The 55834-nt window shown below is 60.3% G+C and carries 54 protein-coding genes, 1 tRNA gene and 3 pseudogenes (1 of these 58 cut by a window edge); 28 read left to right on the top strand and 30 right to left on the bottom strand.

What is annotated here, in order from left to right; genetic code table 11:
* Nucleotides 1-355, top strand: the final stretch of a protein-coding gene (locus RHIBUN_RS0109025) for a GntR family transcriptional regulator (RefSeq protein ID WP_025659328.1). The gene continues 359 nt to the left of window position 1, outside the view; the window shows 355 of its 714 coding nt (coding positions 360-714); the start codon falls outside the window, past its left edge; its stop codon occupies nucleotides 353-355.
* A gap of 52 nt (nucleotides 356-407) precedes the next feature.
* Here RHIBUN_RS0109025 and RHIBUN_RS0109020 read toward each other — a convergent pair whose 3' ends face one another.
* Together RHIBUN_RS0109020 and RHIBUN_RS0109015 are read right to left on the bottom strand one after the other, a co-directional pair.
* Nucleotides 408-791, bottom strand: coding sequence for a hypothetical protein (locus tag RHIBUN_RS0109020; RefSeq protein ID WP_018116585.1), 384 nt, complete (start codon nucleotides 789-791; stop codon nucleotides 408-410).
* Between the two features lie 250 nt (nucleotides 792-1041).
* The gene (locus tag RHIBUN_RS0109015; protein ID WP_018116586.1) at nucleotides 1042-1782 is read right to left on the bottom strand and encodes an SIMPL domain-containing protein; all 741 of its coding nucleotides are present in this window, start codon (nucleotides 1780-1782) and stop codon (nucleotides 1042-1044) included.
* 155 nt (nucleotides 1783-1937) lie between these two features.
* On the opposite strand from RHIBUN_RS0109015, the gene RHIBUN_RS0109010 reads away from it, so the two are divergent.
* Nucleotides 1938-2013: transfer RNA gene (locus tag RHIBUN_RS0109010), tRNA-Ile, on the top strand.
* A 43-nt stretch (nucleotides 2014-2056) separates the two neighbouring features.
* Here the strand turns inward: RHIBUN_RS0109010 and RHIBUN_RS33215 are convergent.
* Nucleotides 2057-3234, bottom strand: a pseudogene (locus RHIBUN_RS33215) (integrase core domain-containing protein).
* 325 nt (nucleotides 3235-3559) lie between these two features.
* Here RHIBUN_RS33215 and RHIBUN_RS0109000 point away from each other — a divergent pair.
* The 4 genes from RHIBUN_RS0109000 to RHIBUN_RS0108985 all read left to right on the top strand — a co-directional run bounded on the left by RHIBUN_RS0109000 (nucleotide 3560) and on the right by RHIBUN_RS0108985 (nucleotide 7385).
* Nucleotides 3560-3781, top strand: coding sequence for a hypothetical protein (locus tag RHIBUN_RS0109000; RefSeq protein ID WP_018116593.1), 222 nt, complete (start codon nucleotides 3560-3562; stop codon nucleotides 3779-3781).
* Between the two features lie 178 nt (nucleotides 3782-3959).
* Nucleotides 3960-4304, top strand: coding sequence for a hypothetical protein (locus RHIBUN_RS0108995; protein WP_018857139.1), 345 nt, complete (start codon nucleotides 3960-3962; stop codon nucleotides 4302-4304).
* 1159 nt (nucleotides 4305-5463) lie between these two features.
* Complete coding sequence (locus RHIBUN_RS0108990) at nucleotides 5464-6471, top strand: DNA topoisomerase IB (RefSeq protein WP_025659327.1); 1008 nt, start codon at nucleotides 5464-5466, stop codon at nucleotides 6469-6471.
* Between the two features lie 104 nt (nucleotides 6472-6575).
* Entirely contained in the window at nucleotides 6576-7385 is an 810-nt protein-coding gene (locus RHIBUN_RS0108985; protein WP_025659326.1) for a Ku protein, read from the top strand.
* A 19-nt stretch (nucleotides 7386-7404) separates the two neighbouring features.
* Here the strand turns inward: RHIBUN_RS0108985 and ligD are convergent, their stop codons facing one another.
* From ligD to RHIBUN_RS0108960, 5 genes and pseudogenes are all read right to left on the bottom strand, one after another.
* Nucleotides 7405-9921 (bottom strand): DNA ligase D, encoded by a 2517-nt coding sequence (gene ligD / locus RHIBUN_RS0108980; protein WP_025659325.1) that lies wholly within the window; start codon nucleotides 9919-9921, stop codon nucleotides 7405-7407.
* A gap of 2 nt (nucleotides 9922-9923) precedes the next feature.
* A complete protein-coding gene (locus RHIBUN_RS0108975; protein WP_018857143.1) occupies nucleotides 9924-10757 on the bottom strand; it encodes a Ku protein in 834 nt (277 codons plus the stop codon).
* An 11-nt stretch (nucleotides 10758-10768) separates the two neighbouring features.
* Complete coding sequence (locus RHIBUN_RS0108970; protein WP_025659324.1) at nucleotides 10769-11038, bottom strand: hypothetical protein; 270 nt, start codon at nucleotides 11036-11038, stop codon at nucleotides 10769-10771.
* 148 nt (nucleotides 11039-11186) lie between these two features.
* Nucleotides 11187-11542, bottom strand: a pseudogene (locus RHIBUN_RS37235) (hypothetical protein).
* 336 nt (nucleotides 11543-11878) lie between these two features.
* Nucleotides 11879-12904: a substrate-binding domain-containing protein gene (locus RHIBUN_RS0108960; RefSeq protein ID WP_018857145.1), complete on the bottom strand. Its 1026-nt coding sequence runs from the start codon at nucleotides 12902-12904 to the stop codon at nucleotides 11879-11881.
* A 315-nt stretch (nucleotides 12905-13219) separates the two neighbouring features.
* Here RHIBUN_RS0108960 and RHIBUN_RS0108955 point away from each other — a divergent pair, with 315 nt between their 5' ends.
* The 6 genes from RHIBUN_RS0108955 to RHIBUN_RS0108930 all read left to right on the top strand — a co-directional run bounded on the left by RHIBUN_RS0108955 (nucleotide 13220) and on the right by RHIBUN_RS0108930 (nucleotide 19406).
* Entirely contained in the window at nucleotides 13220-14485 is a 1266-nt protein-coding gene (locus tag RHIBUN_RS0108955; protein ID WP_025659323.1) for an ABC transporter substrate-binding protein, read from the top strand.
* 84 nt (nucleotides 14486-14569) lie between these two features.
* Complete coding sequence (locus tag RHIBUN_RS0108950; protein ID WP_025659322.1) at nucleotides 14570-15556, top strand: sugar ABC transporter permease; 987 nt, start codon at nucleotides 14570-14572, stop codon at nucleotides 15554-15556.
* A complete protein-coding gene (locus tag RHIBUN_RS0108945) occupies nucleotides 15556-16386 on the top strand; it encodes a carbohydrate ABC transporter permease (protein WP_018116605.1) in 831 nt (276 codons plus the stop codon). Before RHIBUN_RS0108950 ends, RHIBUN_RS0108945 begins: the two co-directional genes overlap by 1 nt.
* Before the next feature lie 12 nt (nucleotides 16387-16398).
* On the top strand, nucleotides 16399-17427 hold the full coding sequence (locus RHIBUN_RS0108940) for an ABC transporter ATP-binding protein (RefSeq protein WP_025659320.1): 1029 nt from the start codon (nucleotides 16399-16401) through the stop codon (nucleotides 17425-17427).
* A gap of 75 nt (nucleotides 17428-17502) precedes the next feature.
* The gene (locus tag RHIBUN_RS0108935; protein WP_025659319.1) at nucleotides 17503-18288 is read left to right on the top strand and encodes a ThuA domain-containing protein; all 786 of its coding nucleotides are present in this window, start codon (nucleotides 17503-17505) and stop codon (nucleotides 18286-18288) included.
* An 11-nt stretch (nucleotides 18289-18299) separates the two neighbouring features.
* The gene (locus RHIBUN_RS0108930) at nucleotides 18300-19406 is read left to right on the top strand and encodes a Gfo/Idh/MocA family oxidoreductase (protein ID WP_025659318.1); all 1107 of its coding nucleotides are present in this window, start codon (nucleotides 18300-18302) and stop codon (nucleotides 19404-19406) included.
* 250 nt (nucleotides 19407-19656) lie between these two features.
* Here the strand turns inward: RHIBUN_RS0108930 and RHIBUN_RS0108925 are convergent, their stop codons facing one another.
* Both RHIBUN_RS0108925 and RHIBUN_RS0108920 read right to left on the bottom strand, forming a co-directional pair.
* Nucleotides 19657-20817 (bottom strand): aminotransferase, encoded by a 1161-nt coding sequence (locus RHIBUN_RS0108925; protein WP_025659317.1) that lies wholly within the window; start codon nucleotides 20815-20817, stop codon nucleotides 19657-19659.
* Nucleotides 20818-20908: 91 nt separating this feature from the next.
* Nucleotides 20909-21583: a helix-turn-helix domain-containing protein gene (locus RHIBUN_RS0108920; RefSeq protein ID WP_084659675.1), complete on the bottom strand. Its 675-nt coding sequence runs from the start codon at nucleotides 21581-21583 to the stop codon at nucleotides 20909-20911.
* Between the two features lie 291 nt (nucleotides 21584-21874).
* On the opposite strand from RHIBUN_RS0108920, the gene RHIBUN_RS0108915 reads away from it, so the two are divergent.
* From RHIBUN_RS0108915 to RHIBUN_RS0108880, 8 genes are all read left to right on the top strand, one after another.
* Nucleotides 21875-22453 (top strand): GbsR/MarR family transcriptional regulator, encoded by a 579-nt coding sequence (locus tag RHIBUN_RS0108915; RefSeq protein WP_018857153.1) that lies wholly within the window; start codon nucleotides 21875-21877, stop codon nucleotides 22451-22453.
* Nucleotides 22454-22457: 4 nt separating this feature from the next.
* Nucleotides 22458-24152, top strand: coding sequence for a thiol reductant ABC exporter subunit CydD (cydD, locus tag RHIBUN_RS0108910; protein ID WP_025659315.1), 1695 nt, complete (start codon nucleotides 22458-22460; stop codon nucleotides 24150-24152).
* Entirely contained in the window at nucleotides 24149-25840 is a 1692-nt protein-coding gene (gene cydC / locus RHIBUN_RS0108905) for a thiol reductant ABC exporter subunit CydC (protein WP_025659314.1), read from the top strand. Before cydD ends, cydC begins: the two co-directional genes overlap by 4 nt.
* Before the next feature lie 76 nt (nucleotides 25841-25916).
* Nucleotides 25917-27497 carry a cytochrome ubiquinol oxidase subunit I gene (locus RHIBUN_RS0108900; RefSeq protein WP_025659313.1) on the top strand — a complete coding sequence of 527 codons (1581 nt, stop codon included), beginning with the start codon at nucleotides 25917-25919 and terminating at the stop codon, nucleotides 27495-27497.
* Between the two features lie 5 nt (nucleotides 27498-27502).
* Entirely contained in the window at nucleotides 27503-28657 is a 1155-nt protein-coding gene (gene cydB / locus RHIBUN_RS0108895) for a cytochrome d ubiquinol oxidase subunit II (protein ID WP_025659312.1), read from the top strand.
* A gap of 12 nt (nucleotides 28658-28669) precedes the next feature.
* Nucleotides 28670-28780, top strand: a complete 111-nt coding sequence (cydX, locus tag RHIBUN_RS35230; RefSeq protein ID WP_018857158.1) for a cytochrome bd-I oxidase subunit CydX — start codon at nucleotides 28670-28672, stop codon at nucleotides 28778-28780.
* A 171-nt stretch (nucleotides 28781-28951) separates the two neighbouring features.
* Nucleotides 28952-29548, top strand: coding sequence for a DJ-1/PfpI family protein (locus tag RHIBUN_RS0108885; RefSeq protein WP_025659311.1), 597 nt, complete (start codon nucleotides 28952-28954; stop codon nucleotides 29546-29548).
* A gap of 21 nt (nucleotides 29549-29569) precedes the next feature.
* Entirely contained in the window at nucleotides 29570-29920 is a 351-nt protein-coding gene (locus RHIBUN_RS0108880; RefSeq protein WP_018116210.1) for a ribbon-helix-helix domain-containing protein, read from the top strand.
* Between the two features lie 12 nt (nucleotides 29921-29932).
* Here RHIBUN_RS0108880 and RHIBUN_RS0108875 read toward each other — a convergent pair whose 3' ends face one another.
* Complete coding sequence (locus RHIBUN_RS0108875; RefSeq protein WP_025659310.1) at nucleotides 29933-30421, bottom strand: GAF domain-containing protein; 489 nt, start codon at nucleotides 30419-30421, stop codon at nucleotides 29933-29935.
* 377 nt (nucleotides 30422-30798) lie between these two features.
* Here RHIBUN_RS0108875 and RHIBUN_RS0108870 point away from each other — a divergent pair, with 377 nt between their 5' ends.
* The 3 genes from RHIBUN_RS0108870 (at nucleotide 30799) to RHIBUN_RS0108860 (ending at nucleotide 32709) form a co-directional block, all read left to right on the top strand.
* Entirely contained in the window at nucleotides 30799-31059 is a 261-nt protein-coding gene (locus RHIBUN_RS0108870) for a hypothetical protein (protein ID WP_018116204.1), read from the top strand.
* A gap of 60 nt (nucleotides 31060-31119) precedes the next feature.
* Nucleotides 31120-31605 (top strand): NUDIX domain-containing protein, encoded by a 486-nt coding sequence (locus RHIBUN_RS0108865; RefSeq protein WP_025659309.1) that lies wholly within the window; start codon nucleotides 31120-31122, stop codon nucleotides 31603-31605.
* A gap of 117 nt (nucleotides 31606-31722) precedes the next feature.
* Entirely contained in the window at nucleotides 31723-32709 is a 987-nt protein-coding gene (locus RHIBUN_RS0108860) for a DMT family transporter (RefSeq protein WP_025659308.1), read from the top strand.
* An 80-nt stretch (nucleotides 32710-32789) separates the two neighbouring features.
* On the opposite strand, the gene RHIBUN_RS0108855 is transcribed toward RHIBUN_RS0108860, so the two are convergent.
* The 5 genes from RHIBUN_RS0108855 to RHIBUN_RS0108835 all read right to left on the bottom strand — a co-directional run bounded on the left by RHIBUN_RS0108855 (nucleotide 32790) and on the right by RHIBUN_RS0108835 (nucleotide 35763).
* Nucleotides 32790-33140: a hypothetical protein gene (locus RHIBUN_RS0108855; protein WP_025659307.1), complete on the bottom strand. Its 351-nt coding sequence runs from the start codon at nucleotides 33138-33140 to the stop codon at nucleotides 32790-32792.
* A 168-nt stretch (nucleotides 33141-33308) separates the two neighbouring features.
* A complete protein-coding gene (locus RHIBUN_RS0108850) occupies nucleotides 33309-33608 on the bottom strand; it encodes a hypothetical protein (protein WP_018857165.1) in 300 nt (99 codons plus the stop codon).
* Nucleotides 33609-33710: 102 nt separating this feature from the next.
* Complete coding sequence (locus tag RHIBUN_RS0108845) at nucleotides 33711-34133, bottom strand: secondary thiamine-phosphate synthase enzyme YjbQ (protein ID WP_025659306.1); 423 nt, start codon at nucleotides 34131-34133, stop codon at nucleotides 33711-33713.
* An 81-nt stretch (nucleotides 34134-34214) separates the two neighbouring features.
* Complete coding sequence (locus RHIBUN_RS0108840; protein WP_018857167.1) at nucleotides 34215-34568, bottom strand: DUF1428 family protein; 354 nt, start codon at nucleotides 34566-34568, stop codon at nucleotides 34215-34217.
* 199 nt (nucleotides 34569-34767) lie between these two features.
* Nucleotides 34768-35763: a LysR substrate-binding domain-containing protein gene (locus RHIBUN_RS0108835; protein ID WP_025659305.1), complete on the bottom strand. Its 996-nt coding sequence runs from the start codon at nucleotides 35761-35763 to the stop codon at nucleotides 34768-34770.
* 488 nt (nucleotides 35764-36251) lie between these two features.
* Here RHIBUN_RS0108835 and RHIBUN_RS0108825 point away from each other — a divergent pair, with 488 nt between their 5' ends.
* On the top strand, nucleotides 36252-37277 hold the full coding sequence (locus RHIBUN_RS0108825) for a porin (RefSeq protein WP_025659304.1): 1026 nt from the start codon (nucleotides 36252-36254) through the stop codon (nucleotides 37275-37277).
* 186 nt (nucleotides 37278-37463) lie between these two features.
* Here the strand turns inward: RHIBUN_RS0108825 and RHIBUN_RS0108820 are convergent, their stop codons facing one another.
* The 11 genes and pseudogenes from RHIBUN_RS0108820 to RHIBUN_RS0108775 all read right to left on the bottom strand — a co-directional run bounded on the left by RHIBUN_RS0108820 (nucleotide 37464) and on the right by RHIBUN_RS0108775 (nucleotide 47057).
* The gene (locus RHIBUN_RS0108820) at nucleotides 37464-37844 is read right to left on the bottom strand and encodes a DUF427 domain-containing protein (protein ID WP_025659303.1); all 381 of its coding nucleotides are present in this window, start codon (nucleotides 37842-37844) and stop codon (nucleotides 37464-37466) included.
* Between the two features lie 110 nt (nucleotides 37845-37954).
* The gene (locus RHIBUN_RS0108815) at nucleotides 37955-38842 is read right to left on the bottom strand and encodes a DMT family transporter (RefSeq protein WP_025659302.1); all 888 of its coding nucleotides are present in this window, start codon (nucleotides 38840-38842) and stop codon (nucleotides 37955-37957) included.
* Nucleotides 38843-38911: 69 nt separating this feature from the next.
* Nucleotides 38912-39712: an AraC family transcriptional regulator gene (locus RHIBUN_RS0108810; protein WP_025659301.1), complete on the bottom strand. Its 801-nt coding sequence runs from the start codon at nucleotides 39710-39712 to the stop codon at nucleotides 38912-38914.
* 112 nt (nucleotides 39713-39824) lie between these two features.
* Nucleotides 39825-39986, bottom strand: a complete 162-nt coding sequence (locus tag RHIBUN_RS36780; RefSeq protein ID WP_018116301.1) for a hypothetical protein — start codon at nucleotides 39984-39986, stop codon at nucleotides 39825-39827.
* An 80-nt stretch (nucleotides 39987-40066) separates the two neighbouring features.
* Nucleotides 40067-41278, bottom strand: a complete 1212-nt coding sequence (locus RHIBUN_RS0108800; RefSeq protein ID WP_025659300.1) for a DUF930 domain-containing protein — start codon at nucleotides 41276-41278, stop codon at nucleotides 40067-40069.
* A 162-nt stretch (nucleotides 41279-41440) separates the two neighbouring features.
* A complete protein-coding gene (locus RHIBUN_RS0108795) occupies nucleotides 41441-41734 on the bottom strand; it encodes a GYD domain-containing protein (protein ID WP_018116303.1) in 294 nt (97 codons plus the stop codon).
* A 210-nt stretch (nucleotides 41735-41944) separates the two neighbouring features.
* Complete coding sequence (gene rpoD, locus RHIBUN_RS0108790; RefSeq protein ID WP_007534225.1) at nucleotides 41945-43996, bottom strand: RNA polymerase sigma factor RpoD; 2052 nt, start codon at nucleotides 43994-43996, stop codon at nucleotides 41945-41947.
* A gap of 126 nt (nucleotides 43997-44122) precedes the next feature.
* Complete coding sequence (locus RHIBUN_RS36335; protein WP_131815344.1) at nucleotides 44123-44398, bottom strand: hypothetical protein; 276 nt, start codon at nucleotides 44396-44398, stop codon at nucleotides 44123-44125.
* Between the two features lie 56 nt (nucleotides 44399-44454).
* Nucleotides 44455-44801: pseudogene (locus tag RHIBUN_RS35225) on the bottom strand (GFA family protein).
* A gap of 9 nt (nucleotides 44802-44810) precedes the next feature.
* Nucleotides 44811-45848 carry an L-threonine 3-dehydrogenase gene (tdh, locus tag RHIBUN_RS0108780; RefSeq protein ID WP_018116225.1) on the bottom strand — a complete coding sequence of 346 codons (1038 nt, stop codon included), beginning with the start codon at nucleotides 45846-45848 and terminating at the stop codon, nucleotides 44811-44813.
* A 21-nt stretch (nucleotides 45849-45869) separates the two neighbouring features.
* A complete protein-coding gene (locus tag RHIBUN_RS0108775) occupies nucleotides 45870-47057 on the bottom strand; it encodes a glycine C-acetyltransferase (protein ID WP_025659298.1) in 1188 nt (395 codons plus the stop codon).
* A 194-nt stretch (nucleotides 47058-47251) separates the two neighbouring features.
* On the opposite strand from RHIBUN_RS0108775, the gene RHIBUN_RS0108770 reads away from it, so the two are divergent.
* Nucleotides 47252-48085 (top strand): universal stress protein, encoded by an 834-nt coding sequence (locus tag RHIBUN_RS0108770; RefSeq protein WP_025659297.1) that lies wholly within the window; start codon nucleotides 47252-47254, stop codon nucleotides 48083-48085.
* 101 nt (nucleotides 48086-48186) lie between these two features.
* Here the strand turns inward: RHIBUN_RS0108770 and recQ are convergent, their stop codons facing one another.
* Entirely contained in the window at nucleotides 48187-50043 is a 1857-nt protein-coding gene (gene recQ, locus RHIBUN_RS0108765) for a DNA helicase RecQ (RefSeq protein ID WP_025659296.1), read from the bottom strand.
* Nucleotides 50040-52025: a DNA primase gene (dnaG, locus tag RHIBUN_RS0108760; RefSeq protein ID WP_018857178.1), complete on the bottom strand. Its 1986-nt coding sequence runs from the start codon at nucleotides 52023-52025 to the stop codon at nucleotides 50040-50042. The genes recQ and dnaG overlap by 4 nt, the downstream gene beginning before the upstream one ends.
* Before the next feature lie 662 nt (nucleotides 52026-52687).
* On the opposite strand from dnaG, the gene RHIBUN_RS0108755 reads away from it, so the two are divergent.
* The gene (locus RHIBUN_RS0108755) at nucleotides 52688-53566 is read left to right on the top strand and encodes a hypothetical protein (protein WP_018857179.1); all 879 of its coding nucleotides are present in this window, start codon (nucleotides 52688-52690) and stop codon (nucleotides 53564-53566) included.
* Here the strand turns inward: RHIBUN_RS0108755 and RHIBUN_RS0108750 are convergent, their stop codons facing one another.
* Nucleotides 53567-54019, bottom strand: a complete 453-nt coding sequence (locus RHIBUN_RS0108750) for a GatB/YqeY domain-containing protein (protein WP_025659295.1) — start codon at nucleotides 54017-54019, stop codon at nucleotides 53567-53569. It lies immediately after the preceding gene.
* Nucleotides 54020-54292: 273 nt separating this feature from the next.
* Here RHIBUN_RS0108750 and carA point away from each other — a divergent pair, with 273 nt between their 5' ends.
* Both carA and RHIBUN_RS33205 read left to right on the top strand, forming a co-directional pair.
* Nucleotides 54293-55498 (top strand): glutamine-hydrolyzing carbamoyl-phosphate synthase small subunit, encoded by a 1206-nt coding sequence (carA, locus tag RHIBUN_RS0108745; RefSeq protein ID WP_025659294.1) that lies wholly within the window; start codon nucleotides 54293-54295, stop codon nucleotides 55496-55498.
* Nucleotides 55499-55596: 98 nt separating this feature from the next.
* Nucleotides 55597-55834 (top strand): transposase (locus tag RHIBUN_RS33205; RefSeq protein ID WP_198021137.1); only part of this gene is annotated, 238 nt, incomplete at its 3' end.

The following is a 55834-nucleotide window of genomic DNA, read 5'->3' as shown; positions in this document are numbered from 1 at the left end:
ATTGCTGCTCGAGGAAGGCCGCCTGATGGGCGAGCGCGGCCAGACGGCCCGGCGTGCCGAGATCAAGGCATCAGGCGACTTCCATCTGACGCTTGCTGCCATATCCGGCAACGCCATCATGCAGCGTTTCATGGATGAGCTTGTTGCCCGCTCATCGCTGGTGATCGCCCTCTACGGCCAATCGACCATATCGAGTTGCGGCCATTCCGAGCACGGCGACATCCTCGTCGCGATCGAGCGGAGCGATCTCGACGAGGCATGCAGGCTGATGCTGCACCACATTGCGCATATCGAGGCCGATCTCGACCTGCGCGAACGCAAGAGCGTCGGCCTCAAGGAAGCCTTCGAACCATAGCAAGTTTTATACGGGAAGCGGGATTGCGGCCCTACGACCGCAATCCAACCGTTCAGTTGCCGGAGCGGCGCTCGGCTGGCTGTTCTGCAACGGCGACAATGTCAGCCGTGCCATTGGCAAGCAGACGCTTGCGGACGAGGACGCCCATGACGCGGGCAGCCGTCGAAAAACTCATCTGGTCGAGCGGTCCTTCGCCCTCCCAGGGTTTGGTAAGCCGTTCTGTGACGGCTCCGACGATGTTCATCGGAACGATGTCGTCGCAGTGGCGCATCGCCTCGAAGACCTGGCTGATGGGAACAACACGTCCCTCGAAAGTGACAATCGGCTCGGTGAGCTCCGTATCCCACTCTTCGAAGGCGTAGAGTGCTTCGCGGAAGAGTTCCTGAAGGGTGAACGGGGCATGTCCATCGTGAAGCGGCGGCAAGGCATTCGTCATGTCTGTCTCCTCTTTGGGGGCTAGTGCCATTCCTCCTCTTCGGCCGGCAGAGCTCGGGAAACAGAACTCAAGATTCCCCTGCGAGGCCGAAAACACGATCGATGTTATAGTGTAATATACGCGTGATAAAGCCCTTTATCGGCGTATCGGCTCCACCGCGCCCGACAAGAAACAAACAGGCCATTGATATTGCAGAGAATATCAACGGCCACCCGGCGTCAAAATTAGAGATTTCTGAACTGTTGGAGGATCACTGCGTGATCGAGAACGTCATGTTGACGGTGATGTTGTAGCTGGTTTCACCGCCCTGGACCGGGACGGCTGAGTCTGCCGCGGCCTTCATCATGGCGGCCCGAGCGACCGGCACCGGCTGTGGACGCGGCGACGTCTCGCTGATCTCGATCACGCGCCCGAGCTTCACGTCAGCTGCCCCGGCCAGCGTCTTCGCCTTCTCGATGGCATTGGCGACGGCATTCTTGCGAGCCTCCTCCATCACCTTTTCCGGCTTGTCGTTGGTGAATTGAATGTCGCCACCCTGATTGACACCGAGCGTGACGGCTTCGTCGAGGATGGCGCCCAGCTTGGACAGGTCGCGGACGCGCACGCTCAGGGAGTTGGAGACCTGGTAAGCGACCAACTGCGGCTGCTGTGGCTGACCATCGTTGGATTGCGGGTAGGTGAATTGCGGCTGCACTGAAAAGCCCGACGTCTGGAGATCGCGCTCGGCGATGCCTGCCTTTTTCAGCGCCGCCAGGACATCAGTCATCGACTTGTTGTTTTCGTCGAGCGCTTCGCGTGCGGTCTTTGCCTGCTTCACGACGGAAAGGTTGAGCACCGCCATGTCGGGCGCGACGCTCGCCTGTCCCTCGCCACTGACGGAGATCACGGCCTCGCGCGGCTGCGAATCAGCAGCCAGTGTCGGCAACGCGATGGTGGCGATCGGAAGGCCAAGCAAAAGGCTGAAGGCAATGGTTCTGGTGTTCGGCAGCACGGTGTTTAACTCCCTGATTGTGAAGTCTCGATTGCCGTCTTGCCGATTGATTGTGAAGCTATTGCGGCAGTCCCTTGTGAGCGCTCAAGAATTGCGTTAGAGCGAAACCCGTTCCGGGGAACCATTGCGCCGGACACGGCAGCCATGCTGTCGCCGGGCCTGTAGCTCAATGGTTAGAGCCGGCGGCTCATAACCGCTTGGTTGGGGGTTCGAGTCCCTCCGGGCCCACCAGTTCTTTCTTGTCCAGCCCGGAGACATAGGTAACAAAACGTACCTACCACATGGGTGACAACCTCGTGCCGAACGGGTTGCCGATGGTTTGCAAGGTCCTCTGCTCGAGGTCGATATATCCGAGATCATAGTGCATGAAGCTGACGAGCCAAATGCCGTCGTCGACCTCCTTGATTCCCAGTTTCTGTCCGGCCGGCACGGTCGAGATGTTGATCGTCTTGCGGTAGATGCAGATGCGGCCGCAATGGGTCACCAGCGCGTCACGGTCGTGGAACGGATAATCGATCTCCGGCAGCCCGTTATATCGGCGCGCCGATGGCGTGTAGAGATCGAGCGGCACCTTCATCGCCAGGGCTTCATGCGGCCGCTCGGTATTGAATTCGCTGACGAACGCATCGAAGCGGGCCTGTTGCTGCAGGATATTTCTGCCAGGTGGCCTGGTCGCCTCTTTCTTCAGCGTCAGGTGCATGCGCTCATGCCGGCCATTCTCTTGCGGATGGCCCGGCCTGATGCGCTCGAGCGCGATGCCGAGCCGCAGCCACCAGACTGACAGCTTCGACAGATCGTAGGGGCCGTTGGGCTTGGCGAACGGCAGGCCGTTGTCACTGCGGATCGCGCTTGGCAGGCCATGTTCGGCAAACAATCGGCGGAACGCCTCGAACAACCCCCACCTCCTTTGTCGATTCGAAGGCTTCACAGGCAAGCAGGTAGCATGACGCCTGGTCGGTGACCGTCAGCGGGTAACAGTAGCGGCCATCGCCGAGTTTGAACTCGCCCTTGAAGTCGGCGCACCACAGGTCGTTCGGCGAAAGGGCCCGTGATAAGGACGTTCCTTCTGCCCGATAAGGGTGCCGCTGGCGGGCATGAGCGACCAGCCCGTGCCGGTCAAGCACCGCTCTTCGACGGCACGCGCACATCGCCGGCCAGACACTTCACCAGCAGTTCTCTGATCTTCCTGGCACCCCAATGCGGCTTCTCCTTCTTGAGCCGCACGATCATTGCCTCGACCGGCTCGGGCAACTGGTTGGCGTAACGCACCGGCCGTCGAGACCGATCCGTCAGCGCCTCCAGGCCGTCGTCCTCGTAGCGATTGAAGATTTTGTAGCCGGTCTTGCGCGAGATGCCGAACTCCCGGCACACATCGCTCATGCCTTCGCCCTCCAGCAGGCAGGCGACAAATCGTAGACGTTCCTCCATCACCGAAGTCTCTCTCCACGGCATCAACACCTCCCGCCAAAAGCGAAAAGTGTTACCCATGTCTCCGGTACAAAACGTCACCTATCTCTCAGATCGGGCATCTTCCGATCCCATCCGCCGACATATCTCCCTTCCACAATCGCACACCGTTGGCTTCGATTTCAACGACGTTTCCGAGCCTCGGAGAGCCGAAATTTGATCCTTTTCGGCGCTAGTCCGACGCACCGACTATTGCCATTTTGCAACGCAGCGGCGTTTAGGAGCGCAATATGAGTGGATTCTTATATTAGAGAGGTTGCCACGCCGATGCAGCTGCACATAGGCTCCAGTCTCGAAGGGAGACGGGCCGATGCAATGGATTTCGTGGCACCGACCGATGCTGACATCGAAAATCACCGACCTGATCGATCGCATCCTGGAGTGCTGGTGCGACGAACATGGACATCACACCGGAAGTGTTGAAGCACGCCGAAAGGCAAACAGCTTGCTCCAATGGATCGAACTCGGCGTCACGGATGAACGGGAACTTTCGGACCTGATCCGCGACGACATCGTGATCGGCGCGCAGTAGACTGAACGGCTACCGCAAGGCCAGCATCCGTCGTGCACCAGACCGATGTCTCGTTCTTGCGCGGCTTGGGCTATGCACTACCCTAGCTATCTCTGTGATGATATGCACAATCGCCGCGCGGCTCACTTCATGGACGCGGCCCTTATGCCCAGCTTTGTGACGTCAAACGGACGATGAGATGAGCAAGCTTCTTTTGGCCCTTGCGCCTACTTTGTTGTTGGCGCTGTCAGTTTCTCCTACTGCTCTCGCTGAGACACGCCCGCTCTCAGAGATAACCAAGAAAACCGAAGCCCGAATTCTACGCGACAATCTGAAACCCAATGTCGCGTGCTACAAGGAAATCTTGGAGGACTTTCAAGAGCGGAAGATCAAGAAGGCGGACATATACGTCACCTTCGACGATCCCCAGGTTGAGGGCATTGGGATCGGGATAGCGGAGACTGACGAAAACTACTCTTGCGAAGGTGGCGAGATGAGAGCTTGGGAAGCCGGGAAGTACGAGGTCGTAAAGAAATTCCGTTAGGCACGTTGTCGGCCGGCCTATCGCCGATAGGTTAGCTCCCTTGTTTGTCTGGCTCTTAATCGGGTTGGGCTACAAGCAAGCCAGCCAAAACCCTTTAGCTGACGCAATAAATGGCGAGCGCCCAGGTTGGCACGTTAGTTAAGTTCATGAGGGTTTTGATGCTCGACCCGCCGTGTTCTTGGCTTCGGCTAAAGAAGGGCGCGCAAGAGTGATCGCGGTTTTCCGCTCACCGTCTGGTGTCTGGGTTTACCGTTGGGCGGCCTTCTTCGAAGCTTGTCAGTATCAACTGGGGAAGACAATGCCGTCAAAAAGCTTCCTTGACGTCCTGATCGTCCCTGCGCCCTTCACTCTGCCGTCTGGGCCTATATCGAGGAACACCTCCATGTGCCGGTTGGGTGCTCAATCACGTAGCGGCCGTCGCTGGGCGCTTCGACAAGGCCGTGTGCGGGAGAACCGACGAGGCGAGTGGGTACCTAAGCACAATCTCGTGCTGCGTGGCGTCATCGGGGTCTTCCCTCCTGCCCACCAGTCTCAAATGCCATCAGGCCGGGTCAAGCAGGAAGCTCTTGCCTCACACGGGAGAGCCGAGAGGTCAGCCTACCCGTTGGTGATCCTCTCGAGCCCTCGGGGAGCCCGAAGGCGCCCTTGCGTGTCCTTTTTGGCGGAAGGACGAGAACAACTTAGACAGAGCATGCCCGCTTGGAAAGTTGGACCAAGGTCCGATCGGAAGGAGGGAGGCTGCAGGAGGGTTGGTCCGCGACATCCTAAAGCCTCCCTCATCCTTCGGGGCAGAAGGACAAGGGTCAGTTAGCGCTGGCCCAGTGCTTGGGTAGTTGGACTTAGGTCTGACGAATTCGCCGCCATCTTGCGAATCGAATCGGCAGTGCCGCGCGTCGGTCACACCCGGCGCACCGAAGCCCTTGAAAGTAGAGGGAGATTATAGCCAGATACCAAGTCCTATTGGTAATCCGGGCCAAGCGCGCCACCTTCACTCAATGCCGCGTTCGCCGCCGTTCCGCCGTCTTACCTAGCCGGCAGCGGAACCTAGCGACGACAACGACGTTTCGTGCTCACTGTGGATCAGAGAACGACTCATAAATCGCAACCCCGCAACGAACCGGCGACGTCGCAACTTAATGGGGCGTCGACTGCCGACGGCTTGGTTTTCATAGCGAGCCTGGAGACCGGCATCAGCAGGCAGGCGGGCAAAAAGGGATTTGTCTATTACGACGCCGGTGGCATCCGTATCACGGAGCCATCGGAGCTCGATCGCATCTCCGCGCTTGCCATTCCCCCGGCCTATACCGAGGTCCTGATTTCTGCCGACCCCCATTCCCACCTGCAGGCCACTGGCCGCGACGCTCGCGGCCGCAAGCAATACCGCTACCATCCCAAATGGACTGCCGAGCGGGAAAAGAGCAAATTCGAGCGGCTTGCCGACTTCGGCTCGGCGCTTCCCGCGATCCGGAAGAAGGTGGATTCAGACCTCCGGCGCCGGGCACCCAACATCGACAAGGCGCTCGCAACAATCGTCTGGCTGCTCGATAACCTCTTCATCCGCGTCGGCAATGCGAGCTACGCCGCGGAGAACGCGTCCTATGGCCTGACGACGCTGCGCAACAAGCATGTGAAAATATCAGGGTCGAGCATTCACTTCCGCTTCAAGGGCAAGTCAGGAAAGGAATGGCGCCTCAGTCATAGCGACCGTCGCATCACGCGCGCCGTGCAGATGCTCCAGGAGCTGCCCGGGCAACAGCTTTTCCAGTACATCGATGACGATGGTGTCTGCCACCCCATCCAATCACAGGACGTCAACAGCTACATACGGCAAGCATCCGGAGCCGATTTCACGTCCCGCCAATTCCGCACTTGGGGAGCAACGCAAATGGCTGCGACCGGGCTGGCTTCGCTTGAACCACACGAAAGCCAGCGAGGGCGCGCCCGGCAGGTGAATGAAGTCATCGACGCAATTGCCGCGCGCCTGGTCAACACGCGCGCAGTATGCCGGTCGTCCTATATCCATCCAAAGATATTCGAAAGCTTTGAGACCGGCGACCTTGCCAGTCTCGCCACCGCCCGACCGAGCCGAAGCGTGCGACTGCTGCGCTGGATGAATCAGGAGGAGATCGCCGTGCTCCGCTGGCTCAAGGCGCTCAATGGGCACTGACTCTATCTGTCCGCGCGCAATGGAACCAAACGGCTGCTCACACCGTTATGGAGGATTGCCGCGAATGCGGCCACGGGAGATGGCGCCAGGGCGCCAGGGCGCGAATGGCACGTCAGACGTATTGGAAGGGTTATCTCAAACTGTCACTCGTCACGGCTGCAGTGTCCCTGACACCGGCGACGACGGACAGCAACCAGCTTCGATTTCACGTCCTGAACCGAAAGACGAAGAACCGCGTCGAAAGCCGCTACGTCGACGGCGTCACCCACAAGCCGATCGCCGACAAGGATCAGGCCCGAGGTTATCCGCGTGGCGAGGACGACTATGTGATCCTCGAGGACAAGGAACTCGATGGAGTCGGGCTCGAAAGCACGAAGACGATCGACATCGACACTTTCGTGCCGCGCGGCTCGATCGATTGGATCTGGTACGACAAACCACATTTTCTGACGCCTGAGGACAAGGTCGGCACCGAAGCCTTCTGCGTGATCCGCGAATCGATGAAGGCAAACGATGTCGTCGGCGTTGCGCGACTTGTTCTCTACCGACGTGAGCGCGCCGTCCTCCTGGAGCCGCAGGGCAAGGGCATCATCCTCTGGACACTGCATTTCGGCGACGAAGTTCGCCCGCCGGCCGCGACACTGGATAGCCACGGCAAAGTGGATGACACGGTGCTCTCCATGATGAAGAAGCTGGTCAAGGATCGAACGGAGGATTGGCAGCCCGCCATGGTGCAGGATCCGATCCAGAAGCGCTTGCGAGCCATGATCCGTGCGAAGCAGAAGAGCCTTGTCAAAGCCACACCGCCTTCATCCAAGCGGCCGGCATCCAAGCCGACGGGCAATGTCGTCAACATCATGGACGCCCTGAAAAAGAGCCTCGCCAAGGAAACGGGACGCCCGAAATCTCGTTGAGAGACCGCAGCCGCCTCCGCTACTTTCGCTTCTCAAGGGGAACGGCGGCGGCAAAGAAATCCGCCCATGGATCGCTGCGCAAGGCATCGAGACGTGCCGGAGCGTTGTCGACCGTGAAATAGGCCGGACCGATTTCATCGGTCAGTTCGTTCCACTCAAGCGGCATCGAAACAGCAGCGCCGGGCCGCGCACGCGTCGAATAGGCGGCGACGGCCGTGTTGCCGCGACCGTTGCGCAGATAATCGATGAAGATCTTGCCGTTCCGCTTCGCCTTCGTGGCGGTCGCGAGATACTTGTCGGGGTGATCCCTGGACATGCCGTCGGCCAGCGCCTTGGCGAAAGTCTTGACCGGCGCCCAGCCGGCCTTCGGTTTGAGCGGGCTTACGACGTGCAGCCCCTTGCCGCCGGAGGTTTTGACAAAGGCCGCCAGGCCCGCGGCTTCCAAATGCTCCTTCAATTCGTAGGCAGCGGCGATCACCTCGGCCCAGCTAACGTCTTCGGCCGGGTCAAGGTCCATCGTGATCATGTCCGGTCGCTCCCAACTCGCCGTCGTCGCCCCCCAGGGATGGATCTCCAGCACGGCCGATTGGACGAGCGCGACCATCCCGTCGAAGTCGGTGATGCGCAGCAACTTCTCGCCGCCCCTGTCCTTCGGATCGGTGATCTGCTCGATATTGGCGTTCATGCCTTTCCAGGCATGCTTCTGGAAAAACCGCTGATGGCCGGCAATGCCGTCGGGGCAACGCAATAATGCCAATGGCCGCTTGGTCACATAGGGCTCAATGAAGCGCCATACCCGTGCGTAATAGCTGACCAGTCCCTGTTTGGTGATCCCCTCCTCCGGCCAATAGATCCGATCGGGATGGGTGAGCGTGACGCTGGATTGAGGCAGTTCCTGCGCAGTCGTCGTTGTTGCTTCGGGCATAACTTCTTCTGGCGCCTTGTCTTCTCTCAACCCGCGAAACGCGGCGTGCCGCAACTTGTTGTCCGCCGACCATGCCTGAAACTCAACCTCGGCAACAAGCTTCGGTTTCACATAGACCAGCCCGCGACGCTCCTCGGGGGTGAGCTCGTCGTCGAAAGAACTCTCCGTCTGCTCCATCGCCGACAGCGTGTCATAGAGTTCGTGCGCGACATTGACGCTGAAGCCCGTTCCGACCCGGCCAACATGCTCCAGCTTTCCCTTGCGGTAAACGCCCATTGCCAGCGAGCCAATCGCATTGTTCATCGCACTCGAAGGCACATAGCCGCCGATCACCAGCTCCTGCCGTTGCAGGCATTTCGATTTGACCCAGTCGCTGGTACGTCCCGACACGTACTCGCTGTCAGCCAGTTTCGAGATAATGCCTTCGAGCCCGAGCTGGCGCGCGTGTTCCAGCACAACGGCACCCTTCTCGGTAAAATGCTCGCTATAGCGAAGTCGCGCGTCGACGTCGGCGAGCAGGTCCGCGAGCAAGGCCTTGCGATTGGTCAGTGACACTTGCTGCAGGTCGTATCCATCGAGGTAAAGCAGATCGAAGGCATAGAACACGAACCGATCGTGCCGGGCTTTGCTAAGGTCATTCTGCAAGGCCGAAAAGTCCGAGGCGCCGGTTTCACGCTCGACGACGATTTCACCGTCGAGGATCGCGGCCTTCGCCGGCAGTGCCGTGAAGGCCGCGACGATTTCCGGGCCAAATTTGTCGGTCCAGTCAAGCCCGCTGCGGGTCAGCAGAGTGGCTTTGCCCTTCTCAAGCCGAATCTGCAACCGGTACCCATCGAACTTGATCTCGTGAATCCACCCTTCTCCCGACGGAGGCTTGGCCTTGAGCTTGGCAAGTTCAGGCTCGATGAAGGCAGGCAACGCCGCCTTCTCGGCCCCCTTCGGCCACACCTGACGTTTCGGTCTTGCTTGATTCGCTGCGGGCTTTGAAGAGGCGGACTTTAACGCTCCCTTGGGATGGGAGTTCCAGGTGGCGTCAGGGTGCTTCGCCACCTCCTCGATCTTGCGGCCCGTTTTCACCGATTCAGGTCGCTGCTTGAGAATGTCGCCCTTGTGGCTGGCCTCGGCATCATCAGCCTTGATCAGCAACCAGTTTTCCTGGCGTTCACCCGGCTTGCCATGCATGCGGACCAGATGCCAGCGGCCGCTCAGTTTCTCGCCGTCAAGGTCGAATTCGAGATGGCCCTTCTTATAGCCCCTGTGCGGATCGCCATTTGGCGTCCATGTGCCGCGATCCCAAACCAGCACCGTGCCGCCTCCGTACTGGCCCTTCGGGATGATGCCTTCGAAGTCGCCATAATCAAGCGGGTGGTCCTCGACATGGACGGCAAGGCGCTTTTCATCGGGGTTGAGGCTTGGACCGCGCGTAACGGCCCAGCTTTTCAGCACGCCGTCGAGCTCGAGCCGGAAGTCATAGTGGAGCCTCGACGCGTCGTGCTTCTGAATGACAAAACTGAGCGCGGCCTGCGCTGGAGGCTTGCCGACACGCCTGCTCCCGCGCGGCTCCGGTGTTACCTTGAAATTGCGTTTGGCTTGATAGGCCTGCAGAGCCATCGTCAGCTCGCCTTCGTCTGTCCGCTATCTGCCCGCGCTGCCTTTCCGGCTCGCGGCTTGGCGCTCAGCTTGGCGCTCTGGCGCAGAGCGTCCATGAGATCGATGACCTTGCCCTGCGGCTTCGGCTTGGCCTTCGGTAGCTCCCTGCCCTCGATCTTCGCCTTGACCAGCTCCGAGAGCGCCATCTCGTATCGATCCTCGTATTCCTGTGGAACGAAGGTGCCCTTCTTTGTGCCGATGATGTGCCCGGCCAGTTCGAGCATTTCCTTGTCGAATTTCATCTCCGGAATGTCCTTGAAGACCGTCTCCGGCTTGCGCACCTCGTAATCGAAGCTCAGCGTCGTTGCGATGATATAGTCGTCCTGCGGCCGGATCAGGACGGTACGGTTGCGGCGGAAGAGCACTGCTTCCGCGATCGCGGCGACCTTCTGATCGCGCATGGCGCGGGCGATCAGACCGAGCGCCTCCTCATCATCCTCGCTGACGGGCGCCAGGTAGTAGGGCTTGTCGAAATAGAGCTTGTTGATCTCGCTGTAGGGTACGAAATTCTGGACGTTGAGGACCTTGTCGCTTTCCGGCATGACGCCAGCCATCTCCTCGCCCTCGATGACGATGTATTCGCCATTGTCCAGCTGGTATCCCTTGACCTGGTCATCCCGCTCAACCGCCTTGCCCGTCTCGCTATCGACGAACTGCCGTTCCACCCGATGGCCAGTCTTCCGGTTGATGATATTGAACGAGATGCGGTCCGAGGTCGAAACCGCCGTATATAATCCTACGCTGCAGACAAGGTCTCCGACCTTGAGATGGCCTTTCCAGCTTGCCCGCGCTGCCATGACATTCCCCCTCAGTTGTGGTTTTGCAGTTTGCGTTTGCGTCGCTGGTCAATGGCTATGATCTTCTCGACGGAGGCGATGTCGTCGCTGGTGACGACTGGAACCGGATCGGACGCGATCGCCTCCAGGACTTCGTCCGAGAGTCCCCCATTCCGAATAACCCATTCCAGCGTCTCGCGAGTCTGACGCTCGGCCTTGAGCTGAGCATAAAGCGCGATGATCAGCCTATCCCGGGCATCCACCTGCTTGCTCTTGCGATCAATTTTCCGGATCTGAGGCACCTGATCACCCGCCTGCTTCGGCAACGAAGGGATTCAATGGATTGGAAGCGAAAAAGTTCCGGCGCACCGCCGCGAGCGCCAGATTTTTTCCTCGTTTGCAACCTGATCGGGCCAAAGCGGAACCGCCGACGCCCTTCAGGCGCTGTCCTCAGTGTTTTGCCGATCCGGTCGGAATGCTGGAACCAGTTGCCGAAACTGGGTCGCTGGCTGGAAATGTGCATTCCAATCCCTCGTCCAGCTGTTCTTCCACTGCGGTCTGATCGCCGGCGGCACGAGCGCTCGGCCGTGCCTTCAATCGGCCGACGCTGGCCTCTTCCGTGTCGGCCGTAGCCATCTCCGCCACGACAGCCTGGGCTCGTTCAACCGCGTTCCTTGAGTTGAGGGTTTGCTTCTCGTCATTGCGCAATTGGACGGAAACGATCTCCCCTCCATCGCCCACGAATTCAATTGTAAACCGAGTTTGCCACCCTTCTCGGGAATGACCTGCGTGCCGACGACCTGCATGACGCTCTCCTTCAACTCTTCTTCCGGAGGAAACGAGCCGCAACCGAATGTTCCGAGGCACGTCGACGGCGCGATAGGCAAAAAAAAGCCACCGCTATTCACGGTGGCTGGGAGTTCGAAGGTCAAAACCTCCAGAGGGAACAGTTGCCCATCGACCGGGAGGATGGTCGACATGCCTGAGCAACTGCCGTCAATATGCGATTTTGGCGCCGTCCGCTCAATCAACGAGGCACCGAAATTCCGCTGAGGCGGAAATCATCTTTCCATCGTTTTGGAAAAACGCGCGATATTCTACCTGCAACCGTCCCGGGGGAAGCGGCATCCGTAGTTATGACGTCAGGACGTGGACTGCCTGGCCGGCCCCGTCGACTCGCGCAGGATCAGTTCGACGGGCCACAATTCGTGGATCTCCAGCGGAGACCGTCCTGACAGCAATTGCAGGACAAGATCGGCGCATCGCGTTCCTGCCGCGCGCATCGAAGACCGCGTTGCCGAAAGCGACGGCACCATGTTGTCCGCCGTCAGATACGGAAAGACGTCGTCGTGAGCGATGACCGAAACGTCCCGGCCGATCTGCAGCCCGAGCGAGCGGGCCGCCCGATAGACGCCGAGCGCCGTCATCATGGATCCGGCGACGAAGGCAGTTGGCGGGTTGGGTTGTTCGAGGAAAGATCGAGCGAAGCGGAAGCCAAGCTCGTCGGTGAAATTCCCGCTCGCCATCAGCTGCGGATCGGGCTCGATGCCATGGCTTTGAAGAGCCTTGCGGAAGCCGCTGTCCCGGTGAAGGGCATAGGTCGCGCCCGGCCGACCGTTTATCATCGCAATTCGCCGATGGCCGAGATCGATCAGGTGCGAGGTCGCGCGCATGATCGCAGCTTCGTTATCGATATCAAGCCAGGCGTGCGGCACGTCAATGGCCGACCGGCCATGCACGAGGAAGGGCATGCCGAGCTCGTGGAGCAGCGCGATGCGCTCGTCATTCGGTTTCGGCGAATGCACGATGATCGCGTCGACGCGCCGGCTCTCCACAAGTCGGCGGTAAAGCTGCATCTCGTCTTCCTGGTTCGGATCCGCCATCGGGATGACGAGAATGTCGGTTTCTTCCGCCACCAGCCGCTCCGCCATGCCGGCCATGAATTCGGCGAAGTGGAACTCGCCGGCACGCCCCATCACCACGCCGATCGCGCCCGCCCGACCCGTCTTCAGCCGCACCGCGTTGACGTTCGGGCTGTAGCCCAGTCTGACGGCGGCTTCCGCAACGCGTGCACGCGTGGTCTCGCTCACCTCAGGATAACCACTCAGCGCACGACTGACTGTCGTTGGAGACAATCCGACCTGTTTCGCGAACTCTTTAAGCTTCATTCAACATTGCGTCTTTCGTGCTGGTCCATCTGGCTGATCGCCGCCAAGTGCTGGTCTTGCTTATGGCCTAAGCATAGCAGCTTACAAGCAACCAAACCGTTTTCAATTTTGGATATTCCCCGAAGAGGTATTTCGACCTTTACCCACAACCAAATTGAGCAGCATCTCTATGATTTTGCTTTGTTATCAATATGTGATCGCGGTTGTGCGACTTTGGCACGAGTGCCCGCTTGACTCAATATCGACCTTCTGACAACTTTTTCCAGCCAAACCGTTTTCAATTTTTCCAATGTTTGGTTCTTTTGGGAGGAAGATATGAAGTTTCGTTTCACAGCGGTCGCCGTCGCGGCCGCCTTGATTGGCGTCGCACAACCGTCCTTCGCCGCAAATATCAGCATTTCCGCCAGCTCCACAGGCAAGAACCTGGAGCTCCTCCGCAAGCAGCTCGACGCCTTCGAGAAGGAGACCGGCAACAAGGTCAGCATCGTGACCATGCCGTCCTCCTCGACCGAGCAGTTCTCGCAGTACCGCCTGTGGCTCGCCGCCGGCAACAAGGACGTCGACATCTATCAGACCGACGTCATCTGGGCGCCGCAGCTGGCGGATCAGTTCGTCGACCTGAAGGATGCCGCCAAGGATGTCGTCGGCGACTTCTTCCCGTCGATCATCGCTTCGCAGACCGTGAACGGTCGCCTCGTGGCGCTACCGCTCTACACCGACGCGCCGGCGCTCTACTACCGCAAGGACCTGCTCGACAAATACGGCAAGCAGCCGCCGAAGACCTGGGACGAAATGGCGGCAACCGCCAAGGAAATCCAGGAAAAGGAACGCGCCGCCGGCCAGAAAGACCTCTGGGGTTATGTTTTCCAGGGCAATGCCTACGAAGGCCTGACCTGCAACGCGCTCGAATGGGTGAAGTCGTCGGGCGGTGGCCAGATCATCGAACCGGACGGCACGATCTCCATTAACAACGAGAATGCCGCGGCAGCGCTTGACCGCGCCAAGGGATGGATCGGGACGATCTCGCCCGGCGGCGTCCTCGCCTATCAGGAAGAAGAGTCCCGCGGCGTCTGGCAGACCGGCAATGCCGTCTTCATGCGCAACTGGCCCTATGCCTATTCCCTCGGCAATGGCGCAGACAGTGCCGTCAAGGGCAAGTTCGATGTAACGACGCTTCCGGTTGCCAAGCAAGGCGACTCGCCGTCATCGACGCTCGGCGGCTGGAATCTCGCAGTCTCCAAATACTCTGAGAACCAGGACGCCGCGATCGCGCTCGCCAAGTTCCTGACCTCCAAGGAGAGCCAGAAACAGCGGGCGATCGAGCTCTCCAACCTGCCGACGCTGTCGGCGCTCTATGACGACAAGGACATCGCCGCGGCACAGCCGTTCATGCCGAACTGGAAACCAATCTTCCAGAACGCCGTTCCGCGTCCGTCGGCATCCGCCAAGGTCAAGTACAACGAAGTCTCCTCGAAGTTCTGGACCGCTGTTCACAACTCGCTTTCGGGCAACGGCACGTCCGCAGAAAACCTCGAGCTTCTCGAGGCCGACCTGACATCGCTGAAGGGCGAGAACTGGTAATCGAAGGCATCGGCAGCGGCGGACGTCCCGCCGCTGCCCTTCCCTGAGACGCCACCGTCAATCGCCTCAAGAAGCGGGTACCACATGACTGAAGCCGCAGTTTCCCAAAGCGTCGGATCGCGAGCGCGCGCCGTCAATACCTCGTCGGACTTGCGCGCCGAGCGCATCCGTTCCGCCTGGATATTCCTGGCCCCCACCCTGTTCATTCTTGCCGTCGTCGCCGGATGGCCCCTTTTCAGGACGATCTATTTCAGCTTCACGAACGCATCGCTCACCAACCTCAGCGGCGCCGAGTTCGTCGGCTTCAAGAACTACCTCTCCTGGATCACGCTGAAGAGCGGGCGCACGGTCTATAGCGGCCTGCTCGCCGACCCGAATTGGTGGAAAGCGGTCTGGAACACGATGAAATTCGCGTTCCTGTCGGTGACCATCGAAACCATCCTCGGCCTCATCGTCGCCCTGGTACTGAACGCGAATTTCCCTGGCCGTGGCATCGTCCGGGCCGCCATCCTCATTCCCTGGGCAATCCCGACAATCGTTTCCGCCAAGATGTGGGCCTGGATGCTCAACGACCAGTTCGGCATCCTCAACGACATCCTGCTCGGCATGGGCCTGATCAGCCAGAAGATCGCCTGGACCGCCAATCCCGAGACGGCAATGATCGCGGTGCTGATCGTCGACATCTGGAAGACGACGCCTTTCATGGCGCTTCTCATCCTCGCCGGTCTGCAGATGGTACCTGCCGATATTTACGAGGCGGCAAAGATCGACGGCATCAATCCGATCAAGGTATTCTGGCGCCTGACCCTGCCGCTGGTCCGCCCGGCCATCATGGTCGCCGTGATCTTTCGCATGCTCGACGCTCTGCGCATCTTCGACCTGATCTATGTGCTGACGCCGAACAATGCTCAGACCAAGACCATGTCCGTCATGGCGCGCGAAAACCTCTTCGACTTCGACAAGTTCGCCTATGGGGCGACGGCGTCGACCGTGCTCTTCCTTATCATCGCGACGATCACCGTGCTCTACATGTGGCTCGGTCGCGTCAACCTCGGTGGGAGCGACCGCTGATGCTGCTGACCCTGACCAAGAACACGCTCTTCTATCTGCTCGTCACCGTCATCGTCATAATCGCGGTTTTCCCGTTCTACTATGCGATCCTGACGAGCTTCAAAGCCGGCACTGCCCTTTTCGAGGTCAACTACTGGCCGACCTCGATCTCGCTCACCAACTACACGTCGGTGCTGACCACCGGCAGCTTCATCCGCAGCCTCGGAAACTCGCTGCTCGTCGCCATCCTCGTTGTCGCAGCCTCGCTGCTGCTGGCCGTCACAGCATCCTATGCGCTTGCCCGCGTCAATTTCCGCGGCCGCGCGCTGCTGATGCTGACGATCCTGTCGGTCTCGATGTTCCCGCAGATCGCCGTGCTCGCTGGCCTGTTCGAGTTGATCCGTTGGATCGGCATCTTCAACACGCCCTTCGCGCTGATCTTCTCCTATATGATCTTCACCCTGCCCTTCACGGTCTGGGTTCTGACCACCTTCATGCGCGATCTGCCGATCGAAATCGAGGAAGCGGCGATCGTCGACGGCGCCTCGCCGTGGGTCATCATCACCCAGGTTTTCATGCCGCTGATGTGGCCGGCTCTAGTCACGACCGGTCTGCTTGCCTTCATTACAGCCTGGAACGAATTCCTCTTCGCCCTAACATTCACCTCATCGGACGCTCAGCGAACGGTGCCGGTTGCCATTGCCCTGCTTTCGGGCGGCAGCCAGTTCGAAATCCCGTGGGGCAACATCATGGCAGCATCCGTCATTGTTACGGTCCCTGTCGTTGTCCTGGTCCTGATATTCCAGCGGCGCATCATTTCCGGCCTGACCGCCGGCGGCGTCAAAGGTTGAAGAAAGCACGATATGGCACAGATTCGACTCGACAATATCCGCAAGAGCTTCGGTGCGCTTGAAGTCATCAGGGGCGTCTCGCTCGACATCCGCAAGGGCGAGTTCATGGTCTTCGTCGGCCCGTCCGGCTGCGGGAAGTCCACACTGCTGCGGTTGATCTCCGGGCTGGAGGACATCACCTCGGGCACGCTTTCCTTCGATGGCGAGGCGGTCAACCGCTACGCGCCGTCGAAGCGCGGCATCGCCATGGTCTTCCAATCCTATGCGCTCTATCCGCACATGACCGTGTTCGAGAACATGGCCTTCGGAATGAAGCTCTCGGGACGCACGAAGGAAGAGTGCAAGGCTCGTGTCGAACAAGCAGCCGGCATGCTGCAGCTGTCGCCCTACCTGGAGCGTCTGCCACGCCAACTGTCGGGCGGCCAGCGCCAGCGTGTCGCGATCGGTCGCGCCATCGTCCGCGATCCCAAGGTGTTCCTGTTCGACGAGCCGCTGTCGAACCTCGACGCAGCCCTCCGCGTCGCGACGCGTTTGGAGATCGCCAAGCTTCACCGCAGCATGCACGGCACGACGATGATCTACGTCACCCACGACCAGGTCGAGGCGATGACGCTCGCCGACCGCATCTGCGTTCTGCGGGACGGCGTCGTCGAACAAGTCGGCACGCCACTCGAACTCTACGAGACGCCGAATTCTGTTTTCGTCGCCGGCTTCATCGGTTCGCCGAAGATGAACTTCCTGACCGGTGAGTTCTCGGCACCCTACAATGCCCACACCATCGGCGTTCGCTCCGAGCATATGGAGATCGTTCAGCAGGACGCCGCCTGGCGCGGCACCGTCATTCATTCCGAAATTCTCGGCTCCGACAGCTTCGTTTATCTCGACATCGGCACATCAGAGCCGCTTGTCGTGCGGGAAACGGGCGTCTCCGGCCACCAGCCCGGCCAGAAACTCGGGGTTTCCCCGATGGCTGGCCGTGTTCATCGCTTCGACCAATCCGGACGCGCGCTCGAGAGGGTGTTCCTTAAAGGCGCGGCCTGACATCTACCAAAAACCACAGGATCCGCCTCGCCTCCCATCGAGGTCGATCCACCATCTGCATGAAGGAGCAAGACCTTGCCTATTCGCACCATTGTCTGGGGTGAAAACATCCACGAGACCACCAATGCCATCGTTCGGGGCATCTATCCCGAAGGCATGCACACCACCATCGCCAACGCGCTGAATACCGATCCGGCGATCCAGGCGACGACGGCCACGCTGCAGGAGCCCGAGCACGGCCTGACGGAAGCCCGCCTTGCCGAAACCGATGTCCTCACCTGGTGGGGCCACAAGGATCACGGCGCGGTCTCCGACGTCGTCGTCGAGCGCGTCGCCAAGCGCGTCTGGGAAGGCATGGGCCTTCTCGTCCTGCACTCCGGCCACTTCTCGAAGATCTTCAAGCGTCTGATGGGCACCCCCTGCGCGCTGAAGTGGCGCGAAGCCGGCGAGCGCGAGCGTCTGTGGACGATCAACCCACGCCACCCGATCGCCGCCGGTCTCGATGAAAACTTCGTTCTCGAAAACGAGGAAATGTACGGCGAGCAGTTCTCCGTGCCGGAGCCGCTGGAAACCGTCTTTATCTCCTGGTTCCAGGGCGGCGAAGTCTTCCGTTCGGGCCTCACCTGGCGCCGCGGTGCCGGCAACATTTTCTACTTCCGCCCTGGCCACGAAACCTATCCGACCTATCATGATGCCAACGTTCAGAAGGTACTCATCAACGGCGTGAAATGGGCCTATAACCCGCAAGGTGATCTGAAGAGCATCACCGATGCCCCGAATGTTCCGGTCGAAAAGGCTCTAGAGCCGATCGTCGAACGCGGCCCGCGACTGCATCAGGCCGGCGAAGCCGGTTACCGCTGAGGAGCACACATATGCGACTACTCGTTCTTGGCACCGGCTCGATGGCCAGAAACCAGGTTGCTAACTTCCTCGCCATCGACGGCGTGGAAGTTGTCGGCGCCGTCGATACCGACCCGGCGCGCCTCGCCGAATTTGCCGATCACTTCCACATCGAGAAGCGCTTCCAGACGCTCGAGGAAGCGATCGCATGGGGTGAATTCGACGCGGCCACCAACGTCACGCCTGATCGCATCCACCACGCGACGAGCCTGGCGCTGATATCAGCCGGCAAGCACGTCTTCTGCGAAAAGCCGCTGGCCGAGCATTACGACCACGCCTTGGAGATGACGGAAGCGGCAGAGGCTGCCGGCGTCATCAACATGGTCAACCTCACCTATCGCAACGTCGCTCCGCTGCAGCGGGCCCGCGAAATGGTATTGGCGGGAGAACTCGGCACCATCAGGCACGTCGAGGCCTCCTACCTGCAAAGCTGGCTGGTCTCGCGCGCCTGGGGCGACTGGCGCACGGAATCGCGCTGGCTGTGGCGCCTGTCGACCGGTCACGGCTCGAACGGCGTGCTCGGCGACGTCGGCATCCACATCCTCGACTTCGCCGCCTATGGCGCGGCGACCGATATCGACCACGTCTTTGCCCGCCTGAAGACCTTTAACAAGGCACCGGGCGGCCAGATCGGCGAGTACCTGCTGGATGCCAACGACAGCTTCACTATGTCGGTCGATTTCACCAATGGTGCACTCGGCGTCATCCATGCGACCCGCTGGGCAACCGGCCATCTCAATGAGCTGAAACTTCGCGTCTATGGCGAAAAGGGCAGCCTTGAGGTCATCCATCGCCCTGACGGTTCCGAACTGCGCGGCTGCTTCGGCGAGGATATCGAGACCGCCACCTGGCGCGACATCGAGGTCCCGGCTGTTCTGACCAACTATCAGCGCTTTGCGGAAGCCGTCAGAACCGGAAAGCAGGACGACCCGACCTTCCGCCACGCCGCCAATCTGCAGAAGGTCCTCGACCTTGCGATCGTGTCGGAGAAGGAGCGGCGGGAGCTCAATCTGCTGGAGGCCTCCGAGCAGGATAGCCCGGCAGACAAGCGGATACCGCCGCTGACCGTCGTGGTCTGACAAAGGCACCTGCGAAAAAGCCAGGCACCTTGATGCGGACATTCATACGAGTGTCTCCGTCATGCCGGCCTTGAGCCGGCAGCCAGCCGCACGGCGTCCGCGGTGCGAAAAGATCTTTCGCGCGCAAGGACTTGCGCGCGCTGGACCCTGGCTCATGGGCCGGGGTGACGACGGATGGGACATCCGCTTCGATACGCCACAGGAGTTGAACAATGCAGCCCCGCTAGCGCGGGCCTTCATCATTTCAAAACTACCGAAGACGATCCGCGAGCAAACCGATCGAAGCCGCATCGGCATTGGCGAAAGCCAGGCGGAGATAGTGCTCCTGCCCCTCCCCGAAATAGCTCCCAGGTAGGCAAACAACACCGGCTTCCTTCGCCAGACGCTCTGCGACAGCGGCTGAGCTGAGCTCCGCGAACGGGTGGCGGATGAACGCGAAATAGGCGCCAAGCGCACCGATCTCCCAGCCAGGCAATCCGGACATGACGGCCCGCAACGCATCCGCGCGGCGCGCAATCTCCAGGCGATTTCCCGCCCGCCAGTCCGCAAGGATCGGCATTGCCTCGGCAACGGCAACCTGCGCAGCGCGCGGCGCGCAGATCTGCATGTTGTCCATGACCTTGGTAATCTCGGCAACGACGTTAACGCCGGCGGTGATCGCTCCGAGACGATGGCCGGGAATGCAGAAGGACTTCGAGAAGCTGTAGAGCAGGATCAGCGTGTCTTCCCAGCCGGGGATGCCAAGCAACGGATGCGGGGCGCCATAGCCTTCGGGAAGGAAGTCGCGATAGGTTTCGTCGACGATCAGCCACGCCCCATGCTTGCGGCAGAGGTTAAACAGTTCCAGCAGCAATTCAGGCGGATAGACAGCGCCCGTCGGATTGTTCGGCGTGACCACCGCCAAGACCTTGGCGCCGGCCGCGAGCGCCTTTTCGGCCGACTGCACCTCAGGCAGGAAGCCATTTTCCGTATTGCAGTCGACGAGAACGCGCTTGATGCCGAGCATCGACAGCGTCGTCTCCTGATTGAAATAGAACGGGTTGGTCAGCGCCACGGTATCGCCGGAACCGGCGAGCGCGATGGCCACCGACATGAAGGCCTGGTTGCAGCCCGCAGTGATATGGATATTGGCGGCAGCAACGGACGCCCCATAGACGTCAGACATATGCCGGGCATATGCGTCTCTCAGCACGCCCTCGCCCTCGATCGGCCCATAGCCCGTCGTCTTCGGCGAAGATGCCGCTTCGCCGAGCAGCCGCAACATTTCGGGATGGGCTGGATAGCCGGGCACCGCCTGCGAGAGATCGACCAGTGGACCTTTGCCGCCCTTGTATTCGCGAGCCCAGGCGAGAACCGAGGGAATGGGTGGCGGAGACAGGCGGGAAACAAGCGGATTGGCCAAGGCAGACATGCAGATCTCTTCTCGAACGAGGTGAACCATCACTCCTGCACGGAATGGGCTTGCTCGGCAACCTGCATTCAAGAATGCCGCACAGGGATCGTCAGGAGCCGCAGCAGGCCTTGAGCTTCGACAGCTTCGGCACCTCGATATGCCTGTTGGCGACGATCGAGATCACGCCGTCGGTTTTCAGCTTCGACAGCTGGCGGGAAACCGTTTCGACGGTCAGCCCCAGGAAGTCGGCAATGTCGGCCCGCGACAAAGGCAGCTCGAACCGGCGCTTTTCGCCGACAGTTTCGGGATCGAGATGGGTGGCGATCAGCAACAGGAAACTAGCAACCTTCTCGGCGGCCGTCTTGCGTCCGAGCGTTACCATCCAGTCCCGCGCTTCGTCCAACTCACGCAGCGCCTGCGCCATCAGCCGCTCGGCCAGTGCGGTATTACTCTTGACCATGCGCTCCAGCGCGGCCTTCGGAATGCGACAGAGGTTGACGTCGGAGGCAGCCTCCACCGACACGGCATTCTCATTCGCATTGAGCCTGCCGAGAAGGTCAGGAGCGAACTGCAGGCCGACGATCTGCTGTCGTCCGTCTTCCAGCCTCTTCGTAAGCTTCACGACGCCGCGGATCACGGTGGCATAGGATTCGGCCGGCATCTTCTCGCCAGCGAGCTCGTCGCCGGATTGATAATTGACCAGGCGTGTATGCGCGGAAAGCATCAGCAGCTCCTCAGCGCTGAGCGCACCGCACACGCCCTTGTGGCGGATCTCACAGCTCATGCAACGCACTGGTATGTTTGAATTATGTATGTCTTTGCGCATCAAAATCAGCTCCGCGCAAAAGCATAGACCACGGCCATGGCGAGAGAACAGCAATTTCTTGATCGTGGTCAAAGTGTCACGATGAAGCGGCGCGCTACGCCGTTCCCCAACGATCGGCCGGCTTCTGCTTCCTGACCCCTATCGAGGCACCAAATTGCCGCAGGCCTCACTTGCCGATTGCCCAGACAGCCGACCGGATTATAGTGATTTCAGAAATTTCTGAAATTACAGACATTACGGAGACCGTATATGAATCTCCCACCGCTCGTTCAATCCTTTGTTCTGCATTTCGGTGAAATGGGCTCGCGCTGGGGCATCAACCGCACGGTCGGCCAGATCTACGCCCTGCTCTACGTGTCGCCTTCACCGCTCTGTGCCGAGGAAATTGCCGATGCCCTCAGCATTTCGCGCTCGAACGTCTCGATGAGCCTGCGCGAACTGCAGACTTGGAACCTCGTCCTGCTGAAACACAAGCCGGATGACCGGCGCGACTTCTTCACCACCCCGGACGACGTTTGGCAGATCCTGCGAACGCTGGCGGAAGAGCGCAAGAAACGCGAGGTCGATCCGACGCTCTCGGTGCTGCGGGAAATCCTGATGCAGCGCCCGGCAAGCGATGCCGAGCGCCATGCCCAAGAGCGCATGAGCGAGATGCACGCCCTGATCGAGCAGCTAACGCATTGGTACGAAGACGTAAAACAACTTGAAACAGAGCGGCTTGCAACGTTACTCTCCTTAGGTGCGAAAGTGACGAAGCTGCTAGAGGCCAAGGACCGAGTCGTTTCGCTCGGCCGCGGCCGCCGGCCCAATCCTGCGAACAAGAGTTAGCGCTATGGCAAGTGCTTGCTTAGACGCAAACGGAAAGCAGGCTTTCGGCAAGCCGTCGAAACCTGTGCCCAGACATGGTGGGCTGCGCAAGGCAGCGGCTGTCCAGACCCTGACATCGCTCATCTGGATCCCGCAGGCAGCGCTTCTCGCAACGGCAGTCGGCCGCATCGCGAACGGTGGCGGCTTCAACGACGTCTTGTGGCTCGCCATCTATATTGCACTGCTCGGGATAGTAAAAAGCTGCCTCGAGGCCACCGGCGGCCGCATGGCATTTCGCGCAGCGCGCGCCGAATTGTCGATGCGGCGTGAACTGGCCGTCGCAGCCCTCGCCCGACGTTCGCCGATCGACAGCAAAAGACCTAGCTCTGGCGAAGCCGCAAGCATCATCGGCGAGCAAGCCGATATGATCGTTCCCTATCTCTCGCGCTTCCAACCCGCCCGCTTCAAGGCGAGTGCAGTGCCGCTCGTCATCCTTGCCTGCGTGTTCCCCATTTCCTGGATTGCAGCTCTCATTCTCCTTTTTGCCATGCCGCTGATCCCGATCTTCATGGCATTGATCGGCTGGCGTGCGCAGGCGGCGAGTGAGAAGCAGTTGGCGGCGACTGGCGGCCTTAACGGTTTCCTCCTCGATCGCCTGCGTGGCATGGCCACGATCCGTTCGCTTCGTGCCGTCGATGCCACCGCGACGAGGCTCAGAGCCGATGCAGACTCGCTGAAGGCCCGCACCATGGCCGTCCTGAAAATCGCCTTCCTGTCGTCGGCGGTTCTCGAGCTTTTCGCTGCGCTGGGCGTCGCGCTGGTCGCCGTCTATGTCGGCTTCTCCCTGCTCGGCGAGATCCGTTTCGGTGCCTGGGCCAGTGGTTTCGACCTGACGAGCGGTCTCTTCGTGTTGCTGCTTGCACCCGCCTTCTTCGAGCCGCTGCGCGAGCTCTCGGCTGTCTGGCATGACCGTGCCGCCGGCGAAGCGGCGATCAAGGCGATCGAAGCGCTGAGTGCGGATGGACTCCAACTGCCCATCGTAAGCGATACATCCGCACCCCAAACTGCAGCTGGTGCCATCCGCTTGGAGAATATCGGCTTCCGCTACAGCGAGGGCAGCAACGCCGCCATCGATACCTTCAATTTGAGCATTCGCCCCGGTGAGCACGTTGCGCTGCTCGGCCCCAGCGGCTCCGGCAAATCGACCCTGCTCGCACTGATCGCCGGCCACGCCGCCTGTGAGACCGGCGGCGTCACCCTCGACGGACAACCAGCCAGCCCCGCCCTTCAGGCCAAGATCTCCTGGGTCGGCCAGAAGCCGCATATTTTTGCCGGCACGGTCGCCGGTAACATTTCGCTCGGCCGGCCCGGCGTCTCCATGCAGGCCGTGGCAAGAGCCCTTGATCTCGCAAAGCTCGGCCGCTTCGCCCGCAGCCACGCTCGCCGTCCGCTTGGCGATGGAGGCACGGGAGTGTCCGGCGGCGAAGCCCTGCGCATCGCCATCGCCCGCGCCGCCTGTAATGCGGAGGGCTGCATCGTACTTGCGGACGAGCCGACCGCCCATCTCGACGCCGAAACCGCACGCGACATCACCGAGAGCCTGCTCGCTCTGGCCAAGGGCCGCACCCTTGTCGTCGCAACCCATGACCCACAGCTTGCCGCACGCATGGGCCGGACGGTCGTCCTTGATCGCGAAATTGCACGGGAGGCCGCCGAGTGAGCACATCGCTTTCCAGCCTCAAGCCGATCGTTAGGCTTTTCCTGACCGCACGCCGCCGCGGTCTGCTTCTTGGGGCCGCACTTTCCGCGACCACCGTTTCCGCGGGGATTGCCCTGCTCGGCCTCTCCGGCTGGTTCATCACCGCAACCGGCATCGCCGGACTTTCGGCCGCAACGATTGCCACCTTCGACATCTTCATGCCGTCGGCCGGCATTCGCCTGCTTGCACTCGGCCGAACCGCCTCACGCTACGGCGAACGGCTAGCCACTCATGACGCAACGCTGAGCGTCCTCGCAGCTCTGCGCGAACGGCTGTTCCGTGGATGGGCCGCGCCCGGTGCCGCACGCGAGCTCGCACGCCGACCGGCCCGCCTGCTCTTCCGCCTGACGGGCGACATTGATGCACTCGATTCCCTTTACCTGCGCGTGCTGGTAGCCGCGGGCGTCGCTATTGTCGCAGCGTTTGCAACAAGCGTCGCGCTTGGTCTCATGGATCGGCTTTTTGGACTGGCTGCCGGCAGTGTCTTGCTCGTCGCAGGTCTCGGCATTCCGCTGTTTGCTGGACGCCGGGCAACGAAGCACGCCCGTCGACGCACCCACGGCATCGAAGCCATTCGCGCCCGCACCATCGATCTCGTTGCCGGGCAGACCGACTTGCTGATGGCCGGACGCCTTGACGCGCAGCGTACGGCGATTGCCGATGCCGACCACTACGCCGCTGCTGCCGACGACCGCCTAAACCGCATCGAAGCCGGCATCACAATCGGCCTCGGTTTCACCGCCACTGCTTTGCTGACCGGTGCGCTGCTGGCAGTCGCGGCATTGGCCCATGGGGGCGCAGTCAGCCCACCAGTCGCCGTGCTTGGGATCCTGATCGCCTTCGCCGCTGTCGAGCCCTTTGGTGCCTTGCGCCGTGGGGCGATGGAACTTGGCCGTACGCTTGTGGCTGCCCGCCGCATCGCGCCCCGCCTGTCGGCAGATGATGAAGAACTACACCACAGCGCCGCGCCACTTCCCGGCTTTGCGCTTCGCCTGAGCCGCGTCAGCGCGGGACACGACACGGAAACACCCGTGCTTCACAATATCGATCTCGATCTGCAATTGGGGGAGAGGCTCGCCCTGGTTGGCACCAGCGGCGCCGGAAAATCAACTCTTCTTTCCCTTCTCGCAGCCGAAATGCGCGCCAGCCAAGGAAGCGTCGAATGCCTCGACGCCACCCTGCTGACGCAGCGAACGGAGCTTTTCCAAGATAGCCTTCGCGGCAATCTCCTGCTTGCAAGCCCCGATGCACCAGACACCGCCCTGCGCGAGGCGCTCGCCGCGGCGGGCCTCTTGCAGGATGTCGCAGCTTTGCCGCGCGGCCTCGACACGCCGCTTGGCGAAGGCGGCATGGGGCTCTCGGGTGGTCAGTCGCGCCGCCTTGCCCTCGCCCGCCTCTTCCTGCGCGACACGCCGCTCTGGCTGCTGGATGAGCCGACGGAAGGTCTCGATGGCGCCACCGCGCGCGACGTCATCCGCCGTCTGGTGGAGAAGGCGAACGGACGCTCGCTCGTCATCGCCACACATATCCGTCGCGAAGCCGCGATAGCCGATGCCATCGCGGTCATGGAGGATGGTCGCATCACAGAAGTTTCACGCCGTGGAGAGACGGCGTTCGAAAAGGCTTTGAACCGGCTGAGACCGGACTGAGTCACACGACATGGCCGCCAGGCAATCCGGTTTGGCGGAAACTCTTCATACCCCATGGGGCCGTGGGAGAAAAACAATGGAACTAGACATCGTCGCGCTATCGCGCTTCCAATTCGCGCTGACCGCGCTTTACCACTTTTTATTCGTACCCTTGACGCTCGGACTCTCAGTGCTGCTCGCCATCATGGAGACCGTCTACGTCATGACGGGCCGCCACATCTGGCGACAGATGACGAAGTTCTGGGGCATACTCTTCGGCATCAACTTCGCGATCGGTGTCGCCACCGGCATCGTCATGGAATTCCAGTTTGGGATGAACTGGAGCTATTACAGCTACTATGTCGGCGATATCTTTGGTGCCCCGCTCGCAATCGAGGGGCTGATGGCCTTCTTCCTTGAGGCAACCTTCGTTGGCCTGTTTTTCTTCGGATGGGACAAGCTGTCGAGGGTCGGTCACCTAATGGCGACATGGTGTGTGGCACTCGGTTCCAATTTCTCGGCGCTATGGATTCTCGTCGCCAACGGCTGGATGCAGAACCCGGTCGGCTCGGCGCTCAATCCGCAGACAATGCGCATGGAAATCACCAGCTTCTTCGACGTGGTCTTCAACCCCGTCGCCCAGGCGAAGTTCGTCCATACCGTCTCGGCCGGCTATGTCTGCGCGTCGATCTTCGTTCTCGGTGTTTCGGCCTGGTACCTCCTCAAGGGCCGCCACCTCGAAATGGCGAAGCGCTCTATGACGGTTGCCGCATCCTTCGGCCTTGCCTCGGCACTGTCGGTCGTCGTCCTCGGCGATGAAAGCGGTTACCTCGCAACCGAAAACCAGAAGATGAAGCTCGCCGCCATCGAGGCAATGTGGAAGACTGAACCGGCGCCTGCCGCCTTCACCGCCTTCGGCTTCCCCGATCAGGACGCGCGCGAGACACATTTCGCCGTTCACATTCCCTGGGTCATGGGTCTGATCGGCACACGCTCGCTGACGACGGAAATACCCGGTATCGACCAGCTGGAACGGGAGGCTGAAGGGCGTATCCGCGACGGCATCAAGGCTTACGACGCGCTGATGCAGATCCGTGCCGCCGCAACGCCGGACGCGGTTGCACCTCAACTCCGCACCTCCTTCGAGGAACTGGGGCACGAGCTTGGCTATGCCCTTCTTCTGAAGCGCTATGTCGACGATCCGCGCCAGGCGACTGACGCGCAGATCACCCAGGCCGCGCGCGACACCGTTCCGCATGTGCCGACGCTCTTCTGGTCGTTCCGCGTCATGGTCGGGCTCGGAATGTTCTTCATCGTCCTGACGGCGACCTTCTTCTGGCTGTCGGCACGGCGCCACCTGGATAAGTATCCACTGCTGCTGATGATCGCCGTCTTCGCCATCCCGCTTCCCTGGCTTGCCATTGAAGCAGGCTGGGTCGTCGCCGAGATCGGCCGCCAGCCATGGGTCATTGAAGGTGTGCTGCCGACCGCAATGGCCGTGTCGAGCCTTGGCGCAAGCACGGTTCTGCTGACGATCTGCGGCTTTGCCGCGCTCTATACAGTGCTGATCGTCGTCGAGATGACGCTGATGATCAGAGCCATCCAAAAGGGACCTGAGCCGGACAATGAGCCGGAAGCCGAGCTGATCTCCGAAACCCTCGTTCCAGCCGCGGAGTAACGATCATGATCCTGCACGAACTCATAGACTACGAAATCCTCCGCTTGATCTGGTGGCTGCTTCTTGGCGTGATCCTGATCGGCTTTGCCGCCACGGATGGCTTCGACCTTGGCGTCGGCACGTTGTTGCCCTTCGTCGCAAAGACGGATACGGAGCGCCGTATTGCCATCAACACGATCGGCCCTGTCTGGGAAGGAAACCAGGTCTGGCTGATCCTCGGCGGCGGCGCGATCTTCGCTGCCTGGCCGCCGCTTTACGCGGTCTCGTTCTCCGGCTTTTACCTCGCGATGTTCGCGATCCTCCTCGCGCTCATCCTGAGGCCGGTCGGCTTCAAATATCGCTCGAAGCGCGAGAGCGCCCGCTGGCGCAACAACTGGGACTGGGCGCTGTTCATCGGCGGTTTCGTTCCGTCGCTGATCTTCGGCCTAGCCGTCGGCAACGTGCTGCAGGGCGTGCCGTTCCGCTTCGATCCGGCTGACATGCGCATCTTCTACGAGGGGTCGTTCTTCGGGTTGCTGAACCCATACGCGCTGCTTTGCGGCATGCTTTCGGTCGCAATGCTCGTCATGCACGGCGCAGCCTGGCTGGTCCTGAAAGCCAGCGGTCCGGTCGCGGAGCGTGCAAGAAGCTACGGCAGCCTGGCCGCGCTTGGCGTGATCGCCCTCTTCGCGCTCGGCGGAATCTTTTTGGCGCTTGGTGTAAACGGCTACAACATCACCAGCGAGATCGATCCGGCCGGTCCGTCGAATCCGCTCCTCAAGACGGCAGCGCATGACGGCTCTTGGTTGGCCAATTACGGCACCTACCCGTGGATGATGATTGCGCCGGTCCTGGGCTTCCTTGGAGCCGCAGCAGCGTTTGTCGCCATGCGGGCGAAGTGGGAAGTCGCAACGCTGCTTTTCAGCAAGCTCTCGATCTTCGGAATCATCTCGACCGTCGGTCTCTCGATGTTCCCGTTTATCCTGCCCTCCTCGCTCGAGCCAAACTCGAGCCTGACGGTGTGGGATGCCTCGTCGAGCCACACGACGCTATTCGTCATGCTTGTCGTGTCGCTGATTTTTCTGCCGATAATCATCGCCTACACTTCCTGGGTCTACAAAGTTCTCTGGGGCAAGGTCGATGAAGGGACGGTCAACGACAAGAGCGGCCACGCTTATTAAAGGAGAAAGACGATGTGGTACTTCGCATGGATCCTCGGCTTGCCTCTGGCCGCCGCCTTCGCCGTCCTCAACGCCATGTGGTATGAACTGATGGACGACGAGGCAAAAAAGAAGAAGCAATAGCGACTTTTTTTGTCTGCCTGGCAGTAGAACAGACGGGGACGCGCTCGACCGGTGCTTCCCCTTTGCTTTTGCGTGCGCGGCCCCATCGGAATCTCGGCTGTAGTATTCCCTTAGTACCCGTTCGCTCGCCTGCCTTGCTAAGCTCCTCCCGTTGGTTTTGGGAGGAAACAGATGCCAGCTTCGAAGATTCTGATGATTACCGGCGACTTCACCGAGGACTATGAAACGATGGTCCCATTCCAGACGCTGCTCGCCTGCGGCTATACGGTTCACGCTGCGTGCCCCGGCAAGAATGCCGGCGAGACAGTCGCGACCGCTATCCATGATTTCGAAGGCGATCAGACCTATTCCGAGAAGCGCGGTCACAACTTCGCGCTCAACGCAACCTTCTCCAGTATTCGCGCTGAAGATTACGACGCGCTCGTGATCCCTGGCGGTCGCGCGCCCGAGTATCTGCGCCTCAACCCTGATGTCATCAAAGCCGTCCGGCACTTCTTCGAGGCCGGCAAGCCTGTAGCGGCGATCTGCCACGGCGCTCAACTCCTTGCCGCAGCCGGTGTCCTCAAGGGCCGCACCTGCTCGGCCTATCCCGCTTGCCGCCCGGAAGTCGAACTCGCCGGCGGCATTTACGCGGATATCGCCATCAGCGACGCGGTCTCGGACCGCAACCTCGTCACCGCACCGGCATGGCCGGCACATCCCTCCTGGTTACGGCAATTCATGGCTGTGCTGGACGCATCGGCGCTGCTACAAACGGACGCCGCCTGAGGAGACGGAGGGAGAGACGAGATGTGCGAGCTGTTCATCAAGGCGGACGCGAAGCTCTGGGAGAGCACGACGCGATCGTTGCGGATTGATGGCATGGTGACAAGCGTTCGACTGGAAAACTTCTTCTGGTCGAAACTGGAAGAGATCGCCAGGCGAGACCGCATGAACGTTACGCAGCTGATTACCAGGTTGCATCACGAATCCATCGATGCCGGCCACGATCTCGGGAACTTCACGTCTTTCCTGAGGGTGTGCTGCGCGCGTTACCTCGATCTCCAGCTGACAGGAGATATCCCGGCGGATGTCAACCAACCGATTGCCGGGCTGAATGCTCCGGCAATCCTCGTTCGCGAGCGGGAGAAATATCACTGAGCCCGAAAGGGTTCAGTAGCTCGCCTCGACGAAAATCCGCGCTATAGCCTCGACACCGGCCTGATCTTCAGCGTCGAAGCGGGACGCAGTCGGGCTGTCGAGATCGATGACACCGAGGATCTTGCCGTTGTGATGGAGCGGCACGACGAGTTCCGAACGGGACGCAGCATCGCAGGCGATATGCCCGGGAAATGCATGCACGTCCTCCACGAGGATCGAAGTCCCCTTCTCCACAGCCGATCCGCAAACTCCCCGGCCAACGGCAATGCGGACACATGCCGCCTTGCCCTGGAACGGCCCGAGGACCAGCTCGCTGTCCGACCTCAGGAAGTAGAAGCCAGCCCAATTCAGATCCGGCATCATTTCGAACATGAGAGCCGAGGTGTTCGCGGCGTTGGCGATCGTATCGCTTTCACCGTGCAGCAAGCCCTTCAGTTGCTGGCTGAGCTCCCCGTAAAAATCGGCCTTGTTGGCGGAATTAATGGTCGCAGCTTGAAACATGTCCGTGTCGCTTCTGTTTTTGTGGTGAGCGTCGATATAGTGACACGCATGCCGATTGCCAAACGCAATCGTGATGGCCGGGACGGAGCACTGTGTCACTAGATGGTGATAGTTATCGCCACCCACCTTGTCGGTCGATGATCCGACTCTATCTAGTTCCCTATCACGACCTATTGCGGTCGTGACCTAAGTCGGCCGGCAGCTGCGGTTTGCGCACACGGCGATATCGGGCGATGGTCAGGTAACGCGCCTGCCGCCCCTCATTGTTAGGGCATTCCGACGAGCGGAGCAGCTATGTCGACCAGAGCTGCGCACGAAGTCATGAAACCGCTAGGCTGGGCAGATAGATCCATTGATTTCAAGCAGAGGTAAGAACGATGACACCGGAAGACAGACGGGCGGTCTTTAGCCACCGCCAGATAGCGGCAATCATTGAAGGTATCATGCAGGAAGATGGCACCGAACTCCCGATCACGGGAAAATCACTTGGCGAGGCGATCCTTTTCGTATCGGAGGAAGCGGCAACCAGCGCGTCCAGCGCCCATGTCATTTACGGCGAGAACGGCTCGCTTAGCTATACCGATTGCCTGAGCGTTTACCGCGACTATGGCGTGGCCCTTCGCCAGACCCCAAATTAAAAGCAGCACGCTGGGCCTTCACGCCCAGCGTTCCTCCCAGAGCAAAAGGATGCAGTCGAGATGGCCAAGCGGAGTGCAGGCCTGCTGATCTACCGCCTCCGCGATGGTAGCTACGAGGTCCTCCTGGTTCATCCCGGAGGCCCCTACTGGGCTAAGAAGGACATCGGCGCGTGGTCGATCCCCAAGGGCCTCGTGGAAGAGGACGAAGATGAGCTTGATGCCGCAAGACGTGAAACCCGCGAGGAGTTGGGCGTAGACGTCGAAGGCAGTTTTCACCATCTCGGGGAATACAAACAACCCGGTGGCAAGATTGTCGTCGCCTGGGCCATCGAGGCCGACACCGATCTCAAAGCCATCGCCAGCAATCACTTTCAGATGGAGTGGCCGCCGCGCTCCGGCGTGATGGTGGAATTTCCCGAAGTCGACCGAGCCGAATGGTTCACAATACCGGATGCGGAGCAAAAGATCCTGAAAGGGCAGCAACCGCTGCTCGCGGATTTCCTTCGACGGCGGTTGCAGAGCCCGCTGGAGGTATATGCAACCTGAAGGCCGGTGAGAGCCTGGGCTTGCGATTGCGCATGGCAGCTATTCGCAATCGGCAATCGCTTTGCCGCCAGCTGTCCGTAAAAGTTGGAAGACTCTCCTCCCGGACGAATCTGATTCATGACAGCCCTCTCTTCAGCAACGCGCGGTGTTCTCATCGCGTTTGGCGCCTATGCCGTGTTCGCGTTCAGTGACGCATCGATCAAGATCCTGCATGGCGGCGTACCCGCCTATCAGATCGCCTTCATCGGCGCGCTGTTCGGTTGCGCCGCGCTCCCCTTCATCAAAGGCAGGGATGATTCCTGGCTCGATATCGTCCGGAGCACGAACCGTACTCTGTGGCTGATGAGATTCTTTTGCGGCGCGATAGGAGCAATAGCTTCGATCATTACATTCACAAAGCTCCCGATGGCCGAGGCTTTCTGTCTGCTGTTTCTTCTGCCGTCCTTCGTAACTATTCTGTCAGTCATCTTTCTCGGCGAAGATGTGCGCTGGCAGCGCTGGGCGGCCGTGGTCGTCGGTTTCATCGGCGTTCTGATCGTGCTGCGTCCGGGTTTTCGCGAGTTGTCCGCTGGTCACCTTGCGGCGGCAATCGGCGGCCTGGTTGCGGCAATCTCGATCGTCATCATGCGAAAGATGGGGCCTGCCGAAAAGCGCCTGTCGCTGTACGGTGCAGCGCTGCTTGGCACACTTGCCGTCAGCGGCATACTGATGCTTTCAGAGATGGTCGTTCCAACCCCGCGCCAGTGGCTGTTTATTGCAAGCTACGGCCTGCTTGGTGGGGCGGGCAACGTGATGCTGATGACCGCGGCCCGGCTAGCGCCGGCCAATCTCGTTGCCCCTCCGCAGTATAGCCAGATGCTTTGGGCCATCGCGTTCGGATATTTGATCTTCGACGACGCCATCGACCTTGCTATGGCTGCCGGCATCGTTCTCATCATCTGCTCAGGCTTGCTGACGCTGGCTCGTGAAAAGAAACGCGGCACGCCGCTGCCGCGGGCGGTCGTTTCCGCTGACAATCAGGCGTCGCTTGCGACCTCAACCGACGAGACCGGCGACAATGAGCAACCGGCTCAAACGGCTTCGCACGCGATTCCTCAAGCCTAAAAAGAAACCGCCCTTGCCGAAGTCGAAAGACGTTGGCGAAGGCGGTTTTCTATTTTCTCAGGGTCTGGCGATCGTCGCCGTCAGCGGCGCAGGACCGGGCAGCCGCGGGCGTTGGCGAAGCTGATTTCGTCCGCGCCGCGGCGCGTCCAGCCCTCGACCATCACACGGCGAGGCGTGACGTCGACCACACGTGCACGACGGAAGCCGTAGTCACGTGCGATGTCTTCTGCCAGCCGCGGGTCACAGCCGCGGCCACGCGGCGGCGGGCGGTTATAGTCGGGCGGTGGCGGGCGGTAGTAACCCGGAGGCGGTGGCGGGCGGCCACTACCAATATAGACGTCTACCTGGGCGGAAGCCGGCGCAGTCACCCCGGCGACCGTGCCGACAACGAGCAACGTCGCAAGGCCGGCCTTGGCCAGAAATTGCATCATCGAAATTCTCCCTCGGGTACGGCAAAGGCCTTCCCCATTCGCTACACTCTTGCCGGCAAGGTCAGGTCCAACCCTTCCGGATTTGCGCATTCATATGCGATTCGCACAGAGCAGGCCGAAAATGGCGCGGGCAAGGCAAGCCGAGGGCGCCATTGTGGACGAAGTCATTTAGCGGCGGATCACGGGGCAACCGCGAACGTTGGCGAAGACCATCTGGTCCCAGCCGCGATGGTCGCGGCCCGAAACGACGACACGGCGCGGCGTAACGTTGGTGACGCGCGCTGAGCGCAAACCCGACCAACGTGCCTTCTGAACCGCCTGCACGGGCGAGCAGGCGTGCATTGGACGGTGCTGAACATGGACTGGTGGACGTCCCCATTCCGAAGCCGAGGCATTCGGCGTAGCGAACGGAATCGAGGCCAATGCGATAAGAGCGGCAAAGGAAGCCTTGGTGATGAAATGGGTCATGATACGACTCTCTAAATGGTTGCTTACATCTCCCGTACGGGATTGTGCAGACCATAACCCTATGAAAATGAATGATCTTCGAACTGGCCGTTCAGTTCAGGTTCAGCCGCCGAGATGCAGCACGATCTCGCGCCGATGCGGCCTGTCGCGGTGTTCGAACAGGTAGATTCCTTGCCATGTGCCGAGTGCGAGCCGACCGCCGATAACCGGAACGCCGATGGAAACCTGCGTCAACGCGGCTTTGATATGCGCGGGCATATCGTCGGGACCCTCCGTCGTATGGACAATCCAACGCATCGAAGGATCGGAACTGGGTGGCACCAATCGACGGAAGAATCCGTCGAGGTCGGTGCGAACATCCGGGTCGGCGTTTTCCTGGATGAGCAGCGAGCATGAGGTGTGGCGCACGAAAACCGTCAGCAGCCCTTCGGCCGCGCCAGTGGCGCGAACGAAAGATGCTGCTTCTGCTGTAAACTCGTAAAATCCTTGCCCCCTGGTGGAAATGCTGATGATCTTCTGGGACATGAACGATGTTCCACTTGCATATCTCTTGCGAGACGAGACGTTCGGCTGACCTTATGTCAGTACCGCATTTCCTCCGAACTCTCAAAGCTGCAGGAAGGGAACGAATCCACCGAAAATCATCCGTTTGCCATCGAAGATGGACTTCCACGCGTCGCCTTGAAGGCGCGGGTCTGCCATCACCTTCTTCATGATGTCGTCGCGGTCCTGGCGTGAGCTATAGACGATCCAGGAAAAGATCACGACTTCATCATCTGCCGCCTGGACCGCACGGGGAAACGAGGTCAGTTCCCCATATGGCACATCATCGGCGATGCATTCGACATATTCCTTGGCCCCATAGGACTTCCAGACTGCGCCGGTGGTGGCGGAAAAGGCCTTGTACGCCTCGATGTTCTTCTGCGGCACAGCCACGACGAACCCATCGACATAGGACATGTTTTTCTCCCTTAGCGTTGTTGCGCGTCCAAGGACGAACGGAGGCGGCTTGGACCGACATCCCTCTTCAACTTAAGATTAGGCAGGATCGGCGATAGGCAAGAGAATTGCCGCCGGGAATAATTTCGAGCCGACTGTCGACAGCTTCTCTAGGGCGCGGCGAATGGCGAAGATCGGCGTCGCTGCGCTCGGGCGCGGGCTAAGCGCCGGACAACTCGATAAGCCGCTGCGCCTGCATGTCGGCCTCCTGGCACTGCGTGGTGACGCGCAGCGTTCGGAACTGTTCCACGAGAAAGTCGACGAGCGCCCGAACCGCAGTCGGCAGTCCTCGAGAGGCCGTAAAGACGAGATAGATCGTGGCCTGCGACATCCGGTAATCCGGCAGAAGGCGGACCAACCGGCCGTCGCGTATCCCCTCGGCGCAGATGTGGTCGGGCAAAAGCCCTACCCCGACCCCGGCATAGATAGCCTCTAGAATCGCCGACACGCTGCGGCAACTCATGCGTGGCTTGTGCTGGTGCCGGTATCGAGTGCCATCCGGTCCGGTGAATTCCCAGACATCCATGTCCTGCCACTCCGTCACCGGCCCGGCAAACGATACCGTTGGTGCATCGGCAAGACATTCGACGCCTTCGATCGACGGCAGCGAGCTCGCAACCTTCTGGTTGGCCACAAGGATCAAATCCACCTTGCTGAGCACTCGCATCGTCAGTTCAGAATCGGTCTCCTCGGTCAATTGCGCCCGAACTGCAAGATCAAGGCGCTCATCGATGATGTCGACTCGCCGATCCGTGGTGAGTATCTGCAGCTGCACCTTGGGGTATCTATTGAGAAACTCCGGGATCATGGTGCCAAGAGAGCCGTCCAGCAATCCGTGCGGCACGCTTATGCGGATTTGCCCCTGTGGCTCGCCGGTTGCATCGTTAATCGCCTTGGCGGCGCGATCGGCTTCGCGCAGCATGTTTTCGCAGTGATTGTAGAAGGCGCGTCCGATTTCCGTCACCCGGAACCGGTTGACCGTTCGCTCGAGCAGCCTGACACCAAGCCGCGTCTCCAGCGCAGTGATGTGCCGGCTGAGCTTTGATTTCGGCATGTTCAGCACCCGCCCGGCGGCGGAAAAGCCGTTGTGACGAACAACTGCGGCAAAATAGACGAAATCGTTCAGATCCTGGAAAACACCCTCTGCATTGAGCATGGGGCACCCCTTTCAGTAAGCACGACAGGCCGGCGGCCCGTTATCGCTTACCTGTCCCGGCAGATGATGCCAACCGCCACGAACAAGATTTCGTTCCAAATTTGGAACACTGCGTTCCAATCAGCGCCCTTCAATTCGACCGGCGGCGGGACTATCTGCGGGGAGATTTCCTTTGGCGCCATTGCAATGATGGCGCCAGACGCGCTCCCACGAGCCTCCGAAAACAGCACCGGCCACCGCGATGCCCCGCAGAGTTGCGGCGCAAGGTGTCTTTTCGCCTAAGTGATTGATATTGTTACATAAAAACCACACAAAGAGCCAAACGGCTGTCTCAACGAGGGATTTTCATACCGGGAGAATTGATAGATTTAATCAAGGATGAAATTAAGGCTTCGGCGGTTCGCTGATCCGCCGGCCGAAAGGCAGACTATCGGAACCGCCCCGTCTCCCACGGTGGCAGTTCACTCGAAAAGGAAATGGATTTTCAAATGAACATACGGATGGCTTTGCTGACCTCCGCCGCAGCATTTGCTGCTGCGTCCACGCCGGTCTTTGCTGCTGACGCAATCGTCGCAGCTGAACCCGAGCCAGTTGAATACGTCCGCGTCTGCGACGCGTACGGCACGGGCTACTTCTACATCCCGGGCACCGAAACCTGCCTCAAGGTCAGCGGTTACCTGCGTTTTGAAGTCTATGGCGGCCCGGATCAGAAGGGCACCTCGGACTGGAACGCCCGTACGCGCGCTCAGGTTCAGTTCACCGCCAAGAGCGACACCGAGTATGGTCCGCTCACCGGCGTTATCGTTCTCCGTAACAACGGCGACAACGCTTCGACCAACTCGACCCTGGACTCGGCATATATCGACATCGCCGGCTTCCGCGCTGGTCTGTTCTACAGCTGGTGGGATGACGACCTTTCCGGCGAGCCGGACGTTCTCTCCAGCTTTGAAACCCTGCACAACTCCATTCGCTACCAGTATGAAAACGGCGATTTCTACGCCGGCATCAGCGTAGACGAACTGGAAGACGGCTACTTCAAGGACGGTGAAAACCCGAACAACGTTGGCGTCGCCCTCGGCGTTGGCGGCAAGGCTGGCGTAGTCAGCTACCAGCTCATCGGCGGCTACGACACCGACAACGAAGAAGGCGCTGTTCGAGGCATGATCTTCGCTGATATCGGCCCTGGCACCCTCGGCCTGGCAGGTGTCTATGCATCTGGTCCGAACTCCTACTACTCTCAGTCGGAATGGACTGTTGCGGCAGAATACGCGATCAAGGCGACCGACAAGTGGACCATCACCCCGATGGCCCAGTACTTCGGCAACTACGTTCCCGATCTCGACACCTTCCACGGCAACTCGTTCGACGGCCTCGGCGATGCCTGGAAGGTCGGCATCACGGTCGACTACCAGATCGTCGACAATCTCTATGCCAAGGCAACCGTCGACTACACCGATCCGGACGACGCTGACGAAGTAACGAAGGGCTTCTTCCGCCTGCAGCGCGCGTTCTAGTCAAACTCCCCGGCGCCCTGGATCAACCTAGGGCGCCGCCTGGTACTGCGTTTTCTGATCCGATTGACCTCCGATCAGTTACGGGGACTGGTCCGGTTTCCCTGCCGGACCGTCCTTGTTTCCTCCCAAGAATCCGCGGCTCCGCGGCGAACACTACCTTATTCGGCGTTTCGCCCATGAGCTGCACTAGCCCGGCAACTCCTCAACCGAGTCGACCCGATCGGGATAGAAAGCGAGGTGCTCCTTGATCTCGCTGACAGCGGCATACGGACTTTCATAGGTCCAGATCGCATTCACGACCTCCGCACCGCCCAAAACGATGTTGAAATACGACGCCTCGCCCTTATACGGGCAGTAGGTATGGTGATCACTCCGGGTGAGAAGCGCCATATCGACATCAGCGCGCGGTATGTACTGAACGGCAGGATAGGACGCTTCCTTCAGCGACAACGCATTGCGACTATCGGCAATAGCCTGCCCGCGCAGCTTTATGACGACGCGCGCAGGATTGGGCGTGACGGTAATCGGGTGATCGGGACCGGGTATCTTCATCGATTGTGCAGACATCGGCAGCTCCTTCGGCCAGAACTCAGATATAGGAGCCGCGCCATCAAATTGCAGGAGCGGCCGTGGCGGGTCCTCGCTTCCGCCGCCCGTGAACGGCACCGCCAACAACGCTACTTTGCCGCCATCGCCCGTCGCTGAAACAAGCCGAGTCCTAGGACAGCCGCCAGCACGCAGCCGACGCCGGCGACTTGGTTGGAATGCAGCGGCTCACCGAGTATCACGAAGGCCATCAATAACGCGGAAACCGGTGCGACTGCGGTGAAAAGCGACGCCTCGACGCCGCTCACACGCTCCGCCCCGGCATACCAAAGGATGAAACCGACAACGGTCGGCACCAGCGCGTAGTAGATCACTGCCGACATCGCACCTGCCGAGAATTCCCGTGGCACACCTTCTGCCAAGACGGCCGCCACCATGGCGACGCCGAAGCCAATCCCCGTCATCAATGCAGACTGCGTCAGCGCCGAGATCGGTGTGCTGAGGTTCTTGTTCAGGAGTATGAACAGGCTTTCGCAGATCACGGCTCCGAAAACCAGTGCGTTGCCAGGCAGGGATCCACTTCCGGCATCGGGTGAAAGCGCGATGAACAAAACGCCGGTTGTCGCCAGCACGATCGCCAACACCATCGACGAACGAGGCTTTTCGCGCAGAACAACGACGGAAAGCGCCCCGGCGACAACCGGCAACGTCCCGATGATGACGCCCGCGTCGGCCGCGGTGGTCAGCTTCAGGCCTGAGATCAGCAAGGTCGTGTAGCCAACACTGCCCGCACCGGCCTGAACGAAGACGATGATCCAGTCGCGAAGCGGCAAGCTTGGCAGGCGGGTCCCGGTCATACCCATCAAAAGCAGGAAGAACGGGAAGGCAGCGGCGAAGCGCAGAGCTGTCGCCGTGAAAGGCGGCATGCCTGACGCAATGACCCGGCTTGCGATAACGGTGCTGCCAACCGTGATCATCGCCAGAGTCAGATAGAGGTAACCTTGCAAATGTCGCTGCATCGCCTTCTCCTGTTTGCGCAGAAGAAACACCATAATTATCTCGCGATCTTGTATGAAATTGCAGCGCAGTCAGGCGACCGCATTGGCATAGGCGCGCGGAGAGACCCCATACTTCCGCACAAACACGCGCGTCATGTGGCTTTGGTCGACGAAGCCGCTGGCAATGGCGGCCTCCGCCAAGGGTGCGCCGCCCGCGATCAGACGCCGCGCAAGATGGATGCGGCGCTGGACCAGATAGGCATGTGGCGTCATGCCGGTTGCTTTCGCGAAACCCCGCAATACCTGAAACCGGCTGAGCCGGCTCGCACGGGCCAGGTCGGACAGAGAGATTGCCGCTGTAGGATCGGAGTCGATCATTTCCTGCGCGGTCCGAATGGCCTGGGGTGCACCCGGCCGATCGTTCGGGACGGCCTCCGCAAAGACGCGGGCGACGAGTTCAAGCAGGGCTTGCTCCAGCTGCAGTTGCCGCCCTCCCTCGTTGGCCAAGAGCGCAAAAACTGCCTCGAAGTGCGCCGCGATCGCCTTGTCATGCAGCACCGGATGCGCAATCTCGACCGCCGATCGTCGTCCCCCTGTAACTTCGGAGAGGTTGGCAGTGATCACCGCAGGGTCGAAGTAGAGGATTCGCCACGACCTGCCCTCACCGATCGGCGTGCCATCATGCACTTCGTTCGGATTGACCGTGATGATGTCGCCGGCACCAGCCTCGACCATCCCACGCCCGCTCAGCGATTTCTGCGCACCTGACGAAACCAGCCCGATGCCGAACTGCTCATGAGTATGGCGCGCGAAGCTCCGGCCGCTACTGGCAGCCACGGCCTCAATGCCGGCAACCGCCGACCTGAACATGCGAAATTGACTGCGGGCCATGAGTGGGCTTTCAGAGATGAAGCCGCATAGTGCCAGCCGAAGCCACCGAAAACAACGGCAAGCGACACCCCTCGCTGCCCATCGCCTCAAGCGATCATGCTGGCCAAAGTGCTCAATGGAGCGTTTCGCCCAGATCCTTGTCTGCCAGAATCGCCCAGACATCATCGAGCGCGGCAACCAGGATATCGGTGAGCTCGTCTCCGCGATTCTCGAAAAAGGCAGCCTTGGTCGCTTCATCCTGCAGTTCGAAGAAGCGCTCGATTTCGTTCGACATCTCATTGTCCTTTCACACGCCACCGACATGTGGCGATGGGAAAGGGTTAAACGGACTGTCTTGCGCCGAACTGGTGAACGCTAGTCCATCGGGAAACGGCGGCTCGCCCATTCGCTCCTTGGAACCGGATTGCCGACGGCAAAGCTGAACGATTGGATTTTCGTGGCCCCATCGTCCACCTCGCAACGGAAACTGACATCATACCAGCGGCCCGCAGCCCGAAATGCGCCTTTCCGGACCTGGAGAACGGTGCCCTTTGACAAGCGGTAGGATGGCAGGAGTTCCGGCCGATATGACGGGGAACCATGCATCAGCTGCTGCCGAAGCTCCGTGCCGCAGAGTTGGTCGACACGAACACTCCGCGGCAGATCGCCCATTGCGGTTCTCGCCACTGGATCATTCGTCATATTCCGCGAGAACAATGTCTTCGCCTCCGTCAGCTCGACGGGCTTGTCCGCCTTTGCGGTTGCCGTCGCATCGGGCTTCGTTGCATTGGGCGGTTTGCCCCGCTCAAAGCTGGTCTTGGCCTCGCTCTCGGCGCCGGCGGCTGGACCGTTCTTCTCGGCATGGCTTTCCGCTAGGTCGACCCGCGGCAGGTCGACATCATCAGGGACCGGATTGGCCGGCGGTTCCTTGCTTTCAGGTGTCTTGGCTGCCTCTGTCGTTTGCTCCGGTTTCACCTGATCTTCCTGGGTTTCAGGCTTGGGTTCAGGTGAAGGCTTCGGCGTATCAGACTTTACACCCGCGACGGAAGCATCCCCCTCGGTCGATTTCTCCGGGCCGGTATCCTTGTCGCCAAATTCCGTCACCGGGCGCAGCACCGGCAGCGGCTGCCCCTTGCCAGACTGCTCCTTGGACTTGGCATCCTCTGCAGCTGCTGCTTCCGGTGGCTTTTCCGGCGGTTTCTCTTCCGGCGCCTTTGCCTGCTCCGGCGGCGGAGGCGGTGGTGGCGGAGGCGGAGGCGGCGGCTGGTCGGCCTTCTCTTGCTTCGGCGGTTCCGGCGGCTTCTCGGCCGGCTTTTCCTCCGCCTTCTTCTCCTCGGGTTTCGGCTCCTCTGGCTTGGGCTCTTCCGGCATCTTCAATTCCGGCGGCTTCTCCTCGGGTTTCTTTTCCTCTGGTTTCTTTTCTTCTGGCGGTGGCACGAGGTCGACGCTGACGGTTTCCTCCTCCGGCTGAGGCGCAGGTACGGGCAGCTTCACGAGAAAGAAGCCGACGACGGCAAGGTGCAGCAGAACGGAGGCAAAGATGCCCCAGCCGAATGCTCCCCATTTCTTTCCCGAAGTCTGCTGCATGCCTATGAACGATGCCCTGCGCCACGCTACCGATGTGGCCTTTTAAGAAGGCATCATCAAGCCGTAAAACAAAAAAGCCTCGTGCCACGCGAACGCAACCGTTTTCGCGCGGCACGTCCTCCACATGTTTGCGCATATTCGCCTCTGCGAGAAGGTCAAGGGCTATCCGAGCGAGCCTATGATCTCGCGATAGGCAGCCTCCGGAAACGCCTTTAGCGTCTTGGTGCGCACATTACCCGCCATCCCAAGCGACAGCCCGAAGCGCGCCATGACAGCATCGTCAGGCGCCTCGCAGACAGCAACCATGTCGTGATCGCCCAAGGTAAGGAAGAAATTCTGGAAGGAGCCGCCCATGTCGCCAAGCAGCTTCTTTGCCGCGTCCAGGCGCTTTGCCGAGTCGCGAACGTTGCGAATGCCCTGATCCGTCCAATTAATAAGCACGATGTAAGTGGTCATTGCACACCTCCCACCGGAGGGTCTTGGCCCTACGCAACAGGCTATGGCGACCTTCGCTCACGCGCTGTGGTCGGTCCTGTCCCCCGTAGTGTCTACCTTACTCCTGTCCCTATGCGACAACAAGAAATGCCACGGCCCGCAAGGGTGCCAGAAAGGCAAAAGCCGGGCACAGGGCCCGGCTCTTGGATGTTTCCAGTCGAAGGTGGAAGCTTAGCTGTCCAGGAAGCTGCGAAGCTTTCTCGAACGGCTCGGGTGCTTCAGCTTGCGCAGCGCCTTCGCTTCGATCTGACGGATACGTTCGCGGGTAACCGAGAACTGCTGACCGACTTCCTCGAGCGTATGATCGGTGTTCATGCCGATGCCGAAACGCATGCGCAGCACGCGCTCTTCGCGCGGCGTCAGTGATGCCAGAACGCGGGTCGTCGTTTCGCGCAGATTCGCCTGGATGGCGGCGTCGATCGGCAGCAGCGCGTTCTTGTCCTCGATGAAATCGCCGAGGTGTGAATCCTCTTCGTCACCGACAGGGGTTTCGAGCGAGATCGGCTCCTTGGCGATCTTCAGGACCTTGCGGACCTTTTCGAGCGGCATGGCAAGCTTTTCGGCCAGTTCTTCCGGCGTCGGCTCGCGACCGATTTCGTGCAGCATCTGGCGCGACGTGCGGACGATCTTGTTGATCGTTTCGATCATATGCACCGGAATACGGATCGTGCGGGCCTGGTCGGCGATGGAACGGGTGATCGCCTGACGGATCCACCACGTCGCGTAAGTCGAGAACTTGTAGCCGCGGCGGTATTCGAACTTGTCGACCGCCTTCATCAGGCCGATGTTGCCCTCCTGAATGAGGTCGAGGAACTGCAGACCACGGTTCGTGTACTTCTTGGCGATGGAGATGACGAGGCGAAGGTTCGCTTCGACCATTTCCTTCTTGGCGATGCGGGCTTCGCGCTCGCCCTTCTGCACCATGTGCACGATGCGGCGGAATTCCGAGATCGAGATGCCGGTTTCCGTTGCGAGATTCTGGATCTCCTGGCGGATGTCGCGGATCGTCGTGTTTTCGCCCTTGGCGAATTCCTTCCAGCCGCGTGCCGCCAGATTGCCGATCGACTTCATCCAGTTCGGATCGAGTTCGGCGCCCTGATACTGCTCGAGGAACGAGTCGCGCTTGACGCCGTAGGATTCAGCGAGACGCAGCAGGCGGCCTTCGTTCTGAACGAGGCGCTTGTTAATGTCGTAAAGCTGCTCGACGAGGGCGTCGATGCGGTTCTGGTTCAGCGACAGAGACTTGACGGCCTTGATGAGCTCATCCTTGAGCTCCTTGTACCGGCGCTCCTGGGCAGACGACAGCGTGCCGGTGGCAGCGAGCCGCTGCTCGACCTGCTGGTCCTGAAGCTTGCGCAGCTTCTTGTACGTCTCGGCGATGATGTCGAGCGTTTCCATGACCTGCGGGCGCAGTTCCGCTTCCATAGCGGCGAGCGACAGGTTGGACTCGTCTTCGTCTTCTTCTTCCTCTTCCGGAGGAAGGCCTTCGCCGCCGACATTGGTGATGTCGTCGTCGCCAGAACGGACGCGGCGCGTCTTTTCCTTCTCTTCGGCGGCCTTGCGGTCAGCCTCGATCTTCTCGGGGCTTTGGAACTGCGGTGCAGCCTTGGCTTCCGGGCCGGAATAGGTGGTTTCGAGGTCGATGATCTCGCGAAGCAGCGTCGTGCCTTCGTTGAGCTCATCGCGCCAGATGATCAGCGCCTGGAACGTCAGCGGGCTTTCGCAGAGGCCGCCGATCATGGTTTCGCGGCCGGCCTCGATGCGCTTTGCGATCGCAATTTCGCCTTCGCGCGACAGCAGCTCCACCGAGCCCATTTCGCGCAGATACATGCGAACCGGATCGTCGGTGCGGTCGGTCGGTTCCTTCTTCTTGGCGGTCGCAAGGGCAGTGCCGCCGGAAGGTGCGAGCTCGCCGCCTTCGCTCTCGTCGTCGGAGCCGGAATCATCATCGTCGCCGCCGGCCGTGGCTTCCTCGGCTTCTTCGTCTTCGATGACGTTGATGCCCATGTCCGACAACATCGACATCGTGTCTTCGATCTGCTCGGACGTCACTTCTTCTGACGGCAGGACGGCGTTCAACTCGTCCATCGTTACATAGCCGCGCTTCTTCGCGGCCTTGATCATCTTCTTGACCGCGTCATCGGAAAGATCGAGAAGAGGGCCGTCGGTGCCGCCGTCGCGTTCGACTTCCGCTTCTTCGTTTTCTTTGACCTTGGTTGCCATTTATGTCGTCGCCTTCCTGACGCTATTCAAACTCGTCGCAGTGAACGGCCGCACGCAGCCGATACGCCGCAAACGACCGTCTCGAATCACCTAGTCTCACCTAACGGGATGAGATTTAATGCCTGATTAACCACGATTGCCGGCGCCGGACGACAGAGCTTCATTGTCATCAAATGTCCGGCCATGGTTGTGCGATCCGCCCTTGACCCAGTTCACCGCTTTCCAAGTCGAACGGTGATTCCCACATTTTTTGTTCTCGTCAAGCTTTTCTAGCAAAAAAGCCTCACAAAACCCGGAAAAAGCCTTATCCACAGGCCCGGAACCGCCCAAGCGATTGCCAACCATAAATAGGATGTCACCACGAGAAGACAAGAGCAGCAGGCATTCTTCCTGAACAGCCAAGTCGCCGCCAAGATTCGACGTGCCCGCCGTTTGTTTTGTTCGACCTCCGTCGGAGCTTAATGCGACTGCCCATCCCAGGGCTGGATCTCCAGACTTGCAAGATCAACAGCGGGAATGCATCGAACGTTGATGCAGGCCATCTCGGCACCGTCAGGCATCTTAGCTTCCGCGAAGGGAGCGATGCCGCAAGTGCCGCAAAAGCGGTGCTGGATCGTGTGGGTATTGAACGTATAGGTGGACAGCTTCTCACGCGGCGTTCTCAGGGTGAACTTGTCGCGGGGAACGAAGGCGAGCAGCCCTCCGCGCCGTCGGCATAGCGAACAATTGCAATCAAGGGCGGAGGTGAACTCCCCTCCACCTCAAATGCGATGTTGCCGCAATGGCAGCTTCCTTCGTACTGCATCGATCCTCCTCAGTTCCAGTCCATAACCACCTTGCCTGAATTGCCCGAGCGCATTGCCTCGAATCCCTCCCGGAACTCATCGATCCCGATTCGGTGCGTGATAACGGGCGACAAATCCAGCCCGCCCTGCACGAAAGCAATCATCTTGTACCAAGTCTCGAACATCTCGCGACCGTAGATGCCCTTCAGGTTAAGCATCTTGAAGATGACTTTGTTCCAGTCGATCTCGAAGCCGGCAGGCGCAATGCCGAGGATCGCGATCTTGCCGCCATTGTTCATCTTGTCGATCATGTCGCGAAAGGCCGGCGCAGCGCCGGACATTTCAAGCCCGACGTCGAAGCCCTCGGTCATTCCGATCGACTTCATCACGTCGGTGAGGTTCTCCTTCGAGGCATCGACGACATAATCGATGCCGAGCTTGCGGGCGAGATCAAGCCGATGCGGGTTGATGTCTGTTATGACCACCTTGCGGGCGCCCGATCGTTTGGCGACCAGCGCCCCCATGATGCCGATCGGGCCCGCGCCGGTGACAAGCACATCCTCGCCGACGAGATCGAAGGAAAGAGCTGTATGCACCGCGTTGCCAAACGGGTCGAAGATCGCGGCGATCTCATCGGAAATATCGTCCGGAATCGGCACCACATTCGCCTCGGGAATGCAGACGAACTCTCCGAACGAGCCGGGGCGGTTGACGCCGACGCCGAGCGTGTTGCGGCAGAGGTGGCCCCTGCCCGCACGACAGTTGCGGCACTTGCCGCAGACGATATGCCCCTCACCGGAAACACGTTCACCGACATGGTATTTCGTAACCGCCGAGCCGATCTCAGCGATCTCGCCGCAGAATTCATGGCCGACGACCATCGGCACAGGAATGGTCTTCTGCGCCCACTGGTCCCAGTTCCAGATATGGACATCGGTACCGCAGATCGCGGATTTCTTCACCTTGATCAACACGTCGTTCGGTCCGACCTCGGGAACCGGGACATGTTCCATCCAAAGCCCCACCTCCGGCTTCGCCTTGACCAGCGCCTTCATCATGTTCGACATGATCTAACTCTCCCAAACCCTTTAAATGACACCGAGTTCGCGGCCGGCTTCGGCAAAGGCCGCAATCGTCCGCTCGACATCTGCACGTGAATGCGCCGCCGACATCTGCGTGCGGATGCGCGCCTGTCCCTTTGGCACGACAGGGAAGGAGAAGCCGATCACATAGACGCCCTTCTTCAACATGAGCGCCGCCATGTCCTGCGCCAGCTTGGCGTCGCCGAGCATGACAGGAATGATCGGATGCCCCTCGCCCGCCATGGTGAAGCCGAGCTTCGTCATTTCGGAGCGGAACAGCGCCGCATTGGCTGCCAACCGCTCGCGCAGCGCATCACCGTTCTCGATGAGATCGAAGACCTTGAGCGACGCAGCCGCAATTACCGGTGCCAGCGTGTTCGAGAACAGATAGGGGCGCGACCGCTGCCGCAGCCAGTCGACGATTTCCGCCTTTGCCGAAGTATAGCCGCCGGAGGCACCGCCGAGCGCCTTCCCGAGCGTGCCGGTGATGATGTCGACCCGGCCCTCAACCCCGCAATGCTCGGCTGACCCGCGCCCATGCTTCCCGACGAAGCCGACGGCGTGGCTGTCGTCGACCATGACCATCGCACCATATTTCTCGGCGAGGTCGCAGACGCCCTGCAGGTTGGCAATAATGCCGTCCATCGAGAAGACACCATCAGTAGCGATCAGCTTGAAGCGGCTGCCTTCCGCCTTCTTCAGCTCTTCCTCCAGCGCCGTCATGTCGTTGTTGGCATAGCGGAAGCGCTTCGCCTTGGAGAGACGCACGCCATCGATGATCGAGGCGTGGTTCAGCGCGTCGGAGATGATTGCATCCTCCTCGCCGAGCAGCGTCTCGAAGAGACCGCCATTGGCGTCGAAACAAGAGGAATAGAGGATCGTGTCTTCCATGCCGAGGAAGGAGGAAATGCGGGCCTCGAGCTGTTTGTGCTCTTCCTGTGTACCGCAGATGAAGCGCACCGACGCCATGCCGTAGCCATAGCGGTCGAGCGCCTTCTTCCCCGCTTCGACAAGCTCCTCATTATCAGCGAGCCCGAGATAGTTGTTGGCGCAGAAGTTCAGCACGCGCTCGCCGGAGGCAACGGCAATCTCGCCTGCCTGCTTGGAGGTGATGACGCGCTCGGACTTGTAAAGTCCGGCATCCTTCAGTGCGGCAAGTTCGGTGCGGAGGTAGGAGAGGAATTCCGAGGTCATTGAATGCCCTTCTTGTGATGTTTCCCGATGCCCTGCACTAGCACATAGCCAAGAGCCTGTCTTGCCGTCGTCAACGCCGGATTTCGCCGCCATAGTTCGCCAAAGCATATCCGCGGTACGATTTTGACAGAGATCAATGCAGGTCAGCGCGAAAGGAGTAGAATCGGCTTCATCCAACAGAAAGGCGGGTCAAAATGACGATCAAAACCGTTCTAGCTGTTCTCGGCGTCGACCATTGGGCCGACGACCTCAGCAACGCCGTGAAGTTCTGCGAGGGTCACGACGCACATCTGACAGCGCTTGTGATGAGCATGGGTGCCGTGCCCGCGATCGCAACATACCAGGCGATCTCCACAGCGTGGCTCGACGAGCAGCAGCGCGAAATCGAACACCTCGGCGAAGAAGCTGCGGCAGTCAAAGCGGAACTGCGGAACGCCGATCTTTCAAGCGATGTGCAGGAAATCTACACAGAGTTCGCCTGGGTCGATGACGACATCGCCGAACGTTCCCTTTATGCGGACCTGGTTCTTGTCGAGGCTCAGACGGCGCGCAACGAGCCCCTGCGAAAACGCGTTATCGACGGAGCACTCTTTCAATCGCCGACCCCGATTTTGATCAATCCCGCCAAGAAATCGATGACGACGTCTCCGAAGTCGGTATTGCTTGCTTGGGACTCCAGCAACGAAGCCGCCCGCGCGGCGCGGCAATCCCTGGACTTCCTGAAAGCCAGCGACACGGTTCACGTGACACTTATTGATCCGGTCTCTTCAGCAACAGCAAACGGTGAGGAACCTGGAGCCGACATCGCGGCCTATCTTGCGCGGCATGGGATCAATGTCGAGGTTGACCGCGTGCCCAGCGGCGGACGGCGGGTGGACGAGGCATTGAGGCAGCACGCCCTCGATGTCGCGGCAGATCTCATCGTGATGGGTGCCTATAACCACCCACGCCTGCAGCAACGCCTCTTCGGTGGCGTAACACAGTCCATGCTGAAAGACAGCACCGTTCCGATGTTTCTATCTCGGTAAAGTTGGTAAAACGCGTGGCTCGAGACGGGGGGCTTTGGATCCTAAAGACCTTGAAAGCGTCAGCATGTCATGCCCGATCCAACCGTCACCCTCGGCGCAGCCTAGTCATCGTGACCGAGGATCACATCCAGAAACGCATCACCGTAGCGCTCGAGCTTCGACTGGCCCACCCCCGAGATGTTGAGCATCTCCTTGTGCGTCCGCGGCCGCTCGGTCGCGAAGGCGATGAGTGTCGTATCGGGGAAGACAACATAGGGCGGCACGCCGAGCGAGCGCGCGATCGCCGTCCGCTCCGCGCGCAAGGCTTCAAAGAGCACGCCGTCTCCGCCTGAAAGAACGGAGCGCCGCTCGACCTGCGCCGTTCGTTTCGAACGTCGTTCCGCAACCGGACGATCCTTGCGGAAGAAAACCGGGCGTTCGCGCTTGAAGACGGCGCGGGCCTCCGCCTCGAGCTTCAGGGCGCCGAACGCTTCATTGTCGACGCGGACCAATCCCATCGCAAGCAATTGCCGGAATACCGATTGCCACGTGCGGGCCGGCAGATCATTTCCGGCGCCAAAGACCGGCATTGTCGTGTGGCCGAAGCGTTCAGTCTTCTCGTTGACGTTGCCGAGCAGCACATCCACGACATGCCCGGTGCCGAACCGCTCGCCGGTCCGGTAGATCGCGGCAAGCGCCTTGATGGCTGCCTCCGTCCCGTCCCAGGTCTCGACCGGCTTCAGGCAGGTATCGCAGCCACCGCACTTGCCGGCATGCGCCTCGCCGAAATGCGCAAGGATTGCCTGACGGCGGCACGAGGCGGTTTCGCAGATCGCCAGCAGCGCGTTCAGCTTGGAGCGCTCAACGCGTTTGATCTCGTCGGCCGCACCACCGTCGTCGATCATCCGGCGGCGCTGGATGACGTCGGCCATGCCGTAGGCCATCCAGACTTCGGAAGGCAGGCCGTCGCGCCCGGCGCGGCCCGTCTCCTGGTAGTACGCCTCGACCGAGCCCGGCAGATCGAGATGCGCGACGTAGCGCACATTCGGCTTGTCGATCCCCATGCCGAAGGCGACGGTGGCGACAAGGCAAAGCTCATCCTCTTTCAGAAAGGCATCCTGATTTGCATCGCGAAGCACCCTGTCCATGCCGGCGTGATAGGGAAGCGCCCGAATGCCCTGCCCGTTCAGCCACTCGGCCGTATCCTCGACCTTGGCGCGGGACAGACAGTAGACGATACCGCTGTTGCCTTTGTGTCCGGAAAGAAACCGCAGCAACTGCTGGCGCGGCTGATCGCGCTCGACGATTTCGTAGGAAATGTTCGGGCGATCGAAGCTGGTCGTAAAAACCTGGGCATTGTTCAGCGCCAACCGTTCGACGATATCGTCGCGGGTGTGCGAGTCGGCCGTCGCCGTCAGCGCAATGCGCGGCACACCCGGGTAGTGCTCCGCCAGCTTGCCAAGCTCGCGATACTCGGGGCGGAAGTCATGGCCCCATTGGGAAACACAATGCGCCTCGTCGATGGCGAAGAGCGAGATCCGCGCGTTACCGATCGTGTCTCGGAAGCCATCCATGAGAATGCGCTCCGGCGTCACGTAAAGGAGATCGAGCTTGCCTGCGGCAATCGCGCGACGAACCTCGATGAACTCCTCGCGTGACAGCGCCGAGTTCAGTGCCGCGGCCCTGATGCCGAGCTGCTTCATCGCCTCCACCTGATCGCGCATCAGCGCAATCAGCGGCGAAACGACAATGCCGACACCTTCGCGGCAGAGCGCCGGAATCTGGAAGCAGAGCGATTTGCCGGCCCCCGTCGGAAAGAGAACGACGGCATCGCCGCCGGCGACGACATGCTCCACCACCTGCTGCTGCTTGCCGCGGAAGGCCGGATAGCCATAGACACGGTTAAGAATGCCAAGAGGCGAGCGCTCCGCACCGAACAGCGCACCGCCGGCAGAAAGTTGCACTGTAGAATCCCTCAATGGCTAGCCGCTCCCTTGACGCGGCCGGAGAGCACGCCGAATCCATCGATGATCGCTTCCTGGTTCTCTAAGCGAAGCCCCTCGAAATGAACCTCCTGCAATGCGCGCATCAACTGATCGATCACCTCGCCGTTGCCGGCCTCGGTTGCCTCGGCGATCTCGCGTTCGAGCTCGATCTTCTGGAAACGCAGCGCTTTGGCGCGTTTGTGGAAGGCGAGCGCCTGCCGGTAGCCTTCGCGCGCATCCTCCATCGCAGCCTCCGATGTAGCGATCCAAAGGCGGGCATTGCGGATCTGCTGCTCGAGCCCCTGTAGCAATGAGCCGAAGCCTTGCTCTTCCATGCGCTCCAGCAGGTGCTCTCGCGTGAGGTGCGGGCCGGCCACGGCCGCGGCGGCGCCGAGCATGACAGACCAGAGCCGCTGAAGCTCGCGATTGTCGTAGTCGATCGAGGCGATTTCGTCGTACTCGTCCTGCATCAAGGCCGGATGATTGATAACTGTCAGCGCCAGAACGCTCTCGCGCAAGGCAGGCGTCTCCTGGTGGCCTCGAACCAGACCGGAGCGGGCGAGCCGATCGGAAATGCCTCCGCCGGAAAGGCGCGGGCCGCGTGGCCCCTCGTTGCCACGGCCACGGGATTGTCCACCGCCACGATCAAAGCTTCGCCGCTCATTGCCGCGATTCTGGAATTGCGGCTGGAAGAAGCCGTTCAGGCGGTCGCGCATATCCTGCTGGTAGTGACGGCGCACATTCTCATCGGCAATGACACCAACCAGCTGCTTCAACCGCGCTTCGAGCTCGGCCTTCGCTTCAGGCGTCTCGAACTGCCCGGTGTTGATCTCACGGCCCCAGATCATCTCTGCCAGCGGCTTGGCCTGGCTCATCACCTTGTCGAAGGGCGCACGGCCTTCGTTGCGCACCAAATCGTCCGGGTCCTTGCCGTCGGGCAACAGGGCAAAGCGCACGGTGCGCCCCGGCTTGATATGCGGAAGCGCCAGATCGGCAGCGCGATTGGCGGCGCGAATGCCGGCGCCGTCGCCATCGAAGCAAAGCACGGGCTGCGGCGTCATCTTCCAGAGGAGTTCAAGCTGGTTCTCGGTCAATGCCGTGCCGAGCGGCGCCACGGCATTCTCGACGCCAGCCTGATGCAGCGCGATCACGTCCATATAGCCTTCGACGGCGATGATCGTGCCCTCGCCGTTCGCACCCTGCGTCGCCCGGCGGGCGCGTGCGAAATTGTAGAGCACATTGCCTTTGTGGAAGAGCTCTGTCTCGTTGGAATTGAGATACTTCGCGGGCGCATCAGGCGACATGGCACGCCCCCCGAACGCAATTACCTTCTCGCGAGATGACAGGATCGGGAACATGATGCGGTCGCGGAAGCGATCGTAGGAGACCGGCACCTCGGGACCATGGACCACGAGCCCACATGCTTCGATCTGTTCCTTGGCAATGCCCTTGCCCGCCAGAAACTCCTTGAGTGCGTTTCGGCTATCGGGGGCAAAGCCGAGCCGGAAGGTCTCGATCGTGCGTCCCGTCAGCCCGCGGTCGCGAAGATAAGCCCGCGCCCGCGCGCCGTTTGCCGTCTGCAACTGATCCTGAAAGTACTTGGTCGCAAGCTCCATCACGTCGAGAAGCGAAGTGCGCTCCTTCTCGCGCTTCTCCATAACCGGATCGGCAACCGGCATGGCAACGCCCGCCATGTCGGCGATCTGCTGCACCGCCTCCGGAAAATTCAACCCTTCCAGATCTGTGAGAAAGCGGAAGTGATCGCCGGTGACGCCGCAGCCGAAGCAGTGGTAGCGCCCCTTTCGGTCCTCGCAGTGGAAGCTCGGCGACTTCTCGCCGTGAAACGGGCAGCAGGCCCAATAGTCGCCGCGCGACACGTTGGTCTTGCGCTTGTCCCAGCTCACACGACGGCCAATCACGTCCGAAATCGGCACGCGATCGCGTATCTCGTCGAGAAAGGAATTGGAAAAGCGCATGTGAACCTCTTGATTGGGTCCATATAAGCAGGTTCATCCGCACATGCCACGGCATTTGGGCGAAAGCCGCGCTATTCACAGGACCATTGCCTGCTCAAAATTCTCCCGAAATGAGTGTTCAAAATTGCGTTACCGCCCCTGCGACAGGGGGTGCGACACTGACGGCAATAACCCCACGTTTTGCGTGTATGCAAGCAGGCGTCCCGACCGTCTCAGTTCTTGACTATCGTCAAAAACCGATTTCGGAACAACGGCTTCCGACTTGCTCCGACCGACGAATTTCATGTCGGCGCGCAGTAGCCTCCATCGCGGTTGCCACACCTAAGGCAGCCCCGTCGCCAATCATTATTTTTTTGTAATTTGAATCGGTTGCCGCGTCGCAATAACTTCAATGGGAAAGAAGCGATCCCCAAGCGAGGCACCATCCCTACCCCCGGCGCCGCCTCGCAAGGGTGTCTTTGCGAGTAACCGGTGGCTTGGATCTCGGTCCTGCGTCGCCACCGGAAGCAAAGAGCAAGAAGGCAGGAGCACCCCCAGCTCCTGCCTTCTATAATTTCACCTAAAAGTTTTATCTTCGATGTATTCATGTCCGCTGCGGGCAGTGGATGGCATTGACAGTTCTCCTTCGATGCCCAATGAAAGTATCCTACCGGGATCATCGAATGCCACATAGAGTTGAGGATTTTTTAGAAAGCGACGCCTTTTTCGTGGCCGTGCTGAACTGCGCCCGCGAAATGCTGACGATCTACCGCGAGAGCCCGCGCATCGCATCGATCTTTGCCGCGCAGCAACGCTGGTTGATGGCCCATGCCGGCTTTGCACTCCACTTCGGCTATCCCGGCGAACCGAAGCTCGGCCTTTATTCGCGCCGTTTCATCGCCTTTGCCGTTGCGAACAAGATTGCGAGCCGCAATACCGCCGCAGCCTTTATCCAGGAAATGCTAGCCTACCGGTTCCTTAGCCCGGTCTTGAGTACCAGCGACAAGCGCACGCGCCTGTTGGAGCCGACGGAAACCGCTCACGAACACTTTTACAGGTGGCTCGCCACCCACCTTTTTATTCTCGACAGTCTTGACGGCGGCAATCGGCTGGACCGAATGAATGCCGACCCCTCGGCCTTCTCGAGGATGCAGCCGCTGATCTCCAAGGGGATCATCGATAGCGATGCCGTGCGCGACCCAGGCGCTACATACAATCTGTTCAACTGGGCAAACTCCGGCGGCCTGATCATGGACTACCTTATGATCAGTATCGACAACTTCGATCGCAACTCGGAACGGGCCCACATCGGCCCCGTGTCGCTCAAGGAAATCCGTGACCAGTTCATGATCTCCAACACGCATTTGAAGCGCCTGCTGACGACGGCATCCGAAATGGGAAGCGTGGGTTGGACACAACCGCCCTATAAGGGCGATACTTGGATTTCGCGCGCGTTTATCATGGAGTATTGGGGTTATCAGGCCGCGAAATTCGCCATTGTCGATGCTGCCGCAGAAGCGGTTCTGGGGCTCGCCGCCAGAAAGACGGCGAGCCTGCGCTGATTAGTTCAGCTGTTCCTTGACGGCGCCGGAGGCCTTGGAGAAATCCATCTGGCCGGCATAGCGCTCCTTCAGGACGGCCATCACCTTGCCCATGTCCTTCGGGCCGGCGGCGCCGATTTCCGCGATGATCGCGGCGATGTTGCTGCGTACCTCCGCATCCGAAAGCTGTTTCGGCAGGAAATCATGGAGCACCGCAATTTCGGCACGCTCTTTAGCGGCCAGTTCGGGGCGCGCGTTTTCTTCGTAGATCTTCGCCGATTCGTCGCGCTGCTTCACCATCTTGGCGAGGATCTGCAGGATTTCGTCGTCGCTCGCTTCTTCCTTGCCGGCGCCACGATTGGCAATATCCCGGTCCTTGATGGCGGCCTGAATCAGGCGAACGGTCGAGAGCCGCTCGGCATTCTTGGACTTCATGGCATCCTTGAGGGCGGCGGCGAGTTGATCGCGCAACATCATAATCACTCCTGTTTGAATGCCGCTTCATAAACCACGCGAATGCATGGGATCAAATAAATTGCGGAAAATGACGGCAGAAAGCGCGAGAAAACCCGCAGAATGTGCGCTACAAAGATTGACCTCGCGCAACAGCGTGGCTATTTACCGCCACCTGCACCAAAATTCGTGATCAGGCCTGAGAGCGCGCGCCTTGCCGCGCGCATATGCTTGCGAACCAAATGGCCGGCCAACGTTGCCCAAGGACGTGTGGCTGCCGGAAACGGGATGAAGATGACCGCGACAGCACCCTGGACAACCGAAAAGCCGACTGCCCTGCTCGTTCTTGCAGACGGAACCGTCATCGAAGGCAAGGGCATCGGCGCGACCGGCAAGGTCCAGGCTGAGGTGGTCTTCAACACGGCGCTGACTGGCTACGAAGAGATTCTGACGGACCCCTCCTATCTCGGCCAGATCGTCACCTTTACCTTCCCGCATATCGGCAACATCGGCACCAACGACGAAGACATCGAGGACCTGACGCCAGCAGCACGCCACGGCGCCGTCGGCGTCATCTTCAAGGCCGATATCACCGATCCGTCCAACTACCGCGCCGTCAAGCACCTCGATGCCTGGCTGAAGGCTCGCGGCATCATCGGCCTCTGCGGTGTCGACACACGCGCGCTGACGGCTTGGATCCGCGAAAACGGCTCGCCGAACGCCGTTATCGCCCATGACCCCAACGGTGTGTTCGACGTTGAGACGCTGAAGGCGGAAGCCAAGGCGTGGAGCGGCCTCGAAGGCCTCGACCTCGCCAAGATCGCTTCGTCAGGCCAAACGTCGCAGTGGGCGCAGACCCCGTGGATCTGGAACGAAGGTTACGGCGAGCTTACCCCGGAAAATGCGACGTATCACGTCGTCTGCCTCGACTACGGCGTCAAGCGCAACATCCTGCGCCTCTTTGCCGGCCTCGACTGCAAGGTCACCGTCATGCCGGCAACGACGAGTGCCGAGGATGTGCTTGCCATGCAGCCCGACGGCATCTTCCTGTCGAACGGCCCGGGCGACCCGGCCGCAACAGGCGAATACGCCGTTCCTGTTATCCAGAAGCTGATCAAGACCGACATCCCGGTCTTCGGCATCTGCCTCGGTCACCAGATGCTCGGCCTCGCGCTCGGCGCCAAGACCGAAAAGATGCACCAGGGCCATCATGGCGCCAACCACCCCGTCAAGGATCACACCACAGGCAAGGTCGAGATCGTCTCGATGAACCACGGCTTCGCGGTCGACACGAAGTCTCTGCCCCATGGCGTTGAAGAGACTCACGTTTCCCTCTTCGACGGCACCAACTGCGGCCTGCGTGTCGCTGGTAAGCCGATCTTCTCGGTGCAGCATCACCCGGAAGCCTCCCCCGGCCCGCAGGACAGCCACTACCTCTTCCGTCGCTTCATCAATCTGGTGCGCGCGAAGAAGGGCGAGGAAGCTCTCGCCGAGCGCTGAGACGGATCCCTTCACGCAATTCGAAAGCCCGCTTCCCAGCGGGCTCAGACTGCTGACAAACCCCTGGCCTCGTCCAGGGGTTTGTGATTCACTGGGTCATGTTGAAGAAACCTGCTCCCGAACAGACGGCTCTCGAGATGGTGACGCTCGATCAGCTTGTTCCGAAGGATCACCTGCTTCGCAAGATCGACGCGGTAATCGACTTTTCCTTCATCCATGATCGGGTTGCCGGTCTTTACTGTGCTGATAACGGCCGCCCGCCGCTCGATCCGACCTTGATGTTCAAGGCGCTGTTCATCGGTTACCTGTTCGGCGTGCGCTCGGAGCGTCAGTTGG

Source organism: Rhizobium sp. IBUN (assembly GCF_000510625.1).
Taxonomy (GTDB): Bacteria; Pseudomonadota; Alphaproteobacteria; order Rhizobiales; family Rhizobiaceae; genus Rhizobium; species Rhizobium altiplani.
The sequence above is the reverse complement of the archived record's forward strand: the minus strand, read 5'-3'. Positions and strand labels throughout refer to the sequence as shown.

What these genes read in the sequence shown, in the direction of transcription:
- RHIBUN_RS0108855 (WP_025659307.1), bottom strand. Translation starts at nt 33,140, where the DNA reads ATGATGCAATTTCTGGCCAAGGCCGGCCTTGCGACGTTGCTCGTTGTC.
- RHIBUN_RS0108860 (WP_025659308.1), top strand. Translation starts at nt 31,723, where the DNA reads ATGACAGCCCTCTCTTCAGCAACGCGCGGTGTTCTCATCGCGTTTGGC.
- carA (WP_025659294.1), top strand. Translation starts at nt 54,293, where the DNA reads ATGACCGCGACAGCACCCTGGACAACCGAAAAGCCGACTGCCCTGCTC.
- RHIBUN_RS0108820 (WP_025659303.1), bottom strand. Translation starts at nt 37,844, where the DNA reads ATGTCTGCACAATCGATGAAGATACCCGGTCCCGATCACCCGATTACC.
- tdh (WP_018116225.1), bottom strand. Translation starts at nt 45,848, where the DNA reads ATGTCGAACATGATGAAGGCGCTGGTCAAGGCGAAGCCGGAGGTGGGG.
- RHIBUN_RS0108985 (WP_025659326.1), top strand. Translation starts at nt 6,576, where the DNA reads ATGGCACGTCAGACGTATTGGAAGGGTTATCTCAAACTGTCACTCGTC.
- RHIBUN_RS0108815 (WP_025659302.1), bottom strand. Translation starts at nt 38,842, where the DNA reads ATGCAGCGACATTTGCAAGGTTACCTCTATCTGACTCTGGCGATGATC.
- RHIBUN_RS0108945 (WP_018116605.1), top strand. Translation starts at nt 15,556, where the DNA reads ATGCTGCTGACCCTGACCAAGAACACGCTCTTCTATCTGCTCGTCACC.
- RHIBUN_RS0108810 (WP_025659301.1), bottom strand. Translation starts at nt 39,712, where the DNA reads ATGGCCCGCAGTCAATTTCGCATGTTCAGGTCGGCGGTTGCCGGCATT.
- RHIBUN_RS0108835 (WP_025659305.1), bottom strand. Translation starts at nt 35,763, where the DNA reads ATGCTCAATGCAGAGGGTGTTTTCCAGGATCTGAACGATTTCGTCTAT.
- RHIBUN_RS0108930 (WP_025659318.1), top strand. Translation starts at nt 18,300, where the DNA reads ATGCGACTACTCGTTCTTGGCACCGGCTCGATGGCCAGAAACCAGGTT.
- RHIBUN_RS0108845 (WP_025659306.1), bottom strand. Translation starts at nt 34,133, where the DNA reads ATGTCCCAGAAGATCATCAGCATTTCCACCAGGGGGCAAGGATTTTAC.
- RHIBUN_RS0108870 (WP_018116204.1), top strand. Translation starts at nt 30,799, where the DNA reads ATGACACCGGAAGACAGACGGGCGGTCTTTAGCCACCGCCAGATAGCG.
- RHIBUN_RS0108800 (WP_025659300.1), bottom strand. Translation starts at nt 41,278, where the DNA reads ATGCAGCAGACTTCGGGAAAGAAATGGGGAGCATTCGGCTGGGGCATC.
- RHIBUN_RS0108825 (WP_025659304.1), top strand. Translation starts at nt 36,252, where the DNA reads ATGAACATACGGATGGCTTTGCTGACCTCCGCCGCAGCATTTGCTGCT.
- RHIBUN_RS0109000 (WP_018116593.1), top strand. Translation starts at nt 3,560, where the DNA reads ATGCAATGGATTTCGTGGCACCGACCGATGCTGACATCGAAAATCACC.
- RHIBUN_RS36780 (WP_018116301.1), bottom strand. Translation starts at nt 39,986, where the DNA reads ATGTCGAACGAAATCGAGCGCTTCTTCGAACTGCAGGATGAAGCGACC.
- RHIBUN_RS0108995 (WP_018857139.1), top strand. Translation starts at nt 3,960, where the DNA reads ATGAGCAAGCTTCTTTTGGCCCTTGCGCCTACTTTGTTGTTGGCGCTG.
- RHIBUN_RS0108920 (WP_084659675.1), bottom strand. Translation starts at nt 21,583, where the DNA reads ATGAGCTGTGAGATCCGCCACAAGGGCGTGTGCGGTGCGCTCAGCGCT.
- RHIBUN_RS0109020 (WP_018116585.1), bottom strand. Translation starts at nt 791, where the DNA reads ATGACGAATGCCTTGCCGCCGCTTCACGATGGACATGCCCCGTTCACC.
- RHIBUN_RS0108840 (WP_018857167.1), bottom strand. Translation starts at nt 34,568, where the DNA reads ATGTCCTATGTCGATGGGTTCGTCGTGGCTGTGCCGCAGAAGAACATC.
- RHIBUN_RS0108770 (WP_025659297.1), top strand. Translation starts at nt 47,252, where the DNA reads ATGACGATCAAAACCGTTCTAGCTGTTCTCGGCGTCGACCATTGGGCC.
- RHIBUN_RS0108960 (WP_018857145.1), bottom strand. Translation starts at nt 12,904, where the DNA reads ATGAAGCTTAAAGAGTTCGCGAAACAGGTCGGATTGTCTCCAACGACA.
- RHIBUN_RS0108940 (WP_025659320.1), top strand. Translation starts at nt 16,399, where the DNA reads ATGGCACAGATTCGACTCGACAATATCCGCAAGAGCTTCGGTGCGCTT.
- RHIBUN_RS0108750 (WP_025659295.1), bottom strand. Translation starts at nt 54,019, where the DNA reads ATGTTGCGCGATCAACTCGCCGCCGCCCTCAAGGATGCCATGAAGTCC.
- RHIBUN_RS0108925 (WP_025659317.1), bottom strand. Translation starts at nt 20,817, where the DNA reads ATGTCTGCCTTGGCCAATCCGCTTGTTTCCCGCCTGTCTCCGCCACCC.
- cydB (WP_025659312.1), top strand. Translation starts at nt 27,503, where the DNA reads ATGATCCTGCACGAACTCATAGACTACGAAATCCTCCGCTTGATCTGG.
- RHIBUN_RS0108875 (WP_025659310.1), bottom strand. Translation starts at nt 30,421, where the DNA reads ATGTTTCAAGCTGCGACCATTAATTCCGCCAACAAGGCCGATTTTTAC.
- RHIBUN_RS0108795 (WP_018116303.1), bottom strand. Translation starts at nt 41,734, where the DNA reads ATGACCACTTACATCGTGCTTATTAATTGGACGGATCAGGGCATTCGC.
- RHIBUN_RS0108850 (WP_018857165.1), bottom strand. Translation starts at nt 33,608, where the DNA reads ATGACCCATTTCATCACCAAGGCTTCCTTTGCCGCTCTTATCGCATTG.
- ligD (WP_025659325.1), bottom strand. Translation starts at nt 9,921, where the DNA reads ATGGCTCTGCAGGCCTATCAAGCCAAACGCAATTTCAAGGTAACACCG.
- RHIBUN_RS0108950 (WP_025659322.1), top strand. Translation starts at nt 14,570, where the DNA reads ATGACTGAAGCCGCAGTTTCCCAAAGCGTCGGATCGCGAGCGCGCGCC.
- RHIBUN_RS0108775 (WP_025659298.1), bottom strand. Translation starts at nt 47,057, where the DNA reads ATGACCTCGGAATTCCTCTCCTACCTCCGCACCGAACTTGCCGCACTG.
- dnaG (WP_018857178.1), bottom strand. Translation starts at nt 52,025, where the DNA reads ATGCGCTTTTCCAATTCCTTTCTCGACGAGATACGCGATCGCGTGCCG.
- RHIBUN_RS0108865 (WP_025659309.1), top strand. Translation starts at nt 31,120, where the DNA reads ATGGCCAAGCGGAGTGCAGGCCTGCTGATCTACCGCCTCCGCGATGGT.
- RHIBUN_RS0108880 (WP_018116210.1), top strand. Translation starts at nt 29,570, where the DNA reads ATGTGCGAGCTGTTCATCAAGGCGGACGCGAAGCTCTGGGAGAGCACG.
- RHIBUN_RS0108975 (WP_018857143.1), bottom strand. Translation starts at nt 10,757, where the DNA reads ATGGCAGCGCGGGCAAGCTGGAAAGGCCATCTCAAGGTCGGAGACCTT.
- rpoD (WP_007534225.1), bottom strand. Translation starts at nt 43,996, where the DNA reads ATGGCAACCAAGGTCAAAGAAAACGAAGAAGCGGAAGTCGAACGCGAC.
- RHIBUN_RS0108955 (WP_025659323.1), top strand. Translation starts at nt 13,220, where the DNA reads ATGAAGTTTCGTTTCACAGCGGTCGCCGTCGCGGCCGCCTTGATTGGC.
- RHIBUN_RS0108755 (WP_018857179.1), top strand. Translation starts at nt 52,688, where the DNA reads ATGCCACATAGAGTTGAGGATTTTTTAGAAAGCGACGCCTTTTTCGTG.
- RHIBUN_RS0108915 (WP_018857153.1), top strand. Translation starts at nt 21,875, where the DNA reads ATGAATCTCCCACCGCTCGTTCAATCCTTTGTTCTGCATTTCGGTGAA.
- cydX (WP_018857158.1), top strand. Translation starts at nt 28,670, where the DNA reads ATGTGGTACTTCGCATGGATCCTCGGCTTGCCTCTGGCCGCCGCCTTC.
- RHIBUN_RS0108885 (WP_025659311.1), top strand. Translation starts at nt 28,952, where the DNA reads ATGCCAGCTTCGAAGATTCTGATGATTACCGGCGACTTCACCGAGGAC.
- RHIBUN_RS0108900 (WP_025659313.1), top strand. Translation starts at nt 25,917, where the DNA reads ATGGAACTAGACATCGTCGCGCTATCGCGCTTCCAATTCGCGCTGACC.
- cydD (WP_025659315.1), top strand. Translation starts at nt 22,458, where the DNA reads ATGGCAAGTGCTTGCTTAGACGCAAACGGAAAGCAGGCTTTCGGCAAG.